46 protein-coding genes and 1 riboswitch (2 of these 47 only partly in view) are annotated in these 57,671 nt (G+C 53.6%); of the genes, 23 read left to right on the forward strand and 23 right to left on the reverse strand.

Annotated elements, in window-relative coordinates:
- The 4 genes in view from pdsS to KOI40_RS05765 are tightly spaced (at most 57 nt apart) and all read left to right on the forward strand, a layout consistent with a single transcriptional unit that may run on beyond the window.
- On the forward strand, positions 1 to 863 hold the 3' end of the coding sequence (pdsS, locus tag KOI40_RS05750; protein ID WP_216096488.1) for a proteobacterial dedicated sortase system histidine kinase. The gene continues 1,291 nt to the left of window position 1, outside the view; only the last 863 of its 2,154 coding nucleotides appear in the window; the start codon falls outside the window, past its left edge; the stop codon is at positions 861 to 863.
- Between the two features lie 25 nt (positions 864 to 888).
- The gene (locus KOI40_RS05755) at positions 889 to 1,629 is read left to right on the forward strand and encodes an SIMPL domain-containing protein (protein WP_216096489.1); all 741 of its coding nucleotides are present in this window, start codon (positions 889 to 891) and stop codon (positions 1,627 to 1,629) included.
- 24 nt (positions 1,630 to 1,653) lie between these two features.
- Positions 1,654 to 2,088, forward strand: coding sequence for an MAPEG family protein (locus KOI40_RS05760; protein ID WP_216096490.1), 435 nt, complete (start codon positions 1,654 to 1,656; stop codon positions 2,086 to 2,088).
- Between the two features lie 57 nt (positions 2,089 to 2,145).
- Entirely contained in the window at positions 2,146 to 2,982 is an 837-nt protein-coding gene (locus KOI40_RS05765) for a crotonase/enoyl-CoA hydratase family protein (RefSeq protein WP_216096491.1), read from the forward strand.
- Between the two features lie 20 nt (positions 2,983 to 3,002).
- Here the strand turns inward: KOI40_RS05765 and KOI40_RS05770 are convergent, their stop codons facing one another.
- Positions 3,003 to 3,605: a pentapeptide repeat-containing protein gene (locus KOI40_RS05770; RefSeq protein ID WP_216096492.1), complete on the reverse strand. Its 603-nt coding sequence runs from the start codon at positions 3,603 to 3,605 to the stop codon at positions 3,003 to 3,005.
- Between the two features lie 197 nt (positions 3,606 to 3,802).
- Here KOI40_RS05770 and KOI40_RS05775 point away from each other — a divergent pair, with 197 nt between their 5' ends.
- Positions 3,803 to 5,014 carry a hypothetical protein gene (locus tag KOI40_RS05775; RefSeq protein ID WP_216096493.1) on the forward strand — a complete coding sequence of 404 codons (1,212 nt, stop codon included), beginning with the start codon at positions 3,803 to 3,805 and terminating at the stop codon, positions 5,012 to 5,014.
- A 22-nt stretch (positions 5,015 to 5,036) separates the two neighbouring features.
- On the opposite strand, the gene KOI40_RS05780 is transcribed toward KOI40_RS05775, so the two are convergent.
- Positions 5,037 to 5,519, reverse strand: coding sequence for a gamma-glutamylcyclotransferase family protein (locus KOI40_RS05780; RefSeq protein ID WP_216096494.1), 483 nt, complete (start codon positions 5,517 to 5,519; stop codon positions 5,037 to 5,039).
- A 298-nt stretch (positions 5,520 to 5,817) separates the two neighbouring features.
- On the opposite strand from KOI40_RS05780, the gene KOI40_RS05785 reads away from it, so the two are divergent.
- From KOI40_RS05785 to KOI40_RS05805, 5 genes are all read left to right on the forward strand, one after another.
- Positions 5,818 to 7,524: an autotransporter assembly complex protein TamA gene (locus tag KOI40_RS05785; protein WP_216096495.1), complete on the forward strand. Its 1,707-nt coding sequence runs from the start codon at positions 5,818 to 5,820 to the stop codon at positions 7,522 to 7,524.
- On the forward strand, positions 7,524 to 11,393 hold the full coding sequence (locus KOI40_RS05790; protein WP_216096496.1) for a translocation/assembly module TamB domain-containing protein: 3,870 nt from the start codon (positions 7,524 to 7,526) through the stop codon (positions 11,391 to 11,393). The genes KOI40_RS05785 and KOI40_RS05790 overlap by 1 nt, the downstream gene beginning before the upstream one ends.
- 142 nt (positions 11,394 to 11,535) lie before the next feature.
- Positions 11,536 to 11,713, forward strand: a riboswitch (FMN riboswitch).
- A 122-nt stretch (positions 11,714 to 11,835) separates the two neighbouring features.
- Positions 11,836 to 12,324 carry a 6,7-dimethyl-8-ribityllumazine synthase gene (locus KOI40_RS05795; protein ID WP_216096497.1) on the forward strand — a complete coding sequence of 163 codons (489 nt, stop codon included), beginning with the start codon at positions 11,836 to 11,838 and terminating at the stop codon, positions 12,322 to 12,324.
- Between the two features lie 233 nt (positions 12,325 to 12,557).
- The gene (locus KOI40_RS05800; protein ID WP_216096498.1) at positions 12,558 to 13,340 is read left to right on the forward strand and encodes an SDR family oxidoreductase; all 783 of its coding nucleotides are present in this window, start codon (positions 12,558 to 12,560) and stop codon (positions 13,338 to 13,340) included.
- Between the two features lie 69 nt (positions 13,341 to 13,409).
- Positions 13,410 to 15,170 carry a SulP family inorganic anion transporter gene (locus tag KOI40_RS05805; protein ID WP_216096499.1) on the forward strand — a complete coding sequence of 587 codons (1,761 nt, stop codon included), beginning with the start codon at positions 13,410 to 13,412 and terminating at the stop codon, positions 15,168 to 15,170.
- Here KOI40_RS05805 and KOI40_RS05810 read toward each other — a convergent pair.
- Positions 15,167 to 17,461 (reverse strand): patatin-like phospholipase family protein, encoded by a 2,295-nt coding sequence (locus KOI40_RS05810; protein ID WP_216096500.1) that lies wholly within the window; start codon positions 17,459 to 17,461, stop codon positions 15,167 to 15,169. The genes KOI40_RS05805 and KOI40_RS05810 overlap by 4 nt on opposite strands.
- Before the next feature lie 146 nt (positions 17,462 to 17,607).
- The gene (locus KOI40_RS05815; protein WP_216096677.1) at positions 17,608 to 17,757 is read right to left on the reverse strand and encodes a hypothetical protein; all 150 of its coding nucleotides are present in this window, start codon (positions 17,755 to 17,757) and stop codon (positions 17,608 to 17,610) included.
- Between KOI40_RS05815 and KOI40_RS05820 the strand changes: the two genes are divergently transcribed.
- Positions 17,720 to 18,820, forward strand: coding sequence for a GGDEF domain-containing protein (locus KOI40_RS05820; RefSeq protein ID WP_216096501.1), 1,101 nt, complete (start codon positions 17,720 to 17,722; stop codon positions 18,818 to 18,820). The two genes, KOI40_RS05815 and KOI40_RS05820, sit on opposite strands and share 38 nt — an antisense overlap.
- Before the next feature lie 291 nt (positions 18,821 to 19,111).
- On the opposite strand, the gene KOI40_RS05825 is transcribed toward KOI40_RS05820, so the two are convergent.
- Complete coding sequence (locus KOI40_RS05825) at positions 19,112 to 19,516, reverse strand: NINE protein (protein ID WP_216096502.1); 405 nt, start codon at positions 19,514 to 19,516, stop codon at positions 19,112 to 19,114.
- A gap of 220 nt (positions 19,517 to 19,736) precedes the next feature.
- Between KOI40_RS05825 and KOI40_RS05830 the strand changes: the two genes are divergently transcribed.
- From KOI40_RS05830 to KOI40_RS05840, 3 genes are read left to right on the forward strand one after another with little or no spacing between them, the layout of a single operon-like run.
- Positions 19,737 to 20,831, forward strand: a complete 1,095-nt coding sequence (locus tag KOI40_RS05830) for a peptidase M42 (protein WP_216096503.1) — start codon at positions 19,737 to 19,739, stop codon at positions 20,829 to 20,831.
- 60 nt (positions 20,832 to 20,891) lie between these two features.
- Positions 20,892 to 22,364: a RimK family ATP-grasp domain-containing protein gene (locus KOI40_RS05835; protein WP_216096504.1), complete on the forward strand. Its 1,473-nt coding sequence runs from the start codon at positions 20,892 to 20,894 to the stop codon at positions 22,362 to 22,364.
- Positions 22,354 to 23,553, forward strand: a complete 1,200-nt coding sequence (locus KOI40_RS05840; RefSeq protein WP_369413153.1) for a peptidase C39 family protein — start codon at positions 22,354 to 22,356, stop codon at positions 23,551 to 23,553. The genes KOI40_RS05835 and KOI40_RS05840 overlap by 11 nt, the downstream gene beginning before the upstream one ends.
- A gap of 57 nt (positions 23,554 to 23,610) precedes the next feature.
- On the opposite strand, the gene pyk is transcribed toward KOI40_RS05840, so the two are convergent.
- Positions 23,611 to 25,029 carry a pyruvate kinase gene (pyk, locus tag KOI40_RS05845; protein WP_216096505.1) on the reverse strand — a complete coding sequence of 473 codons (1,419 nt, stop codon included), beginning with the start codon at positions 25,027 to 25,029 and terminating at the stop codon, positions 23,611 to 23,613.
- A gap of 209 nt (positions 25,030 to 25,238) precedes the next feature.
- On the opposite strand from pyk, the gene KOI40_RS05850 reads away from it, so the two are divergent.
- A complete protein-coding gene (locus tag KOI40_RS05850) occupies positions 25,239 to 25,376 on the forward strand; it encodes a hypothetical protein (RefSeq protein ID WP_216096506.1) in 138 nt (45 codons plus the stop codon).
- An 82-nt stretch (positions 25,377 to 25,458) separates the two neighbouring features.
- Positions 25,459 to 26,346 (forward strand): dienelactone hydrolase family protein, encoded by an 888-nt coding sequence (locus KOI40_RS05855; RefSeq protein WP_216096507.1) that lies wholly within the window; start codon positions 25,459 to 25,461, stop codon positions 26,344 to 26,346.
- A gap of 66 nt (positions 26,347 to 26,412) precedes the next feature.
- Here KOI40_RS05855 and KOI40_RS05860 read toward each other — a convergent pair whose 3' ends face one another.
- The 9 genes from KOI40_RS05860 to KOI40_RS05900 form a co-directional block, all read right to left on the reverse strand.
- Positions 26,413 to 27,642, reverse strand: a complete 1,230-nt coding sequence (locus tag KOI40_RS05860) for an MFS transporter (RefSeq protein ID WP_216096508.1) — start codon at positions 27,640 to 27,642, stop codon at positions 26,413 to 26,415.
- 221 nt (positions 27,643 to 27,863) lie between these two features.
- Entirely contained in the window at positions 27,864 to 29,462 is a 1,599-nt protein-coding gene (locus KOI40_RS05865) for an arylsulfatase (protein ID WP_216096509.1), read from the reverse strand.
- A gap of 203 nt (positions 29,463 to 29,665) precedes the next feature.
- Positions 29,666 to 30,637 carry a GGDEF domain-containing protein gene (locus KOI40_RS05870; protein ID WP_216096510.1) on the reverse strand — a complete coding sequence of 324 codons (972 nt, stop codon included), beginning with the start codon at positions 30,635 to 30,637 and terminating at the stop codon, positions 29,666 to 29,668.
- A 132-nt stretch (positions 30,638 to 30,769) separates the two neighbouring features.
- Complete coding sequence (locus KOI40_RS05875; RefSeq protein WP_216096511.1) at positions 30,770 to 31,672, reverse strand: hydroxymethylglutaryl-CoA lyase; 903 nt, start codon at positions 31,670 to 31,672, stop codon at positions 30,770 to 30,772.
- Between the two features lie 50 nt (positions 31,673 to 31,722).
- The gene (locus tag KOI40_RS05880) at positions 31,723 to 33,771 is read right to left on the reverse strand and encodes an acetyl-CoA carboxylase biotin carboxylase subunit (protein WP_216096512.1); all 2,049 of its coding nucleotides are present in this window, start codon (positions 33,769 to 33,771) and stop codon (positions 31,723 to 31,725) included.
- A 38-nt stretch (positions 33,772 to 33,809) separates the two neighbouring features.
- Positions 33,810 to 34,595 carry an enoyl-CoA hydratase/isomerase family protein gene (locus tag KOI40_RS05885; RefSeq protein ID WP_216096513.1) on the reverse strand — a complete coding sequence of 262 codons (786 nt, stop codon included), beginning with the start codon at positions 34,593 to 34,595 and terminating at the stop codon, positions 33,810 to 33,812.
- 17 nt (positions 34,596 to 34,612) lie between these two features.
- Positions 34,613 to 36,220, reverse strand: a complete 1,608-nt coding sequence (locus tag KOI40_RS05890) for a carboxyl transferase domain-containing protein (protein ID WP_216096514.1) — start codon at positions 36,218 to 36,220, stop codon at positions 34,613 to 34,615.
- 57 nt (positions 36,221 to 36,277) lie between these two features.
- Positions 36,278 to 37,447: an isovaleryl-CoA dehydrogenase gene (locus tag KOI40_RS05895; RefSeq protein ID WP_233710021.1), complete on the reverse strand. Its 1,170-nt coding sequence runs from the start codon at positions 37,445 to 37,447 to the stop codon at positions 36,278 to 36,280.
- 62 nt (positions 37,448 to 37,509) lie between these two features.
- Positions 37,510 to 37,938 (reverse strand): MerR family transcriptional regulator, encoded by a 429-nt coding sequence (locus KOI40_RS05900; RefSeq protein WP_216096515.1) that lies wholly within the window; start codon positions 37,936 to 37,938, stop codon positions 37,510 to 37,512.
- A gap of 285 nt (positions 37,939 to 38,223) precedes the next feature.
- Between KOI40_RS05900 and olsF the strand changes: the two genes are divergently transcribed.
- On the forward strand, positions 38,224 to 39,945 hold the full coding sequence (olsF, locus tag KOI40_RS05905; RefSeq protein WP_216096516.1) for a bifunctional ornithine lipid synthase OlsF: 1,722 nt from the start codon (positions 38,224 to 38,226) through the stop codon (positions 39,943 to 39,945).
- A 5-nt stretch (positions 39,946 to 39,950) separates the two neighbouring features.
- On the opposite strand, the gene KOI40_RS05910 is transcribed toward olsF, so the two are convergent.
- A complete protein-coding gene (locus KOI40_RS05910; protein WP_216096517.1) occupies positions 39,951 to 41,120 on the reverse strand; it encodes a hypothetical protein in 1,170 nt (389 codons plus the stop codon).
- A gap of 164 nt (positions 41,121 to 41,284) precedes the next feature.
- Between KOI40_RS05910 and serB the strand changes: the two genes are divergently transcribed.
- The gene (serB, locus tag KOI40_RS05915) at positions 41,285 to 42,496 is read left to right on the forward strand and encodes a phosphoserine phosphatase SerB (protein ID WP_216096518.1); all 1,212 of its coding nucleotides are present in this window, start codon (positions 41,285 to 41,287) and stop codon (positions 42,494 to 42,496) included.
- Positions 42,497 to 42,554: 58 nt separating this feature from the next.
- On the opposite strand, the gene KOI40_RS05920 is transcribed toward serB, so the two are convergent.
- From KOI40_RS05920 to epmB, 3 genes are all read right to left on the reverse strand, one after another.
- A complete protein-coding gene (locus KOI40_RS05920; protein WP_216096519.1) occupies positions 42,555 to 44,669 on the reverse strand; it encodes an EAL domain-containing response regulator in 2,115 nt (704 codons plus the stop codon).
- A 346-nt stretch (positions 44,670 to 45,015) separates the two neighbouring features.
- Positions 45,016 to 46,812 carry a cyclic-di-GMP receptor FimW-related protein gene (locus KOI40_RS05925; RefSeq protein ID WP_216096520.1) on the reverse strand — a complete coding sequence of 599 codons (1,797 nt, stop codon included), beginning with the start codon at positions 46,810 to 46,812 and terminating at the stop codon, positions 45,016 to 45,018.
- A gap of 156 nt (positions 46,813 to 46,968) precedes the next feature.
- Positions 46,969 to 47,973 carry an EF-P beta-lysylation protein EpmB gene (epmB, locus tag KOI40_RS05930; RefSeq protein WP_216096521.1) on the reverse strand — a complete coding sequence of 335 codons (1,005 nt, stop codon included), beginning with the start codon at positions 47,971 to 47,973 and terminating at the stop codon, positions 46,969 to 46,971.
- Positions 47,974 to 48,277: 304 nt separating this feature from the next.
- Between epmB and efp the strand changes: the two genes are divergently transcribed.
- Both efp and epmA read left to right on the forward strand, forming a co-directional pair.
- The gene (efp, locus tag KOI40_RS05935; RefSeq protein WP_216096522.1) at positions 48,278 to 48,850 is read left to right on the forward strand and encodes an elongation factor P; all 573 of its coding nucleotides are present in this window, start codon (positions 48,278 to 48,280) and stop codon (positions 48,848 to 48,850) included.
- Positions 48,851 to 48,975: 125 nt separating this feature from the next.
- Positions 48,976 to 49,929, forward strand: a complete 954-nt coding sequence (gene epmA / locus KOI40_RS05940) for an EF-P lysine aminoacylase EpmA (RefSeq protein WP_216096523.1) — start codon at positions 48,976 to 48,978, stop codon at positions 49,927 to 49,929.
- 41 nt (positions 49,930 to 49,970) lie between these two features.
- Here the strand turns inward: epmA and cysE are convergent, their stop codons facing one another.
- The 4 genes from cysE to KOI40_RS05960 form a co-directional block, all read right to left on the reverse strand.
- Positions 49,971 to 50,765: a serine O-acetyltransferase gene (cysE, locus tag KOI40_RS05945; protein ID WP_216096524.1), complete on the reverse strand. Its 795-nt coding sequence runs from the start codon at positions 50,763 to 50,765 to the stop codon at positions 49,971 to 49,973.
- Between the two features lie 104 nt (positions 50,766 to 50,869).
- Entirely contained in the window at positions 50,870 to 51,874 is a 1,005-nt protein-coding gene (locus KOI40_RS05950; RefSeq protein ID WP_216096525.1) for a serine/threonine protein kinase, read from the reverse strand.
- 130 nt (positions 51,875 to 52,004) lie between these two features.
- Positions 52,005 to 53,132: a beta-ketoacyl-ACP synthase III gene (locus KOI40_RS05955; protein WP_216096526.1), complete on the reverse strand. Its 1,128-nt coding sequence runs from the start codon at positions 53,130 to 53,132 to the stop codon at positions 52,005 to 52,007.
- Between the two features lie 189 nt (positions 53,133 to 53,321).
- On the reverse strand, positions 53,322 to 54,056 hold the full coding sequence (locus KOI40_RS05960; protein WP_216096527.1) for a ComF family protein: 735 nt from the start codon (positions 54,054 to 54,056) through the stop codon (positions 53,322 to 53,324).
- Positions 54,057 to 54,237: 181 nt separating this feature from the next.
- On the opposite strand from KOI40_RS05960, the gene bioB reads away from it, so the two are divergent.
- The 3 genes in view from bioB to bioC are tightly spaced (at most 42 nt apart) and all read left to right on the forward strand, a layout consistent with a single transcriptional unit that may run on beyond the window.
- Positions 54,238 to 55,293: a biotin synthase BioB gene (gene bioB / locus KOI40_RS05965; RefSeq protein ID WP_216096528.1), complete on the forward strand. Its 1,056-nt coding sequence runs from the start codon at positions 54,238 to 54,240 to the stop codon at positions 55,291 to 55,293.
- Between the two features lie 42 nt (positions 55,294 to 55,335).
- The gene (gene bioF / locus KOI40_RS05970; protein WP_216096529.1) at positions 55,336 to 56,556 is read left to right on the forward strand and encodes an 8-amino-7-oxononanoate synthase; all 1,221 of its coding nucleotides are present in this window, start codon (positions 55,336 to 55,338) and stop codon (positions 56,554 to 56,556) included.
- A protein-coding gene (gene bioC, locus KOI40_RS05975) for a malonyl-ACP O-methyltransferase BioC (RefSeq protein ID WP_216096530.1) crosses the window boundary here: on the forward strand, positions 56,553 to 57,671 show its 5' portion. It continues 483 nt past the right edge of the window; 1,119 of the gene's 1,602 nt are visible here — the first part of the coding sequence; the start codon lies at positions 56,553 to 56,555; its stop codon lies beyond the right edge, outside the window. The genes bioF and bioC overlap by 4 nt, the downstream gene beginning before the upstream one ends.

Below are 57,671 nucleotides of genomic sequence, written 5' to 3' on the forward strand. Positions count from 1 at the left end.
CTTTCCGTATTCGCAGGTTGAGTCGTGCTGCCGAGCAAGCCATTGATGATAATGGTCGTATCCGTGATCGTTTTCCACAATCCCGGGCCTTGGATGAAGTGGGGGATCTCACCCGCAGTTATGGCAACCTGCTCAACCGGCTGAAAGAGTACACCGACTACCTGAGGACCTTATCCGCCAAGCTCTCTCATGAATTGCGCACGCCATTGGCCGTCGTCCGCTCCTCACTGGATAATCTCGAGCACGAAGACCTGTCAGAGCCTGCTCGCCGTTTTTCCCAGCGGGCGCAGGATGGCAGCGCGAGGCTGTCGACGATTTTGAATGCCATGAGTTCCGCCAGTCGGGTCGAAGAGAGTATTCGCCAGGCAGAATTTGAAACTTTTTCCCTGTCGTCACTGGTAAGTGGTCTGGGGGTTGCCTATAACGATATGACGCCGGATAAAGAGGTGAGTGTCAGTCTTGGTGACAAGGCCGAAAACGCCATCTTGTATGGCTCTCCGGATTTACTGGTGCAGATGATGGACAAGCTGGTGGATAACGCCATCGACTTTTGTCCGATTGGTGGGCAGATTCAGTTGAATCTGGCGATGGTCGAACACGATTGGGTGCTGACGGTGAGTAATGATGGCCCTCTGCTGCCCGAGCGAATGCAGGGACAATTGTTTGATTCCCTGGTTTCGATGAGACCGCCGGAACACAATCAGGACACGACGCATCTGGGATTGGGGTTGCATATTGTGCGGCTGATTGTGGAGTTTCACGATGGCCACGTCATTGCGCGCAACCGCAATGATCTGTCTGGTGTTGAATTCCAAGTGCACCTGCCCAGGCGGGAGGGAAGTGCACCGGGTTCTCAGCGATAAAATTCTTTAGCTAGCCGGAGGAAGTATGTCTCACTCGAGTGAAAACAGTCGTCAAAACAGTGCCTGGAGTGGCATTTTTTTGGGTGTGTTTGTGTGTATTGGTCTGTCGGTGTTGGGGTATTTACTGGCTCAGGCTGCGATAGAATACAAATTGTATGAGCGCACCGTGACGGTAAAAGGCCTGTCTGAACGTGAGTACGACTCTGACATTGTTATCTGGCCAATACAGTTTAATGTTGCCAGCAACGATTTGGGAGAACTCTACAGTACGATCGACGCTCAGGCCGGAGAGATTAAAGCCTTCCTGGAAACCAATGGCATCAAGCCCGACGAAATTTCCATGGATCTGCCGGCCATAACCGATAAGTCTGCCCAGCAATATAACAGCGGCAACCGCGCTGAGTTCCGTTATACCGCGACGCAAACCGTGACGGTCTATTCGCAACAGATTGATGAGGCTCGGGCGGTAATGTCCCGATTATCCTCATTAGGCAAGCAGGGTATCGTGTTCTCCGGAAATAATTATGGTGCGCAAACTGAATATTTGTTTACCCGCCTGAATGAAGTGAAGCCGGAGATGATTGAAGAGGCAACTCGTAAAGCTCGGGAAGTAGCGGAAAAGTTTGCTGCCGATTCGGATAGCTCGCTCGGTAAAATCAAAAGAGCATCACAGGGACAGTTCAGTATTAGTGCCAGGGATAAAAACAATCCTCATATTAAGCGTGTCCGGGTGGTGTCAACGGTTGAATATTATCTGTCCGATTAATTCTGATGACTGGAAGCCGGTACTATGAGTGATATAGCGATTGTTTTGCCCATGTTGGCCAATGCGTTGTTGGCCATTGTTTTGTATTTTCTGCTGGGTTTGCGTAAGAAGCAGGCTTCCCGAGAGGGCTCTGTCGATGAAACTCGCCGGGCAATCTACAGTGATGCCTGGCCGGAATCGGTGCAGCAAGTGAATAATTGTATCCGCAATCAATTTGAGCTGCCGGTTTTGTTTTATGTGCTGTGCTTTATGTTGTGGGGATTGAATGCGGTCAATGTCTGGGTGTTGATCGCAGCCTGGGGATTTGTGGTCTTGCGTTATTGGCACGCCTATGTGCATATAGGAACCAACTTTTTACCCCTGCGTCGGCGATTGTTTACCTTCGCGACTCTAATTGTGATTGGTCTTTGGATCATGGTGGTTGGACACTGGTTTATTACCTGGCGATCACTGCAGTAAAACCTCGCAGAAGAGCGAGTAGACCATTTGTAGAAATGAATACCTTGAGGTGTAGATATGTCTGAATCAGATTTGGTGTCCGTAACCATTGAAAATCATGTTGCCGATGTGCGACTGAATCGTGCGGATAAGATGAACGCTTTGAGTATCCCCATGTTTGAAGCCATCAACGAAACCGGCAAGCGTCTGGCAAAAGACAAAACTATTCGTGCCGTGGTGTTGTCCGGCGAGGGGCGGGCTTTTTGTGCGGGGCTGGATCTTGCGAACTTTTCCGATCCGGATGTGTTTGCTGACCCGTTTGGTCCCGGGCGCGGAGGCTTTTCGCCAAACTTTTACCAATTGCCGGGCTATGTCTGGAAGGCCATGCCCGTACCGGTCATCTGCGCTCTGCATGGCGTGGCTTACGGCGGTGGCTTGCAGATTGCGCTCGGCGCCGATATTCGCATTGCTCATCCTGAGACAAAATTGTCTGTGATGGAAATAAAGTGGGGCCTGATTCCGGATATGTCGGCATCACAAACCCTGAGAGATCTGGTGCGTCTGGACGTGGCGAAAGAGCTGACCTACACCGGCAGAGTGGTGCAGGGCGAAGAAGCGCAACAGTTAGGTTTGGTGACCTCCTTGAGTGAAACGCCTCGCGATGCTGCCCTCGAAATGGCGGCGAGTATTGCCCGGCGCAATCCCAACGCGGTGTCCTATGCGAAATATCTGTACGATTCTTCGTGGCATGGTGATGATCTCGACGGTTTGCGCACAGAAGAGCGTTTACAGGCCAAAGTCCTGAAAAGCCCCAATCAGATTGAAGCTGTGATGTCGGAAATGGAAGGGCGTGAGGGCAATTATCAGCCTCGGGAGTTCACCAGTTTTGATGAGCTTGTCCGGGAGCAGGATTAACACACCCGTTCCCTGAACATTCAATCGACGAGGCGCAAGCCGAGATATTCCAGAAGCCGCACTGCTTCGTAGCGGGAGAACTGTGCGTTTTTCAGGATATTATTGTTCAGGTTGATGTCGTAGTTTGAGGCGTTCTGAAAGTTGGCGTCGGTGAGGTTGGTATTGCCAAACAAACTGTGAGTCAGATCACTGTCACTGAAGTTGGCTCCGCTAAGATCGGCTTCCCGGAAGTCCACATCGTGTGCCCGGCAAGACTCAATAACCATATTGGTTTGCTGCAGTCCATAAAACGACGACGAGTTGATCAGGCACCGTTGAAACCACAGCGGTGCACCCAGATTCAGACCGCGCCAGTAGGCCTTGGTCCAGTCGATTCCCAGGGCCTTGCAATCCATGAACTTTACGTCGGTAAATTTGCTGTGCGCAACTTGCAGCAGATTGAGATTACAGTGAGTAAATGTACAGTCTGTGAATGAGCAGTGGTAAAAATGGGCTTCACTGAAGTCGCAGCCATCAAACAGACAGTTATCAAACTCCTGATCGGTAAATTCACGGGTTGCATAGTCAAACTGTGAAAACGTCTGGTCGAAATGAGGGGTGTTGCTGTTGTTAAAATCAGTCATGGGATCTTTGGGTGCCGGTGGCGGATATTCTGGTGTTGGCAGGAGCATAACACAGTACCAACGAGTTCCGGTGATGGCGGGGGCGTGTTTTTCGACCGGAGGTGGGACGTAACGTGAAAGATGTTAAACGTGGCAGTCTTGGTTAGACTCTGTGGTCCCGAGGTTTCTGTGCACTGACAAAGATAAGAGGTAGTGACGTGAAGTATGTGGTAAGTCTCTGGTTGGCGCTGGTGATGTTTTCCTCTGTGGTATCGGCGGACCAGTTTGATATCGAATACGACGTAACCGTTGATCCGGATTCCGGTTTGGCTCATGTGGTGATGACTCTGCGTGGAAAGGAACTGCCGTCACAGTTGAAGTTGCGACTGTCCGATGAACGCTATAAGAATCTCAGTAGCGAGCAGCCCGTTGAAATCAAGGGAAATCGCGCTGTCTGGACTCCTGCTGGGCCAACATCCTCTTTAAGTTACGACTTTGTGATCGACGAGAAAAAAAGTCAGGGACGTTACGATTCCAGAATCACTTCTGACTGGGCAATTCTGCGCAGCGATAAGTTGATCCCACCCATTGCCGCAACTCTGCCAAAAGGTCTGAGTTCCAATGCCTCTCTGATATTTACCCTTCCCAAAGGTTGGTCCTCTGCAGCACCTTATGAAACGCAAGATCGACATCACTATGTCATCACCGATCCGGGAAGACGTTTCGTGCGCCCCAAGGGCTGGCTGATTCTGGGGGAGATCAGCAGTCGCCAGGATGAATTTGTCGGCACCGATGTTCGGGTGGCGGCCCCGCGGGGACAGAATGTGCGCTTGCAGGACTCGCTGGCCTTTCTCGGCTGGACCTTGCCGGCAATTAAAGCGGTTTTCCCGCAATTTCCACCGCAGTTGTTGATCGTCAGTGCCGGCAATCCTATGTGGCGCGGCGGTTTGTCCGGTTCAAAGTCCTTGTTTATGCACGCTGATCGGCCTCTGATCAGCGGTAATCGCACCAGCAGTCTGATTCATGAGATGGTGCATGTGGGAACCGGTATTCGGGGGACCCGTTACAGCGACTGGATTGTCGAGGGTATCGCGGAATATTACGCCGTTGAAATTTTGCGTCGAACCGGAGCCATCAGTGAGCGTCGTTTTCAGGGGGCGATCAAGGATCTGGAAGAGTGGGGAAAAGAATCCGGTAGTCTGCTGACCGGAGACTCAAGCGGCGCAACCACAGCCAGAGCTGCCGTGCTGATGCATGAGTTGAATCAGGAAATCCTGGAGGCGACAGAGGGGGAGGCGAGTCTTGATGATGTCGCCCGCGCCCTGGCCGAACAGCGGGGCACGGTCACTGTTGAGGGTTTTGTGAATCTGTCGGAAGAATTGGCCGGCGGTAAACTCAAAACCCTGTCCATCGTCTCTGACACACATTGAACCCTTTGCGGTCAGACAGGGCCTAGCTTCGTAAGGACTGCAGTTCCTGCCAGACCGCATCGGCCTCCAGAACCGACATCTTTCCCCAGCAGCGCTGCATATACTGACGGCACATCTCCACCAGCGTATCCCGCTCGCTGTGGAGCCATTGCTGGAAACACCAGGGATCGGTGAGCGTCAGCTCTTCGTCAGTGGCCTGATTGTAGTGGGCGGTCAGGACCTGACCGTCGGACAGTTCCACATCCAGACTCGCCATGCCGTATTCATCGCCTTCGTAAAACGCCATGCGCGCCAGAGCTTCCGCGGTTGGATTGCGTAACACTTCGCCCAGAACCCTTGATCCGGCTTCGGGCACCAGTACCGGGAAGGTCTCTCCGGGATAGGTGAAGGTCTGATGGTCATAGGCCACGGCGGGCACGACCTGGCCGGGAATTATGGAGTCTTCAAAAACGTGGCTCCGGACTTCGGGGTCCATCAATGAGCCGTAAAAAAAGATTGCTTGCACGTGAATCACCCGAAGCTTGTCAATGGAGGAGGCGGGATTATAAGGAACTTCAGCGTGAAGGGAATGACAAATGAATGACAGGGTACAAAGAAGGCCGGTTTTGGGCCTGATTATCGAAATCTACGACCGCAGATTGATGATTTAAGCGACGGCTGGGCCTTCGGGGCTATAATGCACGGTAGACAGGAATAACTATGGCCGTGATCGAGGCCGATGTTGTGTCATTCAAGCTGATGCTTTAAGTTGCCGGTCTGATTGCCTGTAAGCACTCATTGTCGTGTACCCCAGGAAGGAATACATGCCCCGCCTCTTTCTTATTTTATGCCTTTTGCTCTTTGCGTCACTGGCAAAAGCCAAGCTGGAGGTGAATGTTGAGCCTTCTAACAAGGCGGTTAAAGAGAACATCATCATCTTCCTGAGCGATGTAGACACTGCTGATCTTCCCAAACTGAAGCAGCTCTACAAGCACGTCGATCAGCAGGCGACCCAGGCCGCTCAGGCATTAGGTTACTACCACACGCGCAATCATATTCGTCTTGATGACACGGAAAAAAAACCGGTATTGCATATCGATGTCGAACTGGGTTCTCCGGTCCTGCTCAATCAGGTCAACATAGAAATACTCGGTGAGGGGAAAGGCACCGAAGCCTTTCAGTTGCCGGTCGCGGAAGAGTTGGCTCCGGGCAAGCAATTAAATCACAGCGCCTATGAAGGGATGAAATCCCTGATCAATAACCGGGCGCAAAATTATGGTTATTTTTCTGGCAAATTTGTCCAGCGACAGCTACTCATCAACGTAGAGACCAATCGCGCGGATATCAATCTGCAGTATCAAACCGGCCCGCGGTTTCAGTTTGGCGATGTCACTTTTTCCAGCACTGTTTTTAATCAGGGTGTACTGGAGAGAATGGTTGCCTTTGACAAAGGGGCTGAGTATCAGGCGGATCAGGTTGCCGAATTTAATCGGGACTTACTCGCCAGTGGGTATTTCAGCCACGTTAAAGTCACCCCCCAGCCTGATCAGGCTGAGAATTTGCAGGTGCCCATTGAGGTGTCACTGACTCTGCGTGATCCTCATTCTCTGGGGCTGGGCGGCGGTTATTCCACCGACGTGGGGGCGAGAGCAAAGCTGGCGTGGGATCAGCACTGGTTGAATCCCGAGGGACACAGTCGCGGAGCCGCGATGGAAATCTCCCGGCTGCGACAAAACCTCAGTACGTATTATCAGGTTCCCCTGGACAATAAAATCGCAGATAACCTTCGCTACTTTGCCGGCTTGCAGCATGAGTACATTGATGATGTGGAAACCGAAAGTGTGGTGCTGGGTGCCGAGCTGCATAAAACGCTGAGTAATGACTGGGAGCGCACCATCGGTTTGCGTGCACAGCATGATGATTTCTCTCTGGGAGAAGCCAGCGGCGACAGCCAGTTGTTGATTCCCAGCCTGACTTTTCAGCGCCTGATGGTGTCCAGTCGGATTAATCCTGATTACGGTTACCGATTGTTGCTGGATGTCGAGGGCGCCGCGCGCGGCGTGATTTCGACCGTCGATTTTGCCCGGGTACTGACACAGGCAAAAGGGCTGTATACCTTTCTGGACAATCATCGTGTATTGGCGCGCTTGCGCTTGGGGGCAGTGGCCACCAACGAGTTTGATGATATTCCGCCTTCTTTGCGATTTTTTGCCGGTGGTGATCAGAGTGTGCGGGGGTATGGTTATCAGGAGCTCTCGCCAGAAGACAGTAACGGTGAAAATATTGGAGGCCGTTACCTGATGACCAGCAGCGTGGAATATCAGTACGAATTTATCGACAAGTGGCGTCTGGCGACGTTTGTGGATTATGGCAATGCCGTAAATAACATTAATGATCCGTTAAAAACCAGTGTAGGAGTGGGGTTGCGCTGGAGTTCGCCTATTGGTTCAGTGCGTATCGATGTGGCCAGGTCGCTGTCTGATCCGGATGAGGATTTTCGGATTCACTTTTCCATGGGGCCGGAGTTGTAATGGGCAAAGGCTATTGGGGATTTCCATTCAAAAAGCAGTCGTTTGCCGAGCGCCCTTGGTGGGTCAGGGTTCTGCTGGTTGTATTACTGATCGTGGTGTTATTGCCCGTATTGCTTGCAGGGCTGTTGTCTACAGAGGCGCTGAGTCGCTGGGCGTTTGAGCAGGCAGATGCGCGTCTGCAAGCACTGTCTCTGGACTTCGAAAGTGGACACTTTTGGCGCGGTTGGAACTTCGCACATGTGTCATGGCAAAGCCAGGCATTGAACGTTGATATTGAGCGTCTCGAACTGGAGTGGAAACCTTCTTGTCTCATATCGAGAGGGCTGTGTATCCAGCGTCTCTACAGTCATCGGGTGACGGTGATCCTCCCGGAAACCGAACAAGCTGATCAAGCACCTATTGAATTGCCCGATATCCGTCTGCCGCTGTCTTTGGAGTTGGGGCAAGTCACGCTGGATGAACTGTCTCTGGATGGCGAGTCCACCCTGCTGAGTGAGTTGTACCTGCAAACCCACACTCGCGGCAGTCGTATTATTGTGAGTGAATTTTCCGGACGTGGCCCTGAGCTGCATTGGAATCTGCAAGGTGACGTGCTGACACAGGGGAAATGGCCGTTGAATCTGACGGGGCATTTACAGTTGCCGCCAGTGGATCAACAGGAATGGTCTTTGGAGATCGTCGCCGGTGGCAGTCTTGAAAAGATCCTTTTGAGTGTCACGAGCAAGGGGTATCTCGACGGATCTCTTCAGGGGCAATTGGCACCGTTCGAACCGGGCATTCCCGCGTCTGCCAAATGGCAGGGCGACGCTTTTTTACCTTACAGAGACTTGCCGGAAACTTTGACACTTGACGACTGGACTCTGGATGCGAGCGGAGATTTTGATCGGGGATTCGCCGTACAGGGACACTCGTTGCTACCCTTGGCGACGGATCATTCGATGGATCAAACCGTTCCTGTAGAACTCTTTCTCTCGGGCAGACTCACGCTCTCGGAAGCTTCCGATGTGCAGGTCCAATTGAGCGTCGGCAATGCTGCCAAGACTCCGGGAAAATCAGAGCGTACTGCCTTACTGAGCGGTGACGTTAGTTGGAAAGACCAGCTCGATCTTGATGCCCGTCTTAACCTTCAGTCTTTCCCCTGGCAGCGTATATATGCGCTGGATACCGGTGGGGTTGAGTTGCAAACCCTGGATGCCGGTATTCGCTGGACCAACGGCCAGCTGAAAAGTGACCTGGCTGCCAAGCTGAAAGGCGTTAGCCGGCGGGTCACGGGTCAGGTATCAACGAGTCCGGTTGTGGCTCTGGATGCGCACGTTGCGGGGAATGCACAAGCCCTGCACATTCATCCGCTCAAACTATCCATAGAGTCTGGCACAGCAGAAGGTGAGCTCTTTCTGGGGTTTGATTCCGGTATTGAATGGGATGGCCAGTTGCGTTTGCAGGATCTGAACCCCGGAGTTTTAGTCAAAGAGCTGCCGGGCAGTGTCAGTGGTCTGCTCAGCAGTCAGGGACAATGGCAGGGAGATAACCTGACCCTGGATTCCGAGTGGGACATTGACGGCCATCTGCGTAATGATCCTCTCTTACTGCAAGGTCGCCTGAGCAAGTCGGCCGCAACCTGGAGGCTGAGAAATTTGAAGCTGCGCCAGGGCGAGAATCGACTGAGTGGCAGTGGACACTGGGGGCAGACGGTTGCCGGTAATTTTGACGTGCAATTGCATCGCTTGCAGAGCCTGTGGTTCTTCGGTGGGTCGGCGCCAAGAGGGACGTTGAGCGGTCCGGTACGTCTGAGTGGCAGTGCGAGATCACCGGTGCTGGATTTGCAGCTTCAGGGCTCAGGACTGGGCTACGACGATTGGCGTATTCGGGCTCTTGCCTTACAGGGGAGCGTCGGATTGGATAACCGGACACAGGGCAAGGTCAGCTTGACGGCGGATGACGTACGCCAGGGCGATGTGTTGCTGGGCGATGTGCAGCTGGCACTCAGCGGTGATCGATCGGGTCATCAACTGACACTGGACATCCATGAAGGCTTTGCGGATGTGAGCGCTCAACTCAGTGGCAGCCTGAACAGTGCCCAGGGCAGTGATCCAGATTGGCAGGGGGTTCTCAGTCGCAGTCAGGTCACTTTGGGGCAGCAAAACTGGCAACTACAGAATCGGGTCAATTTTAATTACCAGCTCGACAGTCAGACGCTGACCATGAGTGGTCACTGTTGGCGTTACGACAGCGCCAGTCTGTGTTTTAACGATCAGCAGTCCCTGATGCCGGATCGCAAGCTGGATTTGGCAATGCAACGGTTTGATTTGTCATCCCTGAATGCCTGGATGCCAGAGGATTTCAGCTGGGAGGGGCTTCTCGATGCCAGTTTGACGTTAACTCAGGCTCGGGGAGGCACGCCGGTAGCCGAGGTGATGGCGCGTACCTCCAGCGGGGTTATCCGGCTGACGGAAGCCGAGAAGATCGATGATGAAAGAAATGTGCATGACTTTCCCTACCAGCTGATAGATCTGACGGCCCGTCTGGAGGAAAACATCGCCACGACCCGCTTGAGGATTGCCAGTGAAGCACTGGGGCTGTTGGACATTAATGCCAAAGTGATGGATCCGGCTGGTCAGCAGCAGCTTGAGGGACGTTATCAGCTGAATGATTTCAAACTGGATTTTCTGCGGCCACTCATTCCTCAGGTGTCCCGTCTCGAAGGTGAATTGAACGGGCAGGGGAACATCGGCGGGGTTTTGAGGGAGCCGGACATCGGCGGTCAGTTACGGTTGAGTGGCGGCTTTCTCAGTGGAAACAACCTTCCGGTCAGTCTGGAAAACCTGACCGCAGATATTTTGGTTGAAGGACAGGCTGCCCGGATTCGGGGTCAGTGGGTCAGTGGTGAGCAAGGTAAAGGGCAGGTTAACGGTGAAATTCGCTGGGCGCCATTGGGAGGAGAACTGCGTCTGTCCGGGCAGAGGCTCCCGGCTACGATAGCGCCATACGCACAGCTTTATATCAGCCCCGATCTTGAACTCAGTCTGCGCAATAGCGCGGTGAATATCTCCGGCAAGGTGGCGATTCCGGCGGGAGAGGTCATCGTCAAGGAATTGGAAAAAGAGGCAGTGCAGCTCAGTCCGGATGCGGTCATTGTCGGTCGTGAAAAACCGCAGGACACAGTTCCTTTGAAGGTGACCGCCCGTGTTCGTCTGGATATTGGCGATCAGTTGCATTTGAACGCCTTTGGTTTGAAAGGGCGATTAAGCGGTCAGTTGGATGTGCGGGAGAACATGACAGCCACCGGCGACCTGAGATTGCTCAATGGCACTTTCAATCGTTTGGGGCAGGATCTGAAACTGCGTCGCGCACTGTTGTTGTTTTCCGGTCCCGTCAGCAAGCCCTATCTGAGCGTTGAAGCTGTCCGTGAGGTGGGGGATGTGGTGGCTGGACTTCGTCTTACCGGCCGAGCGAGAAATCCAGAATCGGAGGTGTTCTCAGAGCCGGCCTTGTCGCAACAGGAAGCGCTTTCCTATCTTATCCTGGGGCGTGGTATTCGTACTGATGAAGAGGCCGATGGTGAAGACAGCAATCTGATAGCGCAGGCGGCCTTGTCATTGGGGGTGGCAGGAACGGCTCCGTTTACTCAGAAAGTGGCGGCCTCGTTAGGCCTCAAGGATTTTGATCTGGAAACCGAAGGGGTGGGCAACGCGACGCAAGTGGTGGCCAGTGGCAGTATTACCGACAAGCTTTCCCTGCGCTACGGCGTGGGTGTCTTCGACTCCTCAACCGAGGTGGGGGTGCGCTACGATTTGAGCCGGCGGTTGTATATTGAGGCCATCAGCGGGTTTGCCAGTTCGCTCGATTTTTTCTACAGAATCGATTTTTAAGGGGGGGCGGAGCCGTGTTCGAGGTGTTTGCCTGCACGGAAAATGCCTGATTGCTTTGCACAACGGCCAATTTGTCCTGTCGCCGGCGGATTTACAGGCTCGGGTGGCCTTGCTATTATCCGCACCCCGACTCTCCAGTCGGGATCTCAGGGCGGGGTGGAAGTCCCCACCGGCGGTAATCTCCACAGTTATAGGTTTTGTAACTGTCGTGTAGCCCGCGGGCGCCTGTCGAACGTGTTCAGTGAGAACCTGCGAACGACAGGGACAGCAGATCCGGTGTGATTCCGGAGCCGACGGTTAAAGTCCGGTTATGAGAGAAAGGTCTATTGTCGATACACCGGTTCGCGACGGTCTCAAGTGTGACTGCGGATCCCGGCAGCGCAAACCGTTTGCGTCTCGGCACCTTATCGCCCCTTACATGATTTGAGCCTAGGGCGTATTTATGACTTCATTCGATAAACTCAAGAAAACCCAATCCAAGCCTTCCCGTATTGCTGTTGTTCAGGCCTGCTGGCACCGCGATATTGTGGACCGCTGTGTGCAATCTTTTATCACTGAAATCACCAGGCTGACTGACAACACCGTTGAGATTTTCGAAGTGCCGGGTGCTTACGAAATTCCCCTGCAAGCCAAATTGCTGGCCAACAGCGGACAGTACTCAGCTGTGGTTGGTGCCGGTTTGGTGGTGGATGGCGGTATCTACCGTCATGACTTTGTGGCGCAGGCTGTGGTATCGGGCATGATGCAGGTTCAGCTGGAAACTCTGGTGCCGGTTTTCTCTGTGGTTCTGACGCCACACAATTTCCAGGAAACGGACGAGCACCGTAACTTCTTCAGTGAGCACTTTGTGAAAAAAGGCGCTGAAGCTGCCCATTCCTGCGCTGCAACTCTGAGCTTGATGGAAACCACCGCTGTTGCCAGCGCCAGCTAGGTTTGCGGTTATCTCTCTGACTTTGGGCGTGTCATCACGCTAATAAATGCTCCTTTCGCCGGTTGTTTTGGTAGTCTTCTCAATCAGCCGGCGGGTTTACCCCTATATTTCTTTTCAGATTCCTGTAATTGCTGACCGGTTCAGAGGCATCCGAATGGTGTCCTGCAGAGTCATGGGTGATCAGGGGTAGGTCGGGTATCAAGAACAGCATAAACAGATTAAGGAGAGAGCAAATGTTCGAACAGCTATTTTCTATGGCGGGTAAAGTCTGTGTCATCACCGGGGGCTCCCGCGGACTGGGCTCGTATATGGCGCGCGGCTTCCTGGAAGCCGGAGCGAAGCGGGTTTACATCACGGCGCGCAAGGCCCAGCCCTGCATTGAGGCGGCTGAAGAGCTGAGCCAATACGGTGACTGCGTGGCTCTGCCGGGTGATGTGGCAACCACAGAAGGCATTACCGAACTGGTGAAGACCCTCAACGAGCGCGAATCGCACATTGATGTTCTGGTCAATAATGCCGGCGCTGGCTGGGGCGCCCCCTTTGGTCAGGTGCCGGAGAAAGGCTGGGACAAGGTCATGGATGTGAATGTTAAGAGCCCGTTTTTCCTGGTACAGGCTTTGGCGCCGATGCTGAAAAAGAACGCAACGCCAGAGCAAAATGCCTGTATCATCAATATTGGTTCAATTGCCGGCATGGTGGGCAGTGCACTGGATAATTTCAGTTACGCTGCGTCAAAATCGGCGATTCACCAGCTCACCCGAGTGCTGGCCACAGAGTTGGCTGCGGACAATGTGCGCGTCAATGCCATTGCTCCAGGCCGTTTTTACTCGAAAATGACGGAGTTCCTGAGCGAAGACAAAGAAGCGTTTGAGGCTGATCGTCAGGGAATTCCCATGCACCGTTGGGGTGAGCCAAAAGATATCGCGGGTGTGGCGATCATGCTGGCGAGTCAGGCCGGCGAGTTTATCACCGGACAGATCATTGCAGTGGACGGCGGAACCAGTCTGATTCACTAATCCTGCAACCGATCACGGCGCTGCCTGACCCTGAGCCATACGCAAAATATTGGGAGGATTGGGGAGCGCATGAAGTTAATGCAGCAGCACAAACTACCGTGGTCATTTCCTTTGGGCCGCTGGCTGAAGGACTATCGCAAAGAGACATTGGTTCGCGATTGTGTGGCGGGCATTGTGGTCAGTATTGTGATGGTTCCACAGAGTATGGGCTATGCCCTGTTGGCGGGTATGCCGGCAGAGTATGGCTTGTACTGCGCAATCCTTCCGGCTTTTCTTTATGCCTTTCTCGGTAGCAGTCGCAGTCTTTCCGTCGGGCCGGCAGCGTTAATCTCCATCATGCTGGCGGGCAGTGTCGCCACACTCAATCCTCAAACCGAAGTGGAATACATTCACTACGTGGTGAATATCTCCCTGCTGGTGGGCGTGTTCTTGATGGCCATGAGCCTGTTGCGTCTGGGGCGGTTAACCAACTACATCAGTGTGCCGGTGATCAGTGGATTCACCAGTGCGGCAGCCCTGACGATCATGGTCAGTCAGTTAAAACATATGATGGGGGTCGAGCTGGGCACCGGGCTGGATTTCGGTCATACGCTGTTGAGCCTTGTGCAGAGTATCGGGCAAATCAATATCGTCACCGTTGTGATCGGTGTCAGTGCCTGTGTTGCCCTGTGGTTCTTTAAAACGCCGTTTCCGAGACTGATTCAGCGCCTCAAGCTGCCTTCCTGGTTGGAGCAGGCGCTCAGCAAGTCGGGGCCAATGGTGGTGGTACTGGCGAGCGCGGTGATGGTTGCCGTCTTGCATCTGGAGACGTCCGCCCAGGTATCCGTCGTGGGCAATATTCCGCAAGGGCTGCCAGCGCTGTCTGGTATTTCCGTCGATATTGCCTTGTGGAAACAGCTGGCCATGCCGTCTTTTCTGATTGCGCTGATGTGTTTTATTACCAGTATTGCTGTCAGCAGCAGTCTCGCCAGCAAACGACGTGAGCGTGTGGATTCCAATCAGGAACTGCTGGCTTTGGGGGTGGCTAATCTGGGGGCGGCCTTCAGTGGTACGTTTGCCCTGGCTGGCAGTCTTAGCCGCTCTGCTGTCAATGATGCTACCGGTGCAGAGACCACCATTTCCAGTATGGTGTGCGCCCTCTGTATTGTGGTGACACTGCTGTTTTTGACTGCAGCGTTCTATTATTTGCCGTTGGCGGTATTGGGAGCCATCGTCATCATGTCGGTGTTTTCCATGATTGATGTTCAGCAGTTTTTGCGTTGCTGGCGTTTGAACAGAGCGGATGCCTACAGCCTGCTGGCCACGTTTTTGGCGGTGTTGATTTTTGATATTCAAACCGGCATCGGGGTGGGCATTGTGCTGTCGGTGGTGTTGCTGTTGCACAGAGCGAGTCACCCTCATATTGCGGTGGTCGGACGCGTGGGAGACAGTGCCCATTTCCGCAATATTGAGCGCCACGATGTAATTACATCACAATCCGTGGTGGCGATTCGGGTGGATGAGAGTATCTATTTTTCCAATGTGCAGTACATCGAAGATTTCATTCTCGAGCAGTGCGCCTCCCATCCACAGGCTAATCATATTGTGCTGATCTGCAGTTCCGTCAGCTTTGTCGATACCACCGCCGTCGACGAGCTGGAAAGACTGATCGATAAGCTGCGTGAAAACGAGATCACTCTGCACTTTGCCGAGGTCAAGGGGCCGGTGATGGATCAGCTGAAGAAAACCCGACTGCTGGACCGACTGCAGCCGGGGCGAGTGTTCTTTACGACTGACGAAGCCATGAGAACACTCACTGCTGTTCGCGACACTGAGCAAGCAGAAGACTAAAAGACCACTCCAAGGAAAACATAGAAACTGCTGTTACCCGTGTCAGCCCTTCCATAAGAAAGGTACGCGGGGCCCAGAGGACTGTCCCAGCCGATAAACAGGCTGTTGCTCTGGATCAGATCGCCATAGTCTACATCGTCCTTGCTGGCCCAGGCGTTTCCAGCTTCTGTCGAAAACCCCAGGTAAAGGGGAAGAGTAATGGCTCCGAAGTCATTGGCTGCCAATTCGTAGGTGTAAACCAGACTGGCAAAGCGGACATGTTGTCCATAGATGGAGTTTTTACCGATACCGGACAGGTTCAGAAAGCCGCCGAGGGAAAACCCACCCAGCAGGGAAAGAGGGTCGTTGTTAATGGTACTTTGGTAGCGCAGTTGCGTACGTAAACTGTGGCGCTGGTAGGAGAGGACGCCGTTGAATTCCGAATCGAATTGAGTGGTAAAGTCCTCGGTACCGTCGAGTGTGTCTTTGGTTCGTTCCAGATTGGCTTCCAGCTTCCATCCCTTGCGGGGAAATTCTGCATCGTCCAGGGTATCAAAATTCAATTCCGCCAGAATCCCCGCCTGATCAAACTTGATGGTATCCAATGGCAAAGTGCTGGTCAGAAGCTCCGGCAGGTCAAAACTGCCATCGGTGTAAGTGGTTGAGAGTGTGACGTCGAGGCTGTCCCTGATGTTCCAGCCAACACCGAGACGAGCGCTGTAGCTGGTTGAGACCAGCTGCCCGAAAGAGATATCCTCGATGGAAAAATCAAAGACATTTCGCTCCAGAGTAATCCCGGTATCCCAAAAAAAGCGCGAGTTTTTGATGGGCCAGTAAAGCTCGGAGTCAAGGTTCTTGTCGGTACCGAATTCGGCCGTGGTGTACCACTCCGCTCCGTAGGGTGACAGGTTGGTCAGGCGGTAGGCGCCCCCAATCTGATAGCGGCTGAAGGAATCAAAATCGTCTTCGAACGACAATTTCAGATCGAGATAGCCCGGCCCCCAATCCTTCTCGCCCACATAGACATTGAGAATATTCTCGCCATCCCGGGTTTGCACCGCGGTGTTGATGCGGGCGATGGTCCCCTGTCCGTAGAGCCGCTCGGTGCCCGTGCGAATGTTGTCCAGCGAATAGCTTTTGCGGGGTTCCAGCTGCATGCGGCTGAGAATGTAGTCATCAGCCAGTCTCGTCTGATTGTCCAGATTGATTTTGTCGATAAACAGTGTCTGGTAGATCGGGCTGTGTTCACTGGCGTAAGCCAGACCGGTATTGTCTGCCAATGCCTGCAGGGCCGTGTTTTGCTGAAACTGTTTCTGCATTTCGGCATAGCCCGCTTCGATTCCCTCGGGCGATTTTTCAAAGCTGAGCGTCGTAATGCCTTCAAGTTCTGGTTGAATATAAATGTCCTGGGGGGTGAGCAGGGATTTTTGATACGCCACGTTTTTTTCGGTCAGAAAACCGACCATTTGACGCAAGATCGCAAAACCGGACAGCAGTTCTTCCTTGGTCATCTGGGGGGAACCGATGTTAACGGCTATCACAACGTCGGCTCCCATTGAGCGGGCCACGCTGACGGGAAGATTGTTGGCGATCCCGCCGTCAACCATCAGCCGACCATCCAGTTCAATAGGTCGAACCACGCCGGGAATGGACATGGACACCTGCAAGGCGTTGGCGAGGTCACCCTGGCTAAGAATCACTTCATTCGAGGTTTCTGCATCGGCGGCGACAGCACGGAAAGGAATGGGTAAATCATCAAAGGATGAGAATTCGGGATAGTAACCGAGCATGGAATCGATCAGACTTTTCATTCCCTGACCCTGTAAAAGCCCCAGCGGTACCTTAACCTTGCCTTCGGTGATGCCCAGATCCAGGTGGATAGGGTATAGGTCCAATTGCCGTTTGCGACGGTTGGGTATCTGACTGCGATCCAGATCATCCCGATAGCCGGACATCCAGTCGGCGGATTCAAACAGCTCCTGGATCTGGCGAGGACTTTTGCCGCTGGCGTACAGACCGCCAACAAAGGCCCCCATACTGGTGCCCACCACCATGTCGATGGGCACATTGTGTTCTTCCAATGCCCGCAATACCCCGATGTGCGCACTCCCCCTTGCGCCACCACCCCCCAAAACCAGTCCAATACAGGGGCGTTTGAGGTTTTTAGGGCATACCGAGTTGGCTGCTTTTGCTGGCGTCTCTGCTTGAGTCGTGGTGCTCAGCAGCAGGCTTGAAAACAAAAGGAGCAAGATGGCAGGAATAGCCGTCTTGAGTCGGTATCCGGGCTGATGGTGTTGAGACGTGTTTTCCATGGCGGGTGTCAAATTGGATTCGTTGGGGGAGCAGTCCAATTAAATATAGCAGAACAGCATATCCCGACGTTCTTTATTAGTGTTTTGGTCTAAGTCGATAAAAACTGAAGAATTATTCGCAATTTACGTGTGATTGGTACGGATGTTCAGGTATTGTGATATTCTTCACGTTTTTTGATGTCCAGTTTTTTGAGGATCGGTAAACCTTTGCGGGTTATGCTCCCTTTATAACTTTCCAGATTGCCCTGTGTTTCAGTGATGGATAGCCAACAAAACAACCCCAGAATATCTGACATTCAAGCTGTCCTTGCTCGCCCGTACCGCAAGTCGGTATTGAAGGTCCTGTTAGTCATTACGATGGTGAGCGGTTTCCTGTTTGCCGGATTGAATATCCAGCGGGGCAATATCAGTGTGGCCGTCGTTGAGCTGGTTATGGCAGGCTATTCACTGGCCATTTTGTGTCTGATTCCACGGGTTAAGAATCTCGAGTCCTGGATACTGGCCTATGTGTTGCCGTTTTTCTCCGCGATGATGGTGGCATTGCTGTCCCCGTCTTCTACCGCCAGCGTATTTGTCTGGTCCTTGCTGATCCCTATGGTTGCTCACCTGCTTCTCGGGCGCCGTAAGGGATTGGCGGTGTCCGTCGTCTTTATCGCTGTTGCAGTTGTTATCTACTTTTTTAAATTCCGCAATAATATGGTGTTGATGCAACCGGTAGCGGTTGCCAATGTCGCTATTTTGACATTGGTGATTTTGGCGCTTTCACACGTTTATGAAATCACCCGTGAGCAAACTGAGGCTCGGTTGTTGAATCTGGCTCATTCTGATCCTTTGACCGGTTTGGCCAATCGGGCGCGTCTTAGAGACGTTTTTGCCCACGAAAAAGTACGCAGTCAAAGGTCCGGTACTCCGCTGAGCCTGGTGGTGTTCGACCTGGATCACTTTAAGCGGGTGAATGATTCCTTTGGCCATGAATCCGGTGACCTGGCGCTCAAGCACTTCTCTCAGCTGTTGAAACAGTCGCTGCGGAAAACTGATCTGGCAGTAAGGCTGGGTGGGGAGGAGTTCTGCATGTTGCTCATGGATACCTCACCCGCCCAGGCGATGATGGTCGCCGAAAAGATAAGGTTGAAATTGGAGCAAAGCTCACTTGAGGTCGCTGGAGGGACTGTCAAATTAACTCTCAGCGCAGGGGTGGCCGGTTACGGTGAAGACGGCGATGCGCTGGAAGACGTGTTGCGTGCCGCAGATCTTCGCCTCTATACCGCGAAAAAGGACGGTCGGAATCGGGTGTGTCTGAAAGAGCCCGATCAGGTTTGTGATCCGTTTGACCGCGTGGATCAGGAAACGGTCACCTGAGTCGGCTCGTCAACCTGAATGCAATTTCCGCCTTTGCGCCAGGCTTCGAAGAGTGCTTTACCTGCTCGCCCAATCTGATCTTCTGCCCTGTCCGCCTGCAGAGGTATGGCGAACCAGGCGCCAGTCAGGGCTGGCACCGGTTTGCAGTGAATCTATCGTTACTGGGTTCTGTGTGGCCGATATTACATCCCGTTGAGGGAAGAGGCTGTGGTTAATGGTCTGTCAATTGCCCGTCAATTCCCGCTAACAATTGCTGAGCTGCTGCCAACTACTGAATGATTGGAGAGGGGCTCAGAAGCCCCGGCTTTTGTTGATTTCATCCACCTGCTCGTTCAGGGTCCAATAGTCGTAGAGGATCCCCAGCAGGAAAAAGCCACCGGTACACAGCCAGATCAGGCCGGTGATCCACTTGCCCATATAGAAACGGTGGATGCCAAACAGTCCCAGAAAGGTCAGCAGTATCCAGCTGACATTGTAGTCTTTGGCTCCCTGCAGGTATTTGATGTCTGCAGATTCATCCATGCCCGGTATTAAAAACAGGTCAATGATCCAGCCGATAAAGAACAGCCCAAGCGTGAAAAAATACAGGGTGCCAGTCACGGGGCGTCCATAGTAAAAGCGGTGAGCGCCCATAAAGCCAAATATCCATAAGATGTAACCGATCAGCAGGTTGTGGGTGTTGCCTGTTTTGTTCATTGTCCCTCCGGGGTGTGGTAATTATTTTCCAGGGCTTAGCCTACACGGGTTTTAAATATTTTGCCTGTGTCGTAAATAAAACTTGTGTGCCAGGGGCTTTGGCGCTATATAGCAAACTCAAAATGTTATCTACATTGCGCAACCCGTTGGGGTGTCCAAAGCGTCAGACCTCTGATGTGCCAAGCATCGTACCAACGCCTGTTTTCTGGATGGGCCACACATGAATAAAGATCACGCTTCACCAGCGGCTGCCAGCGTCGAGCTGCCGGCATCGCTGACCAATCTGCTCGCACAGTTGATTCGCAACCCTTCCGTCGTGGGTGCAGAACACTCCTTTTTTCGGGTGCTGCAGCGGGAGTTGGAAGAGCGCGGTGCAAGTGTCACCTGGTATGAAGGTTTGCTGGTGGCGCAGGGGAATCGTCCGGACAGTTTGATGCTGTCTGCGCACATAGATCGCCATGGATTGATTTGTACCGGGCCCAATGAATTCCAGTATGCGGCGTTTGTCGCCGGCTCTCGTTCTGACTTGCTGGGTAACTCGGTGGGCGAGCAGCTGATGCTCAAAGTGGTCACCCGTTTTCCCAATGAGCGGGTTTATGCCTACGAACCCTGGTCGGGCGCTTACCGGGGGCAGGGTGCGATCAGCAACGCGTATGTCTGTCCCAATCGCAATAACCTGATTTTTGAGGTTGAGGGACTGGAACATCTGGTGGCAGGCACGCCGGTGGCATTTACCGACAACCTGAAAGTCACCGATGAAGCGTTGGTTGGACAGCTGGACAATGTGTTGTCGGCAGCAATTCTAGTGTATTTGTTTGAGCTGGGATTTCAGGGGACGGCATTTTTTACCGCTCAGGAAGAAGCGGGAAAAAGCTGGCGCTATCTGTTGGAATGGTTCCGTCGTTTCGGTGGCTCCACGAATCAGTTGGTGGTAGTCGATACCAGCCCGTTTCCGGATTTCAGTGCAGCTCAAGAGCAACATTTGGTGTTGCGTCATAAAGACGCCAACCATGCATTTAATGAAAAACTCACTGCAAAACTCATGGCGGTGTGTGATCAGCTGGATTACCGCTACGTATTTAAAGATCAGTACGTTGAAGCCATGAATCGGGAAAAAATTTCTCGTGGTGAAGAGCCAGCGTCTTTAGGGTCTACCGAAATGGGTCGCATCATTGCTGCATCAAAAGGTTTGGTGGACGGTACCACCTTGCAGATACCCAGTTCCAGTTATCACACTTTGTCTGAATCGGCTCCGCTGTCTTCCGTGCAGGCATTTATTGATGTTGTCTCCTCCCTGGCCGGGATCGACAAGTAACCTTTCATATTTTTTGTCATTGGTCTGTGCCGATTATCGGCCGCTTTAGAGAGTATTGCGATGCACAAGACGCTTATCGTTGTCGATGAGGATGTGGTCGAAGAGTTTTCAGAAATTTCAGATGTTGCGCACCTTCATGTCATTACATTTGATCGTTATCTCAAGGATTACCCCAAACTGAATGAGCCGAGAACCCGGATCATCAATGTGTGTGACACCGTCAACTACCTGAGCAAGGGTTATTACTGTTCTTTGTTGTCGGAAGCCCGTAATCACAAAGTGCTTCCCAGCGTGAAGACCATTAATGAGCTGCGGGTTGAAGGTGCCGAAGACCAGACGCAGTTGTCCTTCAGCCTGTCGCCGGAAATGGTGAGCAAGGGCGCTGTGCCGGATGAAATGTTTGTCTATTTCGGACTGGTTGATAACGTTGCCTTACAAAAACTGGCTCGCAAGTTGTATGAACGGTTTCCGGCACCCATATTGAAAGTGGTGTTTGATCAACAGGGTGAAACAGTAACCGCCTGTGTACGTCGCAGCTCTTACCGACAGTTGAATTCCGCTGATAAAGGCCGGTTTTTGGAGGCGCTCACAACGTTTACCGATTCGGTCTGGCGAAAACCCTCGCAGCGCAAGGCCGCCCGTTGGGATATGGCGATTCTGGTGAACCCGGAAGAGTCTCATCCGCCCAGCGATAAAGAAGCCATCTCGCGTTTTATTCGGGCAGCGAAAAAGCTCAATATCTATGCGGAACCCGTGACCTCGCAGCAGCTGTTGCTGCAACTGAATCAGTTTGATGCCTTGTTTATTCGTGAGACGACTGCGATCGATCATCCCACTTATCGCCTGGCGCGTAAGGCGGAGAGTGCAGGGCTGGTTGTTATCGATGATCCGGACTCTATTTTACGTTGTTGCAATAAAGTCTTTCTCCACGATGCTTTCAGTTATCACGGTGTGCCCAGTCTGAAAACTCAGGTAGTGATGAATTGTGAGGAGTCGACACTCGATGAGATTGAACAACAGTTTGATTATCCGCTGGTGTTAAAAATGCCAGAAGGCTCATTTTCCAATGGCGTTTACAAGGCGGCAGATCGCGATGCCCTGCGACAACGATTGGTCGAATTGTTCCAGCAGAGCGCTCTGGTGTTGGTGCAGGAGTATCTGTACACGGATTTTGACTGGCGAATTGGTGTGCTCAATGGCCGGGCAATTTATGCCTGCCGATATCACATGGCTCGCAACCACTGGCAGATCTATAACCACAGTGCCAAACGCTTCAGCTCAGGCGGTTTTGAAACCCTGCCGACGTTTGAGGTACCGAAACCGGTGCTGGATGCGGCGGTAAAGTCTGCCAATGTGGTGGGCAGGGGCTTGTACGGTGTGGATCTGAAGCAAAAAGACAATCAGGTGTATGTCATTGAGGTGAATGATAACCCCAGTGTTGATCACAAGGTGGAAGATGCCTATCTGGGTAATGAATTGTATATGTTGATCATGGCTGAGTTTCAGCGCAGGCTGGAATTGCGTGGCCGCTGATTCTCTGTCTGCGGAACGTGAGACTGCCCGCACTCATTATCGCCTGGCTGTCGACTCGGATCTGGATGCACTGGAGCAACTGGAACAGCAGAGCTTTGCCAGTGACCGGCTCAGTCGTCGAAGTTTTCGTCGATGGATCAAGGCGCACCACGGTCTTTTGCTTTTGGCAGAAGATCACCACGGGCTCTTAGGTTATGGATTGGTCTGGTTGCACAAGGGGACACGCTTGGCGCGCCTGTACTCCTTGGCCGTGTCTCCGCGTGCGAGAGGACAGGGGGTCGGTGCAGAGCTTCTGGCTCGCCTGGAAAAACAGGCGGCTGAACGTGGCCGAATTTTCATGCGACTGGAGGTGGCTAAATCCAACAGCCCGGCGATTAAACTGTATCAGTCGCAGGGGTATCGCGTTTTTGGTGAGTACAGTGATTACTATGAAGATCGCGGTGATGCCCTGCGGATGCAGAAACGCATCCGTGTTTTTCAGCAGGAGGTTTCTGGAACCTCTGGTATTCAGCCCATTCCCTGGTATCAACAAACCACGGAGTTTACCTGTGGCCCTGCATCGTTATTGATGGCCATGGTCGGCCAGCTGTTGTCTCAGGAAACCACAGATGAGTTGTCGGCAGCGAAAGTGTGGTTCACTCAGGAGCAGGAACTGGATATCTGGCGTGAGGCCACCACCATTTTCATGACGTCCGGGCACGGTGGGTGTCACCCTCTGGGACTGGCTCTGTCGGCTGCCCGGCGCGGCTTCGACACTGAAGTGTATATCAGCACGGAAAAACCGCTGTTCACCGACAGTGTCCGCAGTGAAGACAAGAAGCAGGTGATCTCTCTGGTGCATCAGCAGTTTCTGCATAAGGCTCGGGAGCAGGGTGTCAAAGTGGTGTATCAAGACGTCACTCAAGACATTCTGGAGGCGTGGCTGAGCTCAGGGTTTGCCGTGCTGGTGTTAATCAGTACCTATCGGCTGGATGGCAAGAAGGCACCGCACTGGGTTTGTCTGACGCATATGGATGAACACTGCCTCTATGTTCACGACCCGGACCTGAGTCCGGAACAACAGTTACCTCTGGACTGTCAGCACCTGCCGATAGCCCGTGATGATTTTGAAAAGATGTCAGCTTTCGGTGCGGATCGCCTGCGAACAGCGATTGCGATACGCCGAGTGCCGAAAGGAGAGAGTCCCTGACACGATGGGTTTTGTGTCAGGGACTGTGTCGGTGTTGATTCGGTACTTGAGTCTGAATCAGTCCTGAGAGGCTTTCAGTTCGCGCACCTGAATCGCATCCAGACCGCTGCCAGACACGCCCAGCGCATCAGAAATCACCACGACCTGATCGCCTTCGTGGAATCCTTCCTCCTCCAGCAAGATGTTGAATGCCTTGCTGAGTGTTTTTTCCGGATCATTACTGAATTGCAACTTGTGAGCGTAAACGTTGCGGTTCAGCCCCAGCTGGCGGCGAGTGCGACCGTCATTGGTAAAGGCGTGGATGCTGGGCAGAATCGGGTGGCAGTTGGTCACATAATTGGCCATGCGACCACGGCGGGTAATCACCACAATGGCTTTGGCTGGCAGAGATTCCGCCAGATGCACAGCACTTGCCGCCAGATTCTGTTTGGGGTTGTCGGTCAACAGGTCATCGGTAAAGCGCAGCCCCCGGTGACGTTCGATGCTGGTGGCAATTTTGGACATGTTTTCGACGCACTTGATGGGGTATTTGCCCACTGTGGTTTCCCCGGAAAGCATAATCCCATCGGCTTCCTCGTAAACTGCATTGGCGACGTCTGTGACTTCTGCGCGGGTCGGCATGGGGTTTTCGATCATGGACTCCAGTAAGTGGGTTGCCACAATGACACGTTTACCTTTCTGGGCGCATTTGCGCACGATACGACGCTGGATGTTGGGCAGTTCCCAGAAGTCTACTTCGCAGCCCAAGTCGCCACGGGCGACCATGATGCCATCGGCAATGTCGATGATGTCGTCAATGTTGCGGACACCTTCCTGGTCTTCGATCTTGGCGATGACTTTGACCTTGTCTTTCTTTTCATCCATCAATTGGTGTAATTGCGCGATGTCATCTGCTTCACGCACAAACGACAGGGCAATGAAGTCAACATCCATGGACAACCCGAAGAGAATGTCCGAGCGATCCTTGTCGGTGATGGCTGGCAGGTTAACCCGGATGCCCGGCAGATTGACATGGCGCTTACTCTTTAACACACCGCCATCGACCACCTTGCAGCGCATCACTCGCTGGTCTTTTTCCAGAATCTCCAGATTGATCAGGCCGTTATCTACCGTCAGTCGGTCACCGACCTGCATGTCGGTAATCAGGTTTTCGTAGTTAACCATCAGAGAGTTTTCTTCCACATCCTCGGATGAGCGGGCGACGACAGAAATAATATCGCCTTTTTTCAGATTGAGATTACTGTCGCGCTCACCGGTGCGAATCTCGGGGCCTTGGGTGTCGAGCAGGATAGCGACCGGATATTTCAGTTTGGTGTTCAGGGTCTGAATGCGCTTGATGACTTCTGCGTGTGACTCGTGGCTGCCATGGGACATGTTCAGGCGCGCAACACTCATACCCGCTTCAGCCAGTTTTTCCAGCATCTCGTAGCTTTCGGTAGCCGGTCCAATGGTGCAGATAATCTTGGTCTTGCGCATGATTGCCTCTTGTGTCGTAAAAAAACGGATGGATTGTGGGCTGTATTCTGCCATAGCCTCAATGGATTGGGCACTTTTGGTTTCTAAAACCTTACAGGACCGGGTAAAGGTACAGTGAAATCAGGGATGGCTACGCCGAGTACGGCGAGCCCAGCCAGTGAAAAACTGAAAAAAACAACCCCGTCGAAGCTTGCGCCCTGGCGTTGCCCATGAAGCACAATGTTCGGGGTGTTAGCAATCAGGGGCAGCATTCCGGAAATCAGTGGTGCCTAAGAGAGTGGAATCCGCAAGCCCGAGGCATTGAGTTGTGTCGCGGCGGTAATGTGAAGAATCTGACAGGCGGCTGAAAGCCTGAAAACTTGATTATTCCGGCGAGTCGTTATATCTCTTAGAGGGTATATCCTATTCACAAGACAGGGGGAGGCCATTATGTGTGATGAGTTAACCATGGGGGATGCGGATAGATATCTGCACTCCACAGGCATTAATCGACGTACGTTTAACAAAATGGGGGCAGGTCTGGCTATGGCTGCAATCATACCCAGCTACGCTCAGACAAAGGATGTGGTAGAGCAATCGGTCGTGATTAAAACGCCGGATGGTGAAGCCGATGCCTACTTTGTTTATCCAGCGAAGGGCAGCCATGCCGGGGTCATTTTATGGCCCGATATTTTTGGGATACGGGAGTCTTACCGACAGATGGGCAAGCGTTTGGCAACCTCTGGTTACTCGGTTCTGGTTGTGAATCCTTATTACCGAACCCGCCAAGAGCAGATAGTGCCGGAAGATGTGATGGTGGTGGATCCGGAATTGCGGGCTCAACTGTTTCCTGTTGCAAGAGAGCAGGCCGCTACCCTCTCGCCAGCCACCTGTGTTGCGGATGGGCGGGCTTTTGTGGCGTTTCTGGATCAGCAACCTTCAGTCGATACCAGCCGGCCGCTGGGTGTGATGGGGTATTGCATGACAGGATCCTACACGTTCAGAATGGCCGCGGACATGCCAGAGCGTGTCGGGGTGGGGGCATCTTTCCATGGCGGTGGTTTGGTGACGGATCAGACAGACAGCCCGCATTTATTGATTCCGAAAATAGACGCGGGCTTCCTGATAGCGATTGCGGAAAATGATGACGAACGTGAGCCAGAGGCGAAAACGGTGTTGAGGGAAGCGTTTGATGCTGCTGTGGCAGAAGCTGAAATTGAAGTCTACCAAGGTGCCATGCACGGTTGGTGTCCACCAGACTCAGCAGTCTATAACGAAGCCCAGGCTGAACGGGCATGGAGTCGGTTGTTGAAGCTCTTCGGTGAGCGGCTGGGATAAGCTTGCCGCTGTGGCGAGGGTACAGGAACTCGCCACAGTGCAGGAATGCCTGGTTGTTGTGTTTGTTTAAGCGGCGCCGACCATGTCAGTTTGCTTTCTCAGACGTATCACCGGGCGCTCATCAATAAATACGTGAATAACCGCGGTGACCAAAGCGATGGAACAGGCGGCCCACCAAACAACATTGTAAGACCCCGTTACATCGTACAAATAGCCGCCCAGCCAGACACCGCTGAAAGACCCCAGCTGATGACTCAAAAAGACGATGCCGTAAAGCAGTCCCATGTATTTAAAGCCAAACAGCTGTGCAACCAGACCTGAAGTTGGAGGAACGGTGGCCAGCCACAATAGACCCGTGACAATGGAAAAGGCATAAACGGATGCGGGCGTCACAGGCAACAGCATAAACCCCGCAATCGCCAGTGCCCGCAGGGCGTATATATAGGTCAGCAGCAGTTTTTTCGAGTAGCGACCGGACCAGGAGCCAGACAGCAGACAGCCAAAAATATTAAACAAACCAATCAATGCCAGACTGGCCACAGCAACGTCGGAGGGAAAGCCCTGATCGGATAAGAAGGCGGGCATATGTACGGTAATAAAAGCCAGCTGAAAACCGCAGACAAAGAAGCCGACAACAATAAGCCAATAGTGTGGATAGACAAAAGCTTCCTGCAATGCCTCCGTCATCGTTTGTGAGGATTCCGTTGTCGATGTGTTTTCTGCCGTTTGTTCATGGCGAAAAGGGCCGGCTAACAAAACCATTCCCAGTGCGCACAGAGCCATCAATAGCAGAGCATTACTCCAGCCGTATGCAGCGATAAATTCCTGTGCAACGGGTACCACCAGCAGTTGTCCGGCCGAACCGGCAGCACTGCCAAGTCCCAGCGCAAAAGCACTTTTCTCCGGAGAGACCATACGGGCCATGGCGGGTAGCACAACGCCAAAGCCGGTAGCGGAAATGCCCATGCCCATCAACAAACCTGCACCGAGATTCAGTCCCATGACCCCATCGGCAGTGGCTGTGACGTAAAGTCCCAGGGCATAGAGTGCGGCGCCTATGATCAGTGCTTTCAGAGTGCCATAGCGATCAGAAAATGCTCCGGCCAGGGGTTGGAATAACCCCCAAAAGAGGTTTTGTAATGCCAGTGCAAAGGCGAACACTTCCCGTCCATAGCCAAATTCATCCGAGATAGGTGCCATAAAGAAACCCATCGAAGAACGGAGGCCAAAGTTTAATGCTAACAGTACGCAGGCAAAGGCTATTGAAATGCTGAATAATTTGACGGGATAGGACATGGTTCTTCCTGTGGAATAAGCTGGAACTGCAGAACACAGTTCGGGCCGCCATCATAAGGAAGTCAGCTGGCAATTGAAACTAATGGCTGGACAACGCTGTTCCAAAAGGTGACTGATAGGGTGTGAATAGGGGGCACTCCGACCTTAACCGGGGTTTACCCGCTTTAAAAAAATTAAGCCAAACTTTTTTTTAAAGCGGGTGTTGTTGATTAATATTCCGGTTATTGCTTGGACTTGTTGACGAATTCTTCAACCACATTGGACATGTCGAAAGATTTTCCACCCTGGACGGGGGGGTACTCTTTCAGGGTCTGAAGGTGCTGTCCCATCAACTCTCCCATCGGTTGAATCAGCCAGGAAACTTTTTGCATCAAGTGACCATAGGCGTCGGCTGTGGAATAGCTTTCAAAAGGATCCATGCGAATATTAAAGACCAGTGGTACCGTGAGGGGAACCACATTGGCGTAGTAGTCTTCTTTGGTCGAAAAGTGAAACTTCCAGGGGCCCATACGAACGGCCGTCAGTTTGGATTCATAGTAATGGAAAATAACGTTACGAGCGGAGTGGTCTGACTCGCCTTTCCAATACGGCAGATTGTTAACGCCATCAATATACTGCTTTTTCTGTGACTTCATTTTTTCAGCGACATCGTTGATACCAGCGGCTGCGGCAAGCGTGGTAAACATGTCCTGGTGGCCCTGGATGCCATTAAGTATTTGACCGGGTTTGATGACCCCGGGCCAGCGCACCATTGATGGTACACGAATGCCGCCCTCGTAAGTCGTCATCTTTTCACCGCGGAAGGGCGTAGTGGCGCCGTGGGGCCAGGAAGTATGCTCTGGTCCATTGTCGGTGGAATACCAAACAATGGTGTTTTCTTCGAGACCATTGGCTTTGAGGAATTCCAGCACGAGGCCGATGTCGTGATCGTGTTGAAGCATTCCGGAACCATGGTAATCGGCTTCCGAGGTGTATTTTTCTGCTGCATAGCGCCACTTGTCATTGAGACGGGTATAAAGATGCATGCGGGACGTGTTTAGCCAGACAAAGAAGGGTTTTCCATCTTCCTTGGCTTTTTTCATGAAGTTTTCGGCCTTGGGAATCACTTCACCCTCGTCAAAGTTTTTCATCCGCTCTTGAGTCAGTGGGCCAGTATCTTTGATTTTTTGTTTCCCGACCTTGCCGAAACGAGGATCTACCGTATTATCCACTGAATTTGTTGCGTAAGAATGGATCACACCGCGTGTGCCGAATTTCTTTTCGTAGGTTTCCAGGTCTCCGGAATAAGCTTTGCCAAAGCGTTGATAATCTCTTTGTTCAGCTTCTTCCTGAGTATTCAAATGGTATAAGTTCCCGAAAAATTCATCGAAGCCATGCACCGTTGGCAGATGCTCATTGCGGTCACCCAGGTGATTTTTGCCAAAATGACCTGTGGCATACCCTGCATCTTTAAGGACTTCGGCAAGAGACGGTGATTCTTTTTGCAGGCCAAGTTTATCTCCTGGCTGCCCGACAGTGGTCATGCCTGAGCGGATGGGGTACTGCCCGGTTATGAAGGCTGCACGGCCGGCTGTACAAGATGGCTGGGCGTAATGATCGGTGAAACGAATGCCCTCCATGCCAATTTTGTCAATATTCGGTGTCGTGTAGCCCATAGTTCCCATGCCATAGGAACTGAGGTTTTGCCAGCCAATATCGTCACCCCAAATTACCAGGATGTTGGGTTTTTTGGATTGCGCAAAGGCATTGGCTGTAAACAGCAGAGTTATGATCCCGAGGCTAAAAATGGATTTAAATAGCAAGTGGTTAAATACTTTCATGATTCGTTTCCCGGTCCGTCTGGTATTTCAATTGCAACACCGCAGAGTGTATTGTTGCGTTTATGTGCCACTAGAACTCTGCTCTGGAAATCAAAGCATAGAAGGGAATGAAGAATTTTCCAGCAGGGCAGGATTAATGGGGTATGACGGTTTCACGAAAAACCTGTTGCTGGCCATGAGCCAGAAAGCCGGTTATCGGGGCTTTAACTGGTCAGATGTTCACACACTTTGTTTCGCCCTGTTTTCTTTGCCTCGAGCAAGGCTTCATCGGCGCGTTGTAGCAGGACATCCAGGCTCAATGACTCTGAACCCTGTGCGAATGATGGTGTGTGAGGCGGAAATTGTGCACAGGTCAAACCAAAGCTGGCGGTACAATAAAATTGGTCGTTTCCGGCCTTTATTGGCAGGTCAGCAATGTTTTCTTTCAGGCGCATGGCAAGTTTGTGTGCATCTTCGAAAGGTGTATTGGGCAAGAGAATCGCAAACTCTTCACCTCCCAGTCTGGCAAACAGGTCGGGAGTTCTTATGGCGCGTGCAACCGCTTTGGTCAACGTGACGAGTGCCTTATCCCCCGCTGCGTGACCCCATTGATCATTGACGGCTTTGAAATGATCAATGTCAAACATGATGGCCGCCAGCGGTTGGCCAGTGCGCCGGGCTTGTTGAATCAGCTTGTTGCCATAATTGAAAAAAGCCCGACGGTTATGGATGCCAGTCAACTCGTCGGTGTCGGCCAGCTCTTCGGCTTTCGCTTTGGCAAGTTTCAGTTCGTGCTCAATTGCTTTGCGTTCGGTAATGTCTGTGGCTATCTCCATCCGCACCAGGCGTCCATCTGTCCAGCGTATCGCCTGATCCCGACACTGATACCACCGGCCATTCTGGGTATTCTGGAATTCCCAGACGTAAACGCCGGTGGAGTTGCCTGCTGAATCGACCAATTTGGGATTGCTACAGAATTCACAGGGAGAGTTCTGGCCTTTCTGTAAGACCTCGTAGCATTTTTTATTGGCCGATGAGCCCCAGACCGACTTGCCATAATCATTAAAAAACAGCACTTCGTGGGTGTCCATGTCCGCAACATACACCAGCGCATCCAGGCTGTTCAGCACCGTTTTAAGGGCCTGATAGCTGTGGGATTCTTCTGGATTTTCTGAGGTGGGAGAGGTGTTGGGCATGCGCTGGCCTGAAGCTGTATTCTCTGAGTCGATCTCTGGACTCAAGAATAGCACACCTCGGACAAACAGCCCCAGACCAGGGATGCTAAGGTCTGGGGCTGTTGATAGGAGCTGTCTGTGAAGGCGTATCGGTTATTGCTTGGATAACCATGCCTTGGCAACCTTGGATCCATTGTCGCGATTGAGGTGCTGGCAAATATAATCACCGGCCTGAATCAGTTTCTCCAGATCAATACCGGTTTCAATACCCATGCCGTTCAGCATATACACAACATCTTCTGTTGCGACGTTGCCTGATGCTCCTTTGGCATAAGGGCAGCCGCCCAGGCCGGCTACAGAGCTGTCTACAACACTGATACCCATTTGCAACGCCATCAGGATGTTGGCCAGAGCCTGTCCGTAGGTATCGTGCATATGCACTGCGAGGTTTTCCAGAGGGATTAGCTTCAGGCATTCTTCCAGCACGCGTTGTGTCGAGGCCGGGGTGGCTACACCTGTCGTATCGCTGATGGAAACTTCGTAGCAGCCCATATCGTAGAGTTGCCTGGCAATCTCTGCGACTTTAACCGGGTCGACATAGCCTTCATAGGGACAACCCAGAGCGGTGGAGACATAGCAGCGAACTTTCATGTTGCGGGATTTCGCCTCCTCCATAATCGGCTCAAAGCGCTTGATGCTCTCGGCAATGGAACAGTTGATGTTCTTTTGGGTAAAGGACTCGGAAGCGGCCGTGAAAATGGCCACTTCGTCGGTGTTGGCAAGAACTGCGCGGCCAAATCCCTGAATGTTGGGGGTCAGTGCAGAGTAAACCACACCGTCCTTGCGCTGGACATCGGACAGGATTTCATCACTGCCCGCCATCTGTGGTACCCATTTGGGATTCACAAAGCTTCCGGATTCGATATGAACAATGCCTGAGTCCGCGAGGCGTTCTATCAGCGATATTTTGGTGGCAGCATCAATCGGTTGTTTCTCGTTTTGCAGTCCGTCACGAGGACCAACTTCGACGATGCGGACGTGTTTGGGTAGTGACATATCAAATTCCCTGTTAACAAGTGCTTCGCAGTTGTTACTTCAAATGTGGATTAGGCGTCTTCTGTGGCAAATTTTACCAGCTCGGCTCCACCGTCAACCAGCTCTCCGGCCTGGAAGAAAAATTCCTCCACTACGCCATCGGCAGGTGCGCGGATGGTGTGCTCCATCTTCATGGCTTCCATCACCAGCAGGGCGTCGCCTTTTTTGACGCTGCTGCCCGCCTCGACAAGCAGCGTGACCATGGTACCGTTCATGGGCGCGGTGAGACCGCCGGAACCGGTATCGCCGTCGAAGTCGCCCAGATCCGCAGTGACCACCGAAAAATTCAAAGCACTGTCCTGGGTGTACAGGCTGTAGCTGATGCCTTGAACGTCCTGATGTTCGGCTACGTTGGCTTTAAACTGATAGCCGTCGATATTGGCAGAGAGTGTATCGTTCTCAAGACGACCTTCGGCGGTTACGGTTTTATCGGCAGTACTGATGCTGTAACGAATGGTCGTCGCTGCATTACTGTGCAATGTGTGTTCTTCAATCACGACAGGGTATTCTGTGTCGTGAAAGCGCAAACGGAAGTTGTGCAAATGAGGCTCATTGACCCGCCAGCTATTGGTCGCGTTCCAGGGGGACGTGGCATCCACAGAGTGCAGTGCCAGTTGCTGCGCCGTCTGGGCCTGTTTCAGCACCAAGTAAAGTCCAGCCAGAGGTAATTCCTGCTCGATGTCCTGTGGTGCGTCATGGAAGATGACACTGTGATGTTTCTCAATAAAACCTGTGTCCAGTTGTGCCTCGCGGAACGGTGCGCTGCTCGCCAGGTTGTAGAGAAAATCGATGTTGGTGGTCATGCCGCTGATGCGGTATTCACTCAGGGCTTTGGTGAGGCGTTGCAGGGCCTTTTCGCGGTTCTCGTCCCAGACAATCAACTTGGCAATCATGGGGTCATAAAACACACTGACTTCATCACCCTGTAATACTCCGGTATCCACACGAACATGTTCGCTGGTTGCCGGTGGTTGCAAGTAAGACAGGGTGCCGGTGACTGGCAGAAAATCATTGTCCGGGTCTTCGGCGTAGATTCGGGCTTCAAATGCGTGCCCATTGATTTTGAGTTGTTCCTGAGTGAGGGGCAGCGGTTCACCGGCGGCTACCCGCAGTTGCCACTCCACCAGATCCTGACCGGAGATCATTTCGGTTACCGGGTGCTCTACCTGCAGGCGGGTGTTCATTTCCATAAAGTAGAAGGAACCGTCGACATCCAGCAAGAATTCCACCGTGCCGGCACCGACATAGTCAATGGCCTGAGCCGCTCGCAGAGCTGCGTCGCCCATGGCCGCACGCAGCTCTTCGGTCATGCCCGGAGCGGGTGCTTCTTCGATGACTTTCTGATGCCGGCGTTGTACCGAACAGTCGCGCTCGAACAGATAAACCCCATTGCCCTGTTGATCACAGAACACCTGGATTTCCACATGTCGTGGTTGCGTCAGGTATTTTTCAACCAGCATGTGGTCGTCGCCGAAGCCGTTCATGGCCTCGCGTTTGGCGGCTGCCAGCGCTTCATCAAATTCTGATTCTTTCCAGACCTGTCGCATGCCTTTGCCGCCACCACCGGCGGCCGCTTTGAGCAGCACGGGGTAGCCCATGTCGTCTGCGGATTGTTTGAGTATATCGCGACTCTGATCTTCGCCGTGGTAACCCGGGACTAAAGGTACCTGGGCTTTTTCCATGATTTGTTTGGCGGCAGATTTCGACCCCATGGCTTCAATCGCGCCCACGGGTGGGCCAATAAAGACAATGTTGTTTTCTTTACAGGCGTTACAAAATGCGGCGTTTTCCGAGAGGAAGCCATAGCCGGGGTGGATGGCTTCGGCGCCGGTTCTCTTTGCGGCGTCAATGACGCGCTCAAAAACCAGATAGGATTCCCGCGAGGGGGCGCTGCCGATATGTATGGCTTCGTCGGCCATGGCGACGTGCAGTGCATCACGGTCGGCATCACTGTATACGGCGACGGTGCGAATACCCATTTTGCGGGCAGTGCGGATGACGCGGCAGGCAATCTCTCCGCGGTTGGCAATCAGGATCTTGCTAAACTGTTTGATATTCATCGTTATATGTCTTCTCTGAATTCGTTTGGTTTATACATCTATGCCTGAATCCAGGCAGGCTGGCGTTTATCCAGAAACGCACCAAGTCCTTCCTGGCCTTCTTCTGAGACGCGAATGTCGGCAATGCGGGTACAGGTCTCTTCAATCAGTTGTGTATCGATAACCCGATCGGCCACATCAAACACCAGCTGCTTGGCGGCCTTAACAGCGGCTGGGCTGTTGGCCAGCAATTGGGAAATCAGTTGTTCGATGGTGTTATCCAGTGCTTCGGCTTCAACCACGTCACTGACAAGACCCAGCTGTTGGGCCGTGTCGGCACTGAAACGCTCTGCCGTGGTGAAGTAGCGACGGGAAGCTCGTTGACCAATAGCGGCAATGACATAGGGACTGATGGTTGCAGGAATCAATCCGATTTTGACTTCACTCAGGCAAAAACTGGCGCGAGGAGATGCCACCGCCATATCGCAACAACTGACCAGCCCGACGGCGCCACCGAACGCGGCCCCCTGAACTCGGGCAATGGTTGGCTTGGGCATGAAATTCAGAGTTCGCAGCATTTCCGCCAGTGCGTGTGAATCGCGCAGGTTTTCGGCGTGGGTGTAGCCGGCCATGCGTTTCATCCAGTTCAGATCCGCGCCGGCAGAGAAGCTCTTTCCTTCTGATGCCAGAACGACAACACGTACGGCCGTATCATTGGCCACCTGCTGGAATGCTGCAGTCAATTCAGCAATGATGATGTCATCAAATGCGTTATGTTTGTCCGGGTTATTCATGGTGATCGTGGCGATGCCGCGGTCATCAATGTGAGTCACTACTGTGTTCATGATTGCTCCCGCCCTGATTACATTCTGAAAACACCGAACCTGGTGTCTTCAATTTCTTTATTCAGGCTGGCAGAAATTGACAGTCCCAGCACCATACGGGTATCTGCCGGATCAATGACGCCATCGTCCCACAGTCGGGCGGAGGCAAAATATGGATGCCCCTGTGCTTCGTAGGTGTCGATAATCGGCTGTTTGAACTCGGCTTCGGCTTCGGCACTCCACTCTTCACCGGCTTTGGTTTTCTGATCCCGTTTGACCTGGGCCAAAACACCGGCCGCCTGTTCGCCACCCATGACCGAAATGCGGGCGTTGGGCCACATAAACATGAAGCGTGGATCGTAGGCGCGGCCACACATGCCGTAATTACCCGCACCAAAAGAGCCGCCGATCAGTACAGTGAACTTGGGTACCTGAACCGACGCAACAGCGGTTACCATTTTTGCGCCGTGTTTGGCGATGCCACCGTGTTCGTATTGCTTGCCCACCATAAAGCCGGTGATATTTTGCAGAAACACCAGAGGAATTTTTCGCTGGCCACAAAGCTCGACAAAGTGAGCACCTTTCTGTGCGGATTCGCCAAACAAAATACCGTTGTTGGCAACAATCCCTACGGGGTAGCCATAGATGCGGGCAAAGCCGCACACCAGAGTGGTGCCGTACTGGGCCTTGAATTCGTCAAACTCGGAACCGTCTACCACCCGGGCAATCACTTCGCGTACGTCGTAGGGCTGACGGCTGTCCTTGGGAATGATGCCGTAGATTTCCTTGCTGTCGTAGAGAGGCTCTTTCACCGGGGCAATATCACTTTGAATCGGTTTGACCCGATTCAGGCGACCAATGGATTGCCGTGCCAGTTGCAGAGCATGGTTGTCGTTCTGGGCCAGATGATCAGCGACACCGGAAATACGGGTATGCACATCGGCACCACCCAGTTCTTCGGCCGATACCACTTCTCCGGTTGCCGCCTTCACCAGTGGTGGGCCGGCAAGAAAAATGGTTCCCTGTTCTTTTACGATAATGGACTCGTCAGCCATGGCGGGCACATAGGCACCACCCGCGGTACAGGATCCCATGACCACCGCAATTTGTGGAATGTTGCGGGCTGACATATTGGCCTGATTAAAGAAGATGCGACCGAAGTGTTCGCGATCGGGAAAAACCTCATCCTGATTGGGCAGGTTGGCTCCGCCGGAATCCACCAGATAAATACAGGGCAGATTATTTTCCTGCGCAATCGTCTGTGCACGAATGTGTTTTTTCACCGTCAGAGGGTAGTAAGTACCCCCTTTGACGGTGGCGTCGTTGGCAACAATGACGCACTCCTGACCGTTCACCCGGCCAATGCCCGTGATGATGCCGGCCGAGGGTACATAGTCTGGATAGACTTCATAAGCAGCCAGCTGAGACAGCTCCAGAAAGGGAGAGCCGGGATCCAGAAGCGCCTGAACTCGATCACGGGGCAGAAGCTTGCCCCGTGACACATGACGTTCACGGGATTTTTCTCCGCCTCCGAGCTTAATGGTTTCAAGCTTGTCTCGCAGGTCGTTAACCTGGGCCTGCATATGCTCAGTATTGTCGCTAAATTCGGCGGAGCGAGTATTGATTTTGGTTTTGAGGGTGCCCATTGTTTCTCCCTTCGACGCTTGTATTCAGTCAGTTTTATTGTGATTCGTTAAGTCGTCTTATTTGGTTTCGTTAAAGAGCTCGCGGCCGATTAACATGCGACGCACTTCAGAAGTGCCGGCGCCAATTTCGTAAAGTTTTGCGTCCCGCAACAGACGTCCGGTGGCGAATTCGTTGATGTAACCGTTCCCGCCGAGGGTCTGGATTGCCTGCAGTGCCATTTGGGTGGCTTTTTCTGCGGTATACAGAATCACGGCAGCGGCGTCTTTACGGCTTTCTTCGCCACGATCACAGGCTTTGGCGACTGCATACAGGTAGGCGCGGGACGCGTTCAGTTCGGTGTACATATCGGCGACCTTGCCTTGCATCAGCTGGAATTCACCGATGGCCTGGCCAAACTGTTTACGGTCGTGAATGTAGGGCACTACGATATCCATACAGGCTTGCATAATGCCAACAGGGCCACCGGAGAGAACCGTACGTTCATAGTCCAGGCCGCTCATCAGAACTTTTACGCCTTCGCCTTCTTTGCCGAGAATGTTTTCGGCAGGAATTTCACAATCCTGGAATACCAGTTCACAGGTGTTGGAACCACGCATGCCCAGTTTGTCGAGCTTTTGGTGGCGGGAGAAACCGGGGAAGTCGCGCTCTACAATAAACGCCGTGATGCCGCGAGAGTTGGCTGCAAGATCGGTTTTGGCATAGATCACATACGTGTGGGCATCGGGACCATTAGTGATCCACATTTTGTTGCCGTTGAGAATGTATTTGTCCCCTTGCTTGTCGGCGCGCAGTTTCATACTCACGACATCACTGCCGGCGTTGGGCTCGCTCATGGCCAGTGCGCCGATGTGTTCGCCAGAGCAAAGTTTGGGCAGGTATTTCAGCTTTTGTTCGTGGGTGCCGTTTTTGTGAATCTGATTAACGCACAGATTCGAATGGGCGCCGTAAGATAAACCCACTGACGCAGAAGCTCGGGAGATTTCTTCCATCGCGACCACGTGTGCCAGATACCCCATGTTGGTGCCGCCATACTCTTCGGCGACGGTCATGCCCAGCAGTCCCATGTCGCCAAACTTGCGCCACATATCCATAGGGAATTCGTTGTCGCGGTCGATTTGTTCCGCGCGGGGTGCCAACTCCGCCTGACAAAATTGATAGACGCTGTCGCGCAGCATGTCGATGTCGGAACCTAGGTCAAAGTTTAAAGAAGGATAACTGATGCTCATGGTCTCTCTCGTATGTTCAGTTTGAGTGTTTAGCCTCAGAAGGCTGTCAGGTTTTTTATCGTTCAGGCATCCGTGCCTGGCGTATCTTCACGCAGGCTCTCATAGGCCTGCGGGTCTATTTTCCCCAGCGCTTCCAGACAGCTGCGTTCGGAGGATTGAAGATCCACCATCATGACTTCCAGATCGTGCATTTGTTGTTGCAGGTAATCGCGGCGTTCCCGGATTTTCAGGACCAGTTTTTCCAGCTGGTCAGCGTTGCTCTTGCCGGGGTTGTACATGTCGATAATGTCGCGGCTCTCATCCAGCGTCAGCCCCAGGCGCTTACCGCGCAGGATCAGCTTGAGCTTGGTCCGGTCAGCGGGCGTGTAGATACGGGTTTGCCCGCGGCGCTCGGGAGTCAGCATGCCCTTATCCTCATAGAAGCGGATGGCACGGGTAGTGACATCGAATTCCCGGGACAGGTCGGTAATGCTGTATGTTTTAGTTGTCATTTGTTTCTGTCGTTCCAGTGTTTTTGGCCGTCTGAAAAGGGGCCCGCAAAGGTTTATGGGATAAAGATAGCAATAGTTTACGTTAACGTAAAGGTAAGGTTTCTAATAAGAGGAGGTGTTTTTAGATTGAAAAGGTCGTAAAAAGTCAGAAAAACCGTGTTCAGGGGGAGTGCGGAGGGTCATATTTGTGTCATCGCTCCATCATCTATTCGTCACAAGATCGCAGTAATTTGGTCGTAATCCCAAAAATAGTCATTGTCAGTATGACGACCACGAGCGAGCCTCATGATCAATATCGAACAAACCCTTTGTGACAAATACCCCGGTTTTGGGCAGCAGCCGGAGATGATCAAGCGTTCCACGTTTTCCTTTTTGCGACGGCTGACCCACGAGCAGGAGATCAATCAGTTCCTTCAGGAGAATGCCGGGCTGGATCCAATCGCGTTTATCGAAAGCGTGTTTGATTACTTTAATTTCAGTTACACCGTCTCCAGTCGTGACAAAGCGAATATTCCCGATCAGGGGCGGGTGGTGATTATTGCCAATCATCCTATTGGTTCTTTGGATGGTTTGGCGTTGTTGCGTCTGGTGTGTGAGGTTCGTCCTGATGTCAAAATCATCGCCAATGACATGTTGATGAATTTTGAGGCACTGCACCCTCTGTTGATTCCACTGGATAACATGACCGGCAGTGGTGCCCTGAAAAGTTTTCGAATGGCCCTGGATGAGCTGGATAACGATCACGCGGTGATTATCTTTCCTGCCGGTGAGGTGTCCAGAGCGAGACCTAACGGCGTGCGGGATACTCGCTGGCGTCCGGGTTTTTTGAAGATGGCACGGCGCGCCAATGCGCCGATTTTGCCGATTCATATTCAGGCCAAAAATTCGTTGTTATTTTACAGTGCGTCCATGGTGTACAAGCCTTTGGGTACGGCGCTGCTGGCAAAGGAAATGTTCAATAAAAAGTCGGCCACCATCAATTTCTGTGTGGGGGAACCCATCCCCGCTTCCGCGCTGCACACGGATCAGTTGCCGGATAAGGCCTTGCTCAAGCGGCTGAAAAAACATCTGTACAAGGTGGGGCGTCGCAAACACAAGAGCCCGATGTTCGTTACGGAAAAGACGATTGCTCACCCTGAAGACCGTCTGCGGTTGTTGGAAGAATCCCGCAAGATGCAGGCGTTGGGCGAAACCCGCGATGGTAACCGTATTCTTCTGACCCGCTACGCCGACAGCCCGGTGACGATGCGTGAAGTCGGGCGTTTGCGCGAGTACACCTTTCGGAAAGTCGGAGAGGGTACCGGCGCCAAGCGGGATCTGGATCGTTTTGACCGCAGCTACCAGCACCTGATGTTGTGGGATCGTGATGCGATGTGTCTGGCCGGGGCTTACCGTCTGGGGGATATGGCCAGGTTGTTGAAAGAGTCCGGTGACAGTGCTTTATATACCCATACGCTGTTTGATTTTCAGCCCGGATTTCGTCCCTATCTGGAGCAGGGGCTGGAGCTGGGGCGCAGTTTCGTCAACCCTCAATACTGGGGCAAAAACAGTCTGGATTATCTCTGGCAGGGCATTGGTGCGTATCTGAACCACAACAGCGGGGTGCGCTATCTGATTGGGCCGGTCACCATCAGCGCCAGCTTTTCAAAATCTCTTGTCGATCATCTGGTGTTTTATTACCAGCGTTACTACGCCTGCCCCCAGGCTCTGGCCAGCGCCAAGCAACCGTATTTTATCGAGCCCGAGCGCCGCTGTGAGATGGAGGCGGGTTATCAGGGATTGGATCGCGAAGCGGGTTTTGCCCTGCTGCAGAAAATCTTCCAGGCCGAGGGCGAGAAGGTACCGGTGCTGTTTAAACAGTACGCGGCGCTGTTCGAAGAGGGCGGTTTTCAGTTGTTGGCGTTTAGTGTCGATCCGGATTTCAGTGATTGTATCGATGGCTTGTTTCTGGCGGATCTGACCCGACTGAAGCCCGCCAAGCGCAAGCGTTATCTGGGCGAGGGATAAAAGTCTCAGGCCGTTTGCAGGCTTAGTAACTGCTTGGCCTGTTTGTCGAGCAGCCCCTGATAGCTGGGGCGCAATCCTTCCACTGAAATCCACTGGCCGTTCACCAGGTTTTCGCCTGTTTGCAGTCTTTGCAGCAGTTGGGCGGTGGCGCAGTTCTGATTGTCCAGCAGCAAACCGTGATCCGGTTGAGCCAAGAGGGTGTTCATCAGCTGTTGTCTGTTTTTGGCCTGAGCCAGATAGAGGCTGAGTGAGCTGCCCTTGCGGGTGTGATAAACAGCGGCCGCATAGCGTAACCGAATGCCCGCGCTCCCGTTTTGCAGCAGGGTAAACAGCAGTTGGGCTGCGCAGATGGCCCGAAAGGTGGTGTTGCCGATCTCGTCGCCGTGAAATTCCAGCTCCAGAGTCTCGTGATCCGCCAGGGTAATGCGGCCGCTGTAGAGTGCGTTGATACCGCTTAGATGGCCTTGAAGATCGTCGAACAATTGTTGCCTCAGAGTGGCGCTGAGTTGTTGCTTCAGGGAAGGCCAGTTCAGGCAGCAGAATTTCAGGGTGACATAGTCTTCCTGCTCGTTGCCGCCTGATCGGGGGGCGGGTGCTGCCGGATCAGGTTGTTCAGCCAGCGCGGCCTTCTGGTGAGGCACTGACGTGTCGGCGTCGTCATCGGGAGCCTGTCGCTGGTTAATGATGCTGAGCACCAGCATGGCGCCGGCCAGGCCCAGCAAGGCCATCAGCCAGGTATCATCAAACTTTTCATAGAGTGTCTGGGTGTCAATGGTGACGGTGACGTAGCCGGCAATGCTGTCCTGCAGGGTGACCGGAGAGGTATAGGACTGGTGGTCCCGGTTGGCGTAGTCGCCGGCATTGGGGGAGTCACCCGCTTGCACCAGCAATCGGTTCTCCACATCGTGAACGGTGACGCTGAGAATGTCGGGGTTGCGCGCGATCTCGCTGACGGTGACTTGCAGGCTGACCAGATCGTGGTTCATGGTGGCTTCGGTTGCCTGGCTGGCAGCCAGAGAGGCCAGCGCATTACCATATTGGTCGGTGCGGATTTCCAGGCGCTGGTGGTGCTGTTGTTGCAGCAAGCTGGCGCTGATCAGTAGGCAGATCAGGGTGGTGGCACTGATCAAAAACAGAGGATTACGAAGCAGTTTGAGCACAGTCGGAGACGGCATGGTGGTGCGGGTCTAACCTCTTCTGGCGGAACGAGTGGTCAGGGGGGAGGCTGTAACCGATCCCTGGCTGACGTAAAGATGCAAAAATCAGAGATTATTTTAGTCTGAGGGCGGAGTAAAGTTATAATGCTGTCCTTTATTAATGCAGGCAGTTGAGTTTTCGCGTGAAAGAAATTCTTTTGATCAACATTTCCGGTGAAGACCGTCCCGGTGTGACCTCCGCCATTACCCGGATTTTGGGGCAATATAAGGCCAATGTGCTCGATATTGGTCAGGCGGTAATCCACGACAATCTCACCCTGGGGCTGCTGGTTGAAATTCCTGCCTCCTCTGAATCGTCGCCGGTGCTCAAGGATATTCTGTTCAAGGCTCATGAAATGAACATGCAGGTGCGCTTCCAGCCCATCAGCGAAGAAAGCTATGGTCAGTGGGTAAGTCATCAGGGCAAGGATCGTCATATCGTGACTTTGCTGGCGCGTCGGATTACTGCTGAGCAAATTGCCGAGGTCACCTCGGTTGCCTTGAGTCACGGTCTGAATATCGACAATATCAGCCGGCTTTCCGGGCGAGTTGATCTGGACAGCGACAGCGATCAGACCAAAGCCTGTGTTGAGTTTTCTGCCCGAGGCAAGTCCGCGGATCTGGCCGAACTGCGCTCGGCCTTTATGGAGCTGTCCAGTCGTCTGGATGCGGATATCGCCTTTCAGGAAGATAACGTGTTCCGCCGCAATCGCCGTCTGGTGTGCTTTGATATGGATTCCACCCTCATCGAGGCAGAAGTCATTGATGAATTGGCCAAAGCTGCCGGTGTGGGTGATCAGGTCATTGAAATCACCGAGGCCGCCATGCGCGGTGAGCTGGATTTCAAAGAGAGCTTTGCCCGCCGCATGGCTCTGCTGAAAGGCCTGGATGAATCCGTACTGGAGGACATCGCCGAGCAGCTGCCCATTACCGAAGGTGCGGAGCGACTTATTTCAACCCTGAAACAACTGGGTTATAAAACCGCTATCCTGTCGGGCGGGTTTAACTACTTCGGTAAGTTTCTGCAGCAAAAGCTGGGGATCGATTACGTTTATGCCAACGAGCTGGAAGTGGTTGACGGCAAGGTTACCGGCAATGTTTCCGGCGTGGTTGTCGATGGCGCCCGCAAGGCAGAATTGCTGCGCGAACTGGCGGCCAAAGAGAATCTTTCGCTGGAGCAGGTGATTGCGGTCGGCGACGGCGCTAACGACTTGCCGATGTTGAGCATCGCCGGTCTGGGCATTGCATTCCGCGCCAAGCCGCTGGTGAAAGCCTCCGCCAAGCAGGCGATTTCCAATCTGGGCCTGGACGGTATTTTGTACCTGATCGGTTTCCGCGACCGGGATGCGCTCTAAGGTAGCCCGATAACAGAAAGGCTGCCAGGCAGCCTTTCTCATAGAGCTTATGAAGCTCTTACCCTTCCATCGTAAAGTCGTAGCTCATGGAGTCGGTGGGCGCTTGCAGGTAGTGACCCTGATTGTAGTGCACGCCAGTTTGCCACAGAGTGGACAGGACGCTGGCGTGTTCGACAAAAGGCACGATGGTGATTTTGTTCGCTTCCAGCAATTGTTTGATGATGTTGCTCAGGGCTTCCGGTCCCTCGTTGTTCTTTTGAATGTCCACCGTGAAGGAACCGTGAATCTTGACGTAGTCCGACGGTGCATGTGACAGGGTCTTGAACGGATTCAGAGAGCAGCCGAAGTTGCAAATTGACGACTGACTGCCGATTTCGGACAGTCCCTGAAGCAGTGCCTTGGCGTCGTTCAGGTGGCTGGTCACGTCACCCTCATCCACCTGAAATACAATGGCATCAGCGGGCAGGCCGGCGGCTTTAAAGGCCACGCTGATCCAGGGCACCAGGCTCTCATCGCACAGGGATTCGCAGCTCAGATTGAGCAGTACACGAGTGTTGTGGCCATTGGCGCGATGTTCAGACAGGGTTTTGATGGTTTCAAGAATGACCCAGCGATCAATTTTGGTGGTTGCTCCGATCTGGGCGGCAACACCCAGGAACTCGTTGGGTGAGATCTGTTGTCCATCTTCATCAAGCAGACGCAAGAGCACTTCGTAATGTTCGTCCTCGGCGCCTCGCAAACTGATGATGGGTTGAAACAGCAGCTGGAAGCGGTTGTTGTCCAGTGCGTGGCTGATCATGTTGACCATGTCGGCTTCGGCTTTCTCTTCCGGGCTGACTTCCGGGTCGTAGAGTTTCACGCCATTGCCGCTCTGATCGTGTTCCATGCGGAAGTTTTCAGTGGCCTTGAGGGCCTGATCAATCACTTCTTCGGCGCTGGAGGAGGTCTCGTTCAGTATGGCGACACCAATGGTGGTCGTGGCCTGAATGGTCTTGCCGTCTACGTCGATAATGTGATGTTCGATTTCTTCGCGGATACGCTCAGCGCGATCCAGTGATTGCTGGGCGTTTTGGTTTGGCGCCAGTAACATGAAAGAATCATCACCAAAGCGAGCCAGAGTCTCACCGGGCAGGGCATGTTTGCTCAGGAGCGCAGCCAGATCACCCAGAGCCAAATCGGAGCCGGCAACTCCCATGGTGGGCTGAATGTGATCGGAGAAACTGTCGACCTCAATGTGCAGCACCGTGGTTGTGCAGCCTTCGTTGATGGCTCTGGAAACTTCTTTTTCCAGTTGTCCGACCAGGTACAGCCGGTTATAGAGGCCGGTGACCAGATCCTGATCTTTAATCTTCTGCAGCTCGGCCTGGAGCTGTTCGTTATTGGCCTGATTGGCGCGGATCACAAATTCAATACAGGCTTCTTCGTCGTAAACTGCCCGGGAGACATCGAGACTGACGTTGCAGGGCTTGCCATCGTGAGTGATACCACTAAAACTCAGCTGGCAGTTTTCCGCTTCATCCCCTTTGAGGGTGAAGTCTTTCAGAAATTGTTTGACGTGTTTCTGGTCTTCGTCATTGACCATATCGATGACGGGCATGCATTCAATATCGTCACGATCATCGTAGCCGAAACAGTCGGCGAATGACTGGTTGGCGTAGAGGTACATGCCGTCCTGAACGTAGGCAATGGCGTCGCGGGAGCTGTCCAGCAGCTGTTGGCTGCGGCGCTCGGCTTCCTTGAGTTTAAAGTCAGCACGACGACGCTGCTGGCGTTGTTCGCGGTTTTCCATTTCTCTCTGGATGACCAGCAGCAGATGCTGATCCTGATCCAGAGGCACCACATCACTGGCACCGATCTTGAGGCCGTCGACCACGGCCTGATTGGCCTCTATGCTCTGTTCAGCGGCTTTTTCGCTGATTAAAATCATGGGCACGTCTTTATTCAGACGTTTGATCTGCCTCAGGGCATTGGCGGGAGGGAGTTGGGAGCAGGCATCTTCTGCGATCAACAGATCCCAGCTTTGCTCCTGCAGCAGTTTGGTCAGAACTTCTTCGCTTTCGACGTGTTGCGCCCGGGTTGGGCGGCCAGCGTTATTGAGCATACTGATCAGGCGTTCCACTTCTTTGCGTGAATCGTTGACGATCAGAAGACGGATGGTCTCATTGGCGTTCATACTGCGGTTGTATTTCCCTGTTCAAGCTTGGGCGAGATCCGGTCTGCATGGTGGACAGATAGCATCACTTTATTTAATGGTTGGTACTTTCGATAGTGCTTTTTTGCACAATCGTTACTGCGTCAATATCCTGATGTTCGCAGCTGGTACGTACGTACCATGTGGCTTAGAGTCAATGATTCTAACGTTTGAGCACACATAAAGACAGACTACGCTAAATAAAAGCTGGCTCAAAGCCGTGCATGGGCTTGAGGAGGAATTATGTGACAAGTGTTGCAGAACATAATGTCCAAATGCCTTATAGAAGTCGTCATGTGCCAAGGGGGCGAATTTGATGCCACTGGCGTCACCAGCTTTCCGGGAAATCGTCCGCAGCAGGAGGTGCTTCATGGTTGTCCCTGTGGGCTGCCTCAACCGGCCGATAACGAAACAGGTTAATGCTTGAGCTGCTGTAAAGCAGGTGGCTCAGTTGCACGGTGGAGGTGTCACCCCGGTAGTTTATCCGGGCCTTGTTGCCCGCACGGAACGGGTAGCTGGCGGTGATCAAGGCTTTTTCATTAAAGTGCGTACCGGCTTTCTCTGAGCTTAAACCGCGCATATACACATTGTCGCGACCGGATTTTTGCAGTTGCTGTACGGCAATAGCCCGCGCCTGCTGGGCAATCAGCTGAATTCCCAGTTGCGACATCCCCTTGTGCTGTTTGACCCAGCGGATAACCCCCAGATTCCAGTGGGCAGCCTCGGGATCGCGCACGGCGACCAGTTCGCCGGTTTTGACCTGGGCGGGGATCTCCTGGTGCCAGTTCAAGCCGACCCCCCCCGTGCTGATGTCAGAAATCTGAATTTGGTAAAGCGGATATTTGGTTGAACGTGACGAGGTGGCGGGCTCGCTGGTCAGGTTCAGGGATTTGCCGGTATGGGTACGGGCTTCCGGATCGGCATCAAAGGCTTCATCCCAGGGGTCGTAATCTGCGGTCAGCCCCTGAACGCGAAACTGGCGGCTCATCGGATTTCGGGCGTTGCAGCGGTAGCGCAGGAAATGTTCGAAACTTTCCTGTCCACAAAGATGGTAGTGGACGCTGGTCAAGCCAACGGCTATTTCCAGAAGGTTTTTTGAGGCTTTGCGCGGTTGGTAGCGGCGGAATTCTTCTCCCCAGGCGCCAAGCACGTGAGCGAGGAGTCGCGGGTTCATGTTGCCGGGCACGGTTATGGGGCTGTGTTCACTGGGGCCCTGCTCCTCAATCCGTTTCAGGGCACTGAGCAGTGGCTGCAGGTTCAGTTCACGCAGGACTCGTGTCGCGGAAGTCTCACCGTGACAGAGCTGACTTTTATAGCGCGGTGACAGATTGTCATTGAGATCGGTGGCGTAGTGGTTTTCACTGTTTTCCTGGAACGGGGCCAGGTGAGCGAGGGCGCTCCAGCTTTCCAGTGCGTCAAAGACGATTTCAACTTCCTGTTGCCGCAGTTGGCTGTGATGGCAGCACGCCAGCAGTAAAACCCGCTGGAAAGCCTGATCGATGGTGGTTTTTTGCAGCTGTTTCAGTTGGGGGTCGCGACAGCCTCTATTGAGCAGGTTCAGCGATTCCGCCAGACGATAAAGGGAGTAAAGTTCCAGCCAGTACTGACTGGAGACCGGTGTGTAGATCTGCGAATTGCGCAGCAGCTGAAGCCCCATTCCACTGATTGCCCGGTGTATTGCGAGGACCAGTCGTTTGCGTTCGTCGTCTTTGAATTTGCCGTCGGGTTGTTTTTGCACCATGGCCCGGACAACGAGGCTGTAGCCGTTACTCATGTGTTTTTGCAGCGCCTGGGCAATGATGGCCGTTTTCATGGCGCTGTCGGGCATGATCAGAGGTTGGTCGAGAAACGATTTGGTCAGCCCCAGGATGCATTGCTGTACATAGGGACGTAGGTGTTCAAGGATCTCCAGACGGTTGGCCGGGGACGTGTCCAGTCGGCACACTTCCGGCAAGGCTTGATACAGCACAACACTGGTGTGATTGATGCGGGTTGCGGGCAGATGGCTAGCCCAGTCGGCGACTTTACCGGCGCGATTACTTTGGCAAAAGCTGAGAATCGGTTGGTTCTGGTCGGGAAGACGCAGTCGCTTTACCAGTTCCAGCATGGGAGTATCAGGCTTCATTCAGGCTTCGTTATCGTTTTGGGTATGGCTTGGTATCGGTTGTGTGACCTAAGTCTTTGACATTTAAGTGCCATGAGATTTCTTGGTACCTTTTTACCCATTATAGAGGTGATTTACTAGGTCTCTCCTATATAAGCGGCCAATAATCCTGATTTTTTAGAAAATTAAGGTTTTATTTAATGCGCCGGGCTCTTCTCTGGCCAGTTTGGGTACCAGAAAACCGGGTAGCCGAGCCTGCATTTGCTGATGCAGTGCGACAGCGTCTGCATCATTCACTGCAAAGTGGGCGGCACCTTGAACCTTGTCCAGCAGGTGCAGGTAGTAAGGCAGTACCCCCGCTGCGAAAAGGGCTTCGCTGAGGGCGACCTGTGTGTCCAGATCATCGTTCACGCCTTTCATTAGCACCGCCTGATTCAGTACGGTCACACCGGCGTGGCGCAGCCGCTGGATGCTTAGCGTGACTTCATCATCCAGTTCATTGGGGTGGTTGGTGTGCAGTACCAGTACGCTTTGCAAACGGGTTTCTGCCAGCCAGCTCAGGGTTTCGGCGGTGATGCGCTGGGGAATAACCACCGGCAGCCGTGTGTGTACCCGCAGGCGCTGGATGTGGGGAATCTGCACCAGCTGATCGACCATCCACTGCAATTGCCGGTCGGGGCTGGCGAGGGGGTCGCCACCACTGAAGATCACTTCGCGGATACTGTCGTCGGCGCGAATAGTCTCAAAGACCTGCAGCCACTGCTGGCGGCTGGGGTTGTTGTCCTGATAGGGAAACGCCCGGCGGAAACAGTAGCGGCAGTTGATGGCACAGTTGGGCGCGACAATCAGCAGGACCCGGCCGTGGTATTTGTGCACCAGCCCCTGAGTCGGATTGCTGTTGGCCTCCTCCAGAGGGTCGTTGCTGTAGCCGGGTGTGATTGTCAGTTCATCGTGAACGGGCAGAATCTGTTTCAGCAGTGGATCGTTGGGATCACCCTTGGTGATGCGATCCAGATAGGGTCTGGGCGCACGCAACTCAAACAGCTGGCTGGCGGATTCTGCCTGGGGCAACAGCTCCATGGGCAGTTGCAGGTATTCCAGCAGCTCACGGGGGCACCGAATGGATTGAATCAGTTCTTCCTGCCAGGTAATCAGTGGCCGGTGCGGGAGCAGTTGTGACATGGGGGAGGCTCGTAGAGGTCTGCGGGAAATACGGGCGCTATTGTACCGTCATTGTCGGGCAGGATGTAGATGGGGGGTTGGACAAGGCAGGAGGTCGATGGGGATGATGGCTCATTGCCAGGGTTGTGTGGTTATCTTCTGTCCATCCCTGCGCTATAATGGCGCCTCTTTAAAGCATACAATGCGTCGTTTGGCGCTTATTGCGTTGTTACGGCATGGTTGGCAACTCTTGGTCAGCTCTGCAATAGCTCTCCTTGGAGCGTGATGACGCAGCACAATTGAACTGGAAAAGATGAGATAAACCATGGGTACATACTCCACGAATGAATTCCGCAGTGGCATGAAGGTCATGCTGGATGGCGAACCTTGTGCCATTCTGGACAACGAATTTGTCAAGCCAGGCAAAGGCCAGGCTTTTAACCGCGTCAAGCTGCGCAACCTGAACTCCGGTCGGGTCTGGGAGCGTACCTTTAAATCAGGCGAGAGTCTGGAAGCGGCGGACGTGATGGATCACGACATGGAGTATCTCTACACCGATGGTGAGTTCTGGCACTTTATGGAGCCCAACACCTTTGAACAGCACCAGGCTGATTCCAAGGCTGTCGGCGACAACGCCAAGTGGCTGAAAGAGCAGGACAAGGTGGTTGTGACTTTGTACAACGGGGCGCCACTGGCCGTGACTCCACCCAATCACGTGGATCTGGAAATTGTCGATACCGATCCCGGTGTGAAAGGCGATACCGCCAACGGTGGCACCAAGCCTGCTACTCTGTCTACCGGTGCTGTGGTCAAAGTGCCTCTGTTCCTGTCCATCGGTGATGTTGTTCGCGTCGATACCCGCACCGGTGAATACCAAGGGCGCTCTAAAGAGTCCTGATTTCAGTGATGTGATTTCGAAAGGCCGGTGGGCGTAATGTCCACCGGCCTTTTTTATTGAACGGTGTTTGATCTATGCTTTGCCTGTGGCATTTATTTTTCCTTTTTACGCGGGTGTAATTCCTCATGACCTCATCGGATTGGCAGCCATCGGCGTCTCTGTCTGCTTTGCAGCAGCGGGCAGAGTTGTATCGCGGTATTCGTGACTTTTTTTATCATCGTCAGGTGAGCGAAGTGGATGTGCCGTCTCTTTCCCGCGCGGCGGTGTCTGACCCGCACATCGACAGCATCAGTGCGCAGGTCAGCGGTGAAACCCTCTTTCTGCAAACTTCCCCGGAATTTTTCATGAAGCGGCTGTTGGCCGCAGGCAGTGGTGATATTTACAGTCTCAACAAGGCGTTTCGCAACGGTGAGGCCGGTCGTCGACACAACCCTGAGTTCACCATGCTGGAGTGGTATCGGTTGGGATGGGATGATCAGCAGTTGATGGATGAAGTGGCAGAGCTGGTCGGAGCCTGTGTGGCCTTGCCTTCGGTGGAGCGATTGTCTTACCGGGACATCTTTCAGCGCGAGCTTTCGCTGGATCCTCATACCGCCACGGTTGCAGAGCTGAAACAGATTGCTCAGCAGCACAGCGACATCCATTGGGACGACGATGATCGTGATGTCTGGCTTGATGTCTTGATGACCCATGCCATTGAGCCGCGTATGGGAAATGGTCTGGTGTTGGTGTACGACTTTCCGGCCAGTCAGGCGGCTCTTGCGCGCACGGCGATCGATTCAACCGGGCAGGTTGTCGCCAGGCGGTTTGAAGCCTATGTGGGTGGCGTTGAGCTGGCCAACGGTTACTGGGAATTGTGCGATGGTGCAGAGCAGGCGCAGCGTCTGCAGGATGATCTGGTCAAGCGCCAGGCGATGAATCTTCCCTGTTATCCTACCGATCAGCATCTGGTCAGTGCGCTGCACGCCGGTATGCCCGACTGTGCGGGCGTCGCGGTGGGGGTGGATCGACTGCTGATGCTGGTCACCGGATGTTCCGATATTCGCGAATTGCTGGCCTTTCCATTTGAGCGTGTCTAGGCCAGCCATTGGAGAAAATCCAGGCCAGTTGGGCGGTGCACTCAGATATTTTGGTTCATATCCATGGCCGGTTGGCAGTCGAGTTTTCCCACTTCTTTTGCGGGAACCCCTGTAACCACGGTATGTGCGGCGACGGGTTTGAGTACCACGCTGCCGGCACAGACTTTTGAGCCTGCACCCACTTCAATATTGCCCAGAATTTTCGCTCCCGGGCCAATCATTACGCCGGCGCGAATTTTGGGGTGGCGATCACCGGACTCTTTACCGGTTCCGCCCAGGGTCACCGACTGCATGATGGAGACGTTGTCTTCCACGACAGCGGTTTCGCCCACCACAATGCCGGTGGCGTGATCGAGCATGATCCCGCGGCCGATACGGGCGGCGGGATGAATGTCTACGGCAAACACACTGGAGATGCGGTTCTGCAGAAACAGTGCCATTTCCTTGCGCTTATTGTTCCACAGCCAGTGCCCGACACGGTGTGCCTGCAAGGCATGATAGCCTTTGAAAAACAAAAACGGGGTGGAGAGATTGTCGCAGGCCGAATCGCGCACCTGAATTGCGGTCAGGTCTTCCCGGGCGGCAGCGCCAATGGAACTGTCGTTACTCAGCGCCATCTGCACCACCTCGCGAATTTGCATGGCTGAGGCCGCAGGGCTGTCGAGCTTGTTGGCCAGATGGAAGCTGAGCGCGTCTTCCAGCGTGTTGTGATTGAGAATGGTGGCGTGGTAGAAACTCGCCAAAATCGGTTCTTCGGCAGCCTGCTGTTTTGCTTCTTCACGAATGGTCGTCCAGATGGGATCGGACGATATTCCGGTGTTGAGCTTCTCCGACATAAAACAGGCTCCTTTTTTGTGGATGCGTCCGTCTGGACACGGGTGATTCCGGTCATTATCGCCATTCTAAAGTGGCTTGGCCAGAGGCTTGCCCGGACGCCTCTCTACCAGGGCATGGACAGCGGCGGTTCCTGCAGGGCGGCCAGTTGTTCCCGCAACGTCAGGATGTGATCTGACCAGTAGCGCTGGGTGTTGAACCAGGGAAAGCTGTGAGGGAAGGCGGGGTCTTCCCAGCGGCGCGCGAGCCAGGCGCTGTAATTCATGATGCGTAACGTGCGCAGGGATTCCACCAGGTTGAGCTCGCCACCGTTAAAGCGACAGAATTGCTGATAACCTGAAAGCACCTTGTTGAGCTGTCCCTGTTGCTGATCTCGTTCACTGCCAGACAGCAGCATCCACAGATCCTGAACCGCCGGGCCGCTGCGGGTATCGTCGAAATCAACAAAGTTCGGGATGTCGTCGCGCCACAGAACGTTGCCCGGGTGGCAGTCGCCGTGCAGGCGCAGGGTTTCAAAGTGTGTTTCGGAAAAACGCTGCTGGATGATTTTCACCAGATCATCGGTCAGTGTGCGGTAAGACGTTTCCAGTTCCATGGGGATAAACCGGTTTTCCATCAGAAACTCGATGCTGTCGAACGCGTAGGTGTCAATGCTGATGGCAGGCCGGTGTGTAAACGGTTTCAGGTGACCCACATTGTGCATGCGGCCGAGAAAGCGTCCCATGATTTCCAGATTGTGCAAGTTGTCCAGTTCAGGCGCGTGTCCGCCGCGGCGTTCAAACAGGGCGAACATAAAACCACCGTGGTCGCGGATGGTATTGCCGTCAGCGTCGGGCAGGGGAGGCACAACCGGCAGATCATTTTCCACCAGCTCGGCACAGAAATCGTGCTCCTCCTGTATCTGGGCACGGCTCCAGCGATTGGGACGGTAGAACTTGGCGATCAGGGGCTGTGCGTCTTCGATGCCGACCTGGTACACCCGGTTCTCGTAGCTGTTAAGCGCGAGGTTGCGGCCGTCGCAGAAATAGCCTTCGGCCTCGACTGCGTTTAACACCACATCCGGCGTCAGTGCTTCGTAGGGGTGAACTGTTGATGGGGCTGTGTCGTTCATAATAAGCACTTTATGGTCGCTGAAAAGGATCTGGCCTGACAATGGCATCGGGGCCACAGGAAGCAGAAAAAGGTAGAAAAAAGAAAGGCCCGCTTACCGGGCCTTTCTGACTGACTCAGGTTAGAGCGGATTATCGCTTCTTCAAGACCAGGCTGCCAATCGAGTAGCCGGCACCAAAGGAGCAAATCAGGCCCAGATCGCCGGACTGCAGATCTTCTTGGTACAGATTAAACGCAATCAGTGAACCGGCGGACGCAGTGTTGGCGTAGCGATCCAGTACGATCGGTGCCTCTTCGGCAGTGGCGTCACGGCCCAGCAGGCGTTTGCTGATCAGCAGGTTCATGTTGATGTTGGCCTGATGCAGCCACCAGCGTTTGACGTCCGAAATCTGGATGTCGAGGGCTTCCAGCTGGGTGCTGATGTGTTCGGCTGCCATAGGACAGACTTCCTTAAACACCTTGCGGCCCTGCTGGTTAAAAAATTTGTCCGGGGCGTAGGGGGCGCTGTCATCGGCGTAGGAGGTGTAGCCGAAATTGGAGCGAATGTTGTTGGAAAAGCTGGTGACTGCCTTGGTGCTGAGAATGTCGTAGCTGTGTTCGCTGGTGCAGGTTTCTGCGGTCTCAATGACGGTGGCGGTGGCAACATCACCAAAGATGAAGTGACTGTCGCGATCGCGCCAGTTGTTCTGCGGTGAAGTCAGTTCCGGATTGATCGCCAGAACGCATTTGGCGGTACCGGCTTTCACCATTTCATAGGCGCGCTGCAGGGCAAAGGTGGCGGCGGAGCAGGCCACCAGCATATCGAAACCGAAGCCTTTGATGCCCAGCTCATTTTGCACTTCGATGGCAATGGCCGGGTAGGAGCGCTGGGTGTAAGCACAGGACACGATCACTGCGTCGACGTCTTCCGGTTTCTTGTTGGCCGCGGCCAGCGCTTTGCGGGCGGCGTGAAGAGCAATTTCGGCCTGGTGCGAGAGCTCGTCATCGCCGCGCGCCTCAAATTGGGGGCGCATCCGGTCAATATCGAGGATGCCTTCTTTGCGGTAGACGAAACGACTTTTGATGCCCGAAGCCTTGGTGATGAATTCAGCGCTGGACAGCGGCTTGGCTGTCACGGTGCCGGCCTCGATCTCGGCGGCGTGCTCGGCATTATATTTTTCGGCATAACCGTTATAGGCTTCCACCAGCTCTTCGTTGGTGACGGTGTTGGCTGGGGTCCAAAGACCGGAACCACTGATTACTACGTTTGTTTCTGACATGATGATCCCGTTCACTGCGTGCAGAATGAGGGACGCTTTGTGGGCGTCCCCGGATGTTCTCATTATAGGTGCTAGTCATCGCCTGTGCGTGACTTGGCGGTCACTTTTTGTGGAGTGTACCGCAAACCCTGAAGGGTATTACCCGAAGGTAAGCAGGAGCTCGATTGTGCCGCAATTGACCTCGCAGGTCTAATCGGAAAGGTGGGTTTTGTCGGTTCTCGCGAGGCTCCAGATGTCTACGCGGGCAGCACCTTGGCGACGCAGTTCGCTGCTGATGGCTCTGGCCGTTGCGGTAGTGGTTATGACATCGTCAATCACTGCAACGTGTCGCTGCTGCAGCTGTTGCCGCATGGCGGGGTCATCAGCCAGCTTAAAAACGCCCCGAAGATTCCGCAGTCGATCCTGGCGGCTGAGGTGTCGCTGGTCACCACCCGGACGGGTGCGATGCAGGCATTGAAGTGCGGGGATGTGAAGCTCTTTCGACAGTTGTCGGGCTATCCAGCTGGACTGGTTGAAATTGCGCCACAGAGCTCTGCGCCAATGCAGGGGTACAGGGATCAGGTAGTGAGGCAGATCGTCGGTGCAGTAAAGGCTTTTGACCCGTTGTATCAGGCGTTGTGATAGCAGGTGTCCATCCCGCAAGTCTCTGGAATCCTTAAAGTTTTGTAGCCAGTGGCTGACAGGGGGTCGATAGCTGTCGGCACACACCGTCTGCTCAAAAGCGGGTGGGTTGGCAATGCATTCACCGCAGATTCCGGCCGGATCGTTTAATGGCAAGGCACAGCGAAAGCAGCGCAGTCGGGTATCTTGCAGGGCGTTCTGGCAGGGGGCACAGAGTCCGCCGGATATGGTGAAAGCGTGGCAATGGCGGCAGGTTTGATGGGGCTGGGCAAGGCGCAGCCAGTTGAGAGGGTTTCTGTTCATCGTGATCGTCCGTGATCGGTTTTGTGACTTTCGATGGAATTAGTTAACCTTGAGTCTGGGTTTTGGTTGACAGCTGCCATTGTGTCACTATCATGGAGCCTTTCAATAACCGGCTTTTGATCGGTAACGAAAGGCAGCTAGCCTTTGGGTATACGACAGCCAAACAAGGTATTTTGGGATTATGGCCACCACTGACACTATTCGCAACGACTGGACCCGCGACGAGATTGCGGCGCTGTTTGATCTGCCATTCAACGATCTGATGTTTCAGGCTCAGGTTGTGCATCGTCAGCATTTTGATCCCAACGAAGTCCAGATCAGTACCCTGTGCTCCATCAAAACCGGTGCCTGTCCCGAAGATTGTAAATACTGCCCCCAGAGCGCGCGCTACGATACCGGCCTTGAAAAAGAGCGTCTGATGAAGGTTGAAGCGGTGCTGGAAGAAGCCCGCGCGGCCAAGGCCAGCGGTGCCACCCGTTTCTGCATGGGGGCTGCCTGGCGTTCACCGAAGAAAAAAGACATGCCATATGTCACCCAGATGGTTAAAGACGTGAAGGCCCTGGGGCTGGAAACCTGCATGACGCTGGGCATGGTCAGCGAAGATCAGGCCACCGAGCTGGCGCAGGCGGGTCTGGATTACTACAACCACAATCTGGATACCTCACCGGAATTTTACGGTGACATCATCACCACCCGTACGTATCAGGATCGCCTCAACACCCTGGGCAATGTTCGTGCCGCAGGCATGAAAGTGTGCAGTGGCGGTATCGTGGGTATGGGTGAAGGCCAGTCCGACCGTGTGGGTCTGTTGCACCAGTTGGCGACCATGGAAAAACACCCCGAGTCTGTTCCTGTGAACATGCTGGTGCGCGTTGAAGGCACACCGCTGGCGGATCAGGATGATCTGGATCCGTTCGATTTTATTCGCACCATTGCGGTGGCCCGCATCATTATGCCGAAGTCACACGTGCGTTTGTCTGCCGGTCGTGAAGAAATGAACGAGCAGATGCAGTCCATGGCGTTTATGGCCGGCGCCAACTCCATTTTCTACGGCGAGAAACTGCTGACCACACCAAACCCTGAAGCCAGCAAGGATATGCAACTGCTGAAGCGTCTGGGCATCAACACTGAAAAGTACGAAGTGCACGAAGATGAAGCCGAGCAGGAAGCGAGTGTACTTCAGTCCATGGAAGCGGCGAAAAACGACAAGTTCTTCTACGACGCTGCCGCCAAGTAACGGCGGCTCGCGGCCTGTGTTTTTGACGAGCGATCAGCCCCTATGAGTGATCAACGACAGCCACAGGCCTCCTCTCTGGAACAGATTCTCGCTCCTGCCCTTCAGGAGCGTCAGCAAGCCCATCTCTATCGACGTCGCCGTACCTTGCACAGTGCTCAGGGCGTGCAGGTGCAGGTGGATGGCGTTTCGCTGACCAGTTTCTGCAGCAACGATTACCTCGGTTTGGCCAACCACCCCGCCATCGTCAGTGCGTTTAAGAAAGCCGCGGATGAATACGGTGTGGGCAGTGGTGCCTCGCATCTGGTCTGCGGTCACAGTGCCGAGCACCATGCGCTGGAAGAGGAGCTGGCGGCCTTTATGGGACGCGATCGGGCGCTGTTGTTCTCCACCGGTTATATGGCCAATCTCGGCACCATTGGCGCACTGGTGGGTAAAGGCGATGCCATTTTCGAAGACAAGCTGAATCACGCCTCTCTGCTGGATGGCGGACTCTTGTCCGGAGCCCGTTTTCAACGTTTTCTGCACAACGACCTCACGGATCTCGAGAAAAAACTGTCCCGCAGTGACTCTGACCGCAAACTGATCGTGGTGGACGGGGTGTTCAGCATGGACGGTGATCTGGCACCGATGCCCGAGCTGGCGGCACTGGCTCAGGCGCACAACGCCTGGCTGATGATGGATGATGCTCACGGTTTTGGTTGTCTGGGGAAAAGCGGTGCCGGTACGGCGGAGCACTTTGGTCTGGATCAGAGTCAGTTGCCCATAGTGATGGGGACTCTTGGCAAGGGGGCGGGTTCTTTCGGCGCCTTTGTGGCAGGCAGTGAGGTGTTGATCGAAACGCTCATTCAGCAGGCGCGTCCCTACATATACACCACGGCAATGCCGCCGGCAGTGGCCGCGGCAACCCGTGCCAGTCTCAAGGTCATTCAGCAGGAGGCCTGGCGGCGGGATCATTTGAACCAGCTTATCGGACAGTTCCGCGACGGTGCCCGGCAATTGGGACTGCAGCTGATGGAATCACCCACAGCAATTCAGCCCGTTGTGTTCGGCGATGCGGCGACGACGTTATCGGTGTCGGAGCAGTTGCAGGCGCGCGGTTTTTGGGTGGGCGCCATTCGGCCACCGACGGTACCGCGGGGGACCTCGCGTTTGAGAATCACTCTGTCGGCGGCTCACACGGCTGAGCAGGTTGCGGGTTTATTGAGCGCACTGGAAGACATTGTTAAAGCCCTGCCGGATGAACGCGGGTTGTCTGACTCATGACCGATTCCATCACTTTGAATCTGCTACCGGCACGCGCTGATCGACAGTACCGCGAGCCACTGGTGTTGCTGCACGGTTGGGGATCTGATGCCCGCAGCTGGGAACCGGTTGTTAAAGCCTTAAACCAGACGCTGGATCTGATTCTGGTGGATCTGCCCGGTTTTGGGGGTGGGGATGCTCCGGAAGAACCTTGCTCCGCGGACGCCTTTTGTGAACAGCTGATTAGCCTGCTGCCGGATCGCTTTCTGCTGGTGGGCTGGTCGCTGGGCGGAATGCTGGCCACTCATATGGCCTCGGTCTATCCGCAAAGAGTTATGGGGCTTCTGACGCTGGGCTCCAATGTGAAGTTTGTGGCCGATACCGGTTGGCCGACGGCCATGGACAGTGCTGACTTTGACGCTTTTCAAACAGGCTTTGAGCAGGCACCGGAACTGACCTTAAAACGCTTTGCCGGGCTGATGGCCAAGGGTGACTTCAGCCGTGAGCGCGAGCTGCTGAAAAACCTGCGTCAGTCTGCTCAGGCTTCATGGCAAGACGCCGCTGCAAAGGGCTCTGCGCCACGGTTATGGCAGCGGGGCCTTGAATGGCTGGAGTCTCTGGATAATCGAGCCGCCTATGCCGGCCTGACACTGCCGGGACTGCACTTGCTGGCCGGTGGCGATGCTCTGGTGCCGGTTCAGTTGGCCGAGTCTTTGCGACAGCTCAATCGGCAGCAGAGGGTGGCCGTTCTCGATGGCTGCGCGCACGCAGTGCACTGGTCTGATCCCCAGCGGGTCACTCAGGAAACGCTGACCTTTGTCGATGCGGTCCACTACGCCGTGGACAAGCGCAAGGTGGCGGATTCTTTTGGTCGGGCGGCGGAAAAGTACGATTCCGTGGCGGGCTTGCAGCGCCAGATCGGCCGACAGCTGATGGCTTCAGTGTCTTCGGATAACAAGGGGTGTTGGCTGGATTTGGGGTGCGGTACCGGCTACTTTACGCCGTATCTGGTCGAGCGCTGTGAGTCAGTGCTGGGGCTGGATTTGTCTGAGGGCATGCTGTCCTATTCACGCAAACAACATGGCAGTGACGGGATTCAGTGGTTGTGTGGTGACGCAGAAGCCATTCCTCTGGCG

This window comes from Pseudomaricurvus albidus, from assembly GCF_018863235.1.
In the GTDB taxonomy this organism is placed as follows: Bacteria; Pseudomonadota; Gammaproteobacteria; order Pseudomonadales; family Cellvibrionaceae; genus Pseudomaricurvus; species Pseudomaricurvus albidus.

Coding starts and splice junctions, on each gene's coding strand:
- KOI40_RS05855 (WP_216096507.1), top strand. CDS start 25,459: ATGTGTGATGAGTTAACCATGGGGGATGCGGATAGATATCTGCACTCC.
- KOI40_RS05955 (WP_216096526.1), bottom strand. CDS start 53,132: ATGTCAGAAACAAACGTAGTAATCAGTGGTTCCGGTCTTTGGACCCCA.
- KOI40_RS05860 (WP_216096508.1), bottom strand. CDS start 27,642: ATGTCCTATCCCGTCAAATTATTCAGCATTTCAATAGCCTTTGCCTGC.
- KOI40_RS05950 (WP_216096525.1), bottom strand. CDS start 51,874: ATGAACGACACAGCCCCATCAACAGTTCACCCCTACGAAGCACTGACG.
- bioF (WP_216096529.1), top strand. CDS start 55,336: ATGAGTGATCAACGACAGCCACAGGCCTCCTCTCTGGAACAGATTCTC.
- KOI40_RS05895 (WP_233710021.1), bottom strand. CDS start 37,447: ATGAGCATCAGTTATCCTTCTTTAAACTTTGACCTAGGTTCCGACATC.
- KOI40_RS05810 (WP_216096500.1), bottom strand. CDS start 17,461: ATGGAAAACACGTCTCAACACCATCAGCCCGGATACCGACTCAAGACG.
- KOI40_RS05885 (WP_216096513.1), bottom strand. CDS start 34,595: ATGAACACAGTAGTGACTCACATTGATGACCGCGGCATCGCCACGATC.
- KOI40_RS05825 (WP_216096502.1), bottom strand. CDS start 19,516: ATGAACAAAACAGGCAACACCCACAACCTGCTGATCGGTTACATCTTA.
- KOI40_RS05770 (WP_216096492.1), bottom strand. CDS start 3,605: ATGACTGATTTTAACAACAGCAACACCCCTCATTTCGACCAGACGTTT.
- KOI40_RS05815 (WP_216096677.1), bottom strand. CDS start 17,757: ATGTCAGATATTCTGGGGTTGTTTTGTTGGCTATCCATCACTGAAACA.
- olsF (WP_216096516.1), top strand. CDS start 38,224: ATGATCAATATCGAACAAACCCTTTGTGACAAATACCCCGGTTTTGGG.
- bioB (WP_216096528.1), top strand. CDS start 54,238: ATGGCCACCACTGACACTATTCGCAACGACTGGACCCGCGACGAGATT.
- KOI40_RS05850 (WP_216096506.1), top strand. CDS start 25,239: ATGAAGCACAATGTTCGGGGTGTTAGCAATCAGGGGCAGCATTCCGGA.
- efp (WP_216096522.1), top strand. CDS start 48,278: ATGGGTACATACTCCACGAATGAATTCCGCAGTGGCATGAAGGTCATG.
- KOI40_RS05880 (WP_216096512.1), bottom strand. CDS start 33,771: ATGAATATCAAACAGTTTAGCAAGATCCTGATTGCCAACCGCGGAGAG.
- KOI40_RS05800 (WP_216096498.1), top strand. CDS start 12,558: ATGTTCGAACAGCTATTTTCTATGGCGGGTAAAGTCTGTGTCATCACC.
- KOI40_RS05820 (WP_216096501.1), top strand. CDS start 17,720: ATGGATAGCCAACAAAACAACCCCAGAATATCTGACATTCAAGCTGTC.
- KOI40_RS05785 (WP_216096495.1), top strand. CDS start 5,818: ATGCCCCGCCTCTTTCTTATTTTATGCCTTTTGCTCTTTGCGTCACTG.
- KOI40_RS05835 (WP_216096504.1), top strand. CDS start 20,892: ATGCACAAGACGCTTATCGTTGTCGATGAGGATGTGGTCGAAGAGTTT.
- KOI40_RS05805 (WP_216096499.1), top strand. CDS start 13,410: ATGAAGTTAATGCAGCAGCACAAACTACCGTGGTCATTTCCTTTGGGC.
- KOI40_RS05960 (WP_216096527.1), bottom strand. CDS start 54,056: ATGAACAGAAACCCTCTCAACTGGCTGCGCCTTGCCCAGCCCCATCAA.
- KOI40_RS05830 (WP_216096503.1), top strand. CDS start 19,737: ATGAATAAAGATCACGCTTCACCAGCGGCTGCCAGCGTCGAGCTGCCG.
- epmB (WP_216096521.1), bottom strand. CDS start 47,973: ATGTCACAACTGCTCCCGCACCGGCCACTGATTACCTGGCAGGAAGAA.
- KOI40_RS05920 (WP_216096519.1), bottom strand. CDS start 44,669: ATGAACGCCAATGAGACCATCCGTCTTCTGATCGTCAACGATTCACGC.
- KOI40_RS05790 (WP_216096496.1), top strand. CDS start 7,524: ATGGGCAAAGGCTATTGGGGATTTCCATTCAAAAAGCAGTCGTTTGCC.
- KOI40_RS05900 (WP_216096515.1), bottom strand. CDS start 37,938: ATGACAACTAAAACATACAGCATTACCGACCTGTCCCGGGAATTCGAT.
- KOI40_RS05925 (WP_216096520.1), bottom strand. CDS start 46,812: ATGAAGCCTGATACTCCCATGCTGGAACTGGTAAAGCGACTGCGTCTT.
- cysE (WP_216096524.1), bottom strand. CDS start 50,765: ATGTCGGAGAAGCTCAACACCGGAATATCGTCCGATCCCATCTGGACG.
- KOI40_RS05875 (WP_216096511.1), bottom strand. CDS start 31,672: ATGTCACTACCCAAACACGTCCGCATCGTCGAAGTTGGTCCTCGTGAC.
- KOI40_RS05765 (WP_216096491.1), top strand. CDS start 2,146: ATGTCTGAATCAGATTTGGTGTCCGTAACCATTGAAAATCATGTTGCC.
- KOI40_RS05760 (WP_216096490.1), top strand. CDS start 1,654: ATGAGTGATATAGCGATTGTTTTGCCCATGTTGGCCAATGCGTTGTTG.
- KOI40_RS05795 (WP_216096497.1), top strand. CDS start 11,836: ATGACTTCATTCGATAAACTCAAGAAAACCCAATCCAAGCCTTCCCGT.
- KOI40_RS05870 (WP_216096510.1), bottom strand. CDS start 30,637: ATGCCCAACACCTCTCCCACCTCAGAAAATCCAGAAGAATCCCACAGC.
- KOI40_RS05865 (WP_216096509.1), bottom strand. CDS start 29,462: ATGAAAGTATTTAACCACTTGCTATTTAAATCCATTTTTAGCCTCGGG.
- epmA (WP_216096523.1), top strand. CDS start 48,976: ATGACCTCATCGGATTGGCAGCCATCGGCGTCTCTGTCTGCTTTGCAG.
- KOI40_RS05910 (WP_216096517.1), bottom strand. CDS start 41,120: ATGCCGTCTCCGACTGTGCTCAAACTGCTTCGTAATCCTCTGTTTTTG.
- pyk (WP_216096505.1), bottom strand. CDS start 25,029: ATGCGCAAGACCAAGATTATCTGCACCATTGGACCGGCTACCGAAAGC.
- KOI40_RS05890 (WP_216096514.1), bottom strand. CDS start 36,220: ATGGGCACCCTCAAAACCAAAATCAATACTCGCTCCGCCGAATTTAGC.
- KOI40_RS05755 (WP_216096489.1), top strand. CDS start 889: ATGTCTCACTCGAGTGAAAACAGTCGTCAAAACAGTGCCTGGAGTGGC.